This is a genomic window from Mameliella sp. AT18, assembly GCF_028807275.1.
GTDB lineage: Bacteria > Pseudomonadota > Alphaproteobacteria > Rhodobacterales > Rhodobacteraceae > Antarctobacter > Antarctobacter albus.
Map to the genome: position 1 here is coordinate 1 of NZ_JARAMO010000072.1, position 53,816 is coordinate 53,816.

The following is a 53,816-nucleotide window of genomic DNA, read 5'->3' on the forward strand; positions in this document are numbered from 1 at the left end:
GGTATTTTCGCCAAGAAGAAACAGGGGCGATTTTCTTTGCCCGCGGCGGGGGCTAGGGTGACGGACATGGAGAACATGGACTGGTACGCCGCGAAGGCGCTTCTGGAATGGCAGCTGGAGATGGGGGTGGACGAGGCGATGCTCGACGCGCCCGTCGACCGTTTTGCCGCCCATGAGGCCGAGCAGGAGGCGTTGAAGGCACAGCACGCGGCGCGGGCGGCGGCGCCCGGGGGCGGGCGCGGCGCGGCACCGGTCAAGGCGCCCGAGGTCGATCCGGTGGCGGAGGCGGGCAAGCTGGCCTCTGGTGCGGCGGACCTGGGGGCGCTGCGGGATGCGCTGGCGGGCTATGAACATTGCCCGCTCAAGCGCGGCGCGCGCAACCTGGTCTTTGCCGATGGCGTGGCGGGGGCGCGGGTGATGCTGGTGGGCGAGGCGCCGGGGCGGGACGAGGACCTGCAGGGCAAACCCTTTGTCGGGCGGGCCGGGCAATTGCTGGACCGGATGCTGGCGGCGGTGGGGCTGAGCCGCGCCGAATCGGTCTATATCACCAATGTCCTGCCCTGGCGGCCACCGCAGAACCGTGACCCGAAGCCTGACGAGATCGCCATGTTGCTGCCCTTCCTGCACCGGCACATTGCCCTGGCCGATCCCGATCTGCTGGTGATCATGGGCAATACATCCTGCCAGGCGCTGCTTGGCAGGCGGGGGATCACGCGGCTGCGCGGGACATGGGGCGAGGCGGCAGAGCGCCCGGCGCTGCCGATGCTGCATCCCGCCTACCTGCTGCGCAATCCGCAGGCGAAACGCGAGGCCTGGGCGGACATGCTGTCGCTGAAGGCAAAACTGAGGGCACTGGAATGATCGTCGACCCGATTCTGTTGCTGGCTTTCATTCCCGCCGGGCTGGCGCTGAACGTGACGCCGGGGCCGGACATGATGTTCTGCCTGGCGCAGGGGCTGCGCGGGGGCGCGCGCTGTGGCTGGGCGGCCTCCAGCGGCGTGGCGCTGGGCGGCATGCTGCATGTGCTGTTGGCGGGGCTGGGGCTGGGGGCGCTGGTCGCCGCCTTGCCGGGGGCCTTTGACGTGATCCGCTGGGCGGGGGCGGCCTACCTGGCCTGGATCGCCTGGAAGACGTTGCGCACGCCCATCGCGGGCAGCGATGCGCCGCCCCTGGCGCCCGCGCAGGCCTTTCGGCAGGGCTTTGTCGTCAATATCACCAATCCGAAATACATTCTCTTCGTGCTGGCCTTCGTGCCGCAGTTCATCGACCCGGCGAAGGCGGTCCTTCCGCAGTTCCTGGTCTATGGCCTGCTGATGTCGATTGGCGGTGTCACGGTGAACGGGCTTGTCGGCCAGTTCGCGGGGCGTCTGCGGCGGCGGCTGGAGGGCGGGACGCGCACGGAACGCGCATTGCGTTACACCTGTGCCACGCTCTTTGGCGGGCTGGCGGTGCGTCTGGCGGTCTGATGCGGGTGCTGGCCTTTTCCGACCTGCACCTGTCGCGCCGCCATGCGCGGGCCTTGGTGGAGGCGAGCGGCGAGGCCGACCTGGTGATCGGCGCCGGAGATTTTTGCCATGTGCGCGAAGGCCTGGACGAGGCCATGTCGCTGCTGGAGGGCGTGCCGGCGCCGATGGTGGTGGTGCCGGGCAACAGCGAGACGGCCAAGGAGCTGCGCGCCGCCGCCTTGTCGGGGACAACCGTGCTGCATGGCGAAGGGGTCGAGGTGGAGGGCCTGCGGCTTTTCGGCCTTGGCGGCGGCATTCCGGTGACGCCCTTTGGTGACTGGTCCTTCGACCTGACTGAGAACCAGGCGGCGGAGATGCTGGACCGCTGCACCGGCGCCGAGCTGTTGATCACCCATTCGCCGCCCAAGGGAATTGCGGATGTCACCTCGCGCAGTGTGTCGGTCGGTTCGACCGCGATCCGCGACGCCATCGCCCGGCTGCAACCCGCGCTTGCGGTTTGTGGCCATGTGCATGATTGCTGGGGCCGAGAAGGCCGGATCGGGGACAGCCGCGTGGTGAACCTCGGGCCTGGGCCAAACTGGTTCAACCTGTGAGGACATCATGAGCCGTATCGACGAATCCAAGGAGTTCATCCCGGTCCGAATCGCCATCCTGACCGTGTCGGACACGCGCGGGCTGGAGGATGACAGATCCGGCGACACGCTGGTGCAGCGGTTGACCGACGCGGGCCATGTCCTGGCCGATCGCGCGATCGTGAAGGACGAGCGCGCGCTGATCGCGGACAAGCTGCGCGGCTGGATCGCCGACCCGGAGGTCGACGTGGTGATCTCGACCGGGGGGACCGGGCTGACCGGGCGTGACGTGACCGTCGAGGCGCACAGGGATGTCTACGAAAAGGAGATCGACGCCTTCGGAACGGTCTTCACGATGGTTTCCTTCAGGAAAATAGGGACTTCCGCGGTGCAGAGCCGCGCCACGGGCGGCGTTGCCGGGGGCACCTACCTGTTCGCGCTGCCGGGCAGCACGGGGGCCTGCAAGGACGCCTGGGACGAGATCCTGGGGCTGCAGCTGGATTATCGGCACCGCCCCTGCAACTTTGTCGAGATTTTTCCGCGCCTGGACGAACATCAGCGACGGAAGTGATCGCGAGCTGCGTATGACTCCCCGGGGTTTGAATGCATCCCCGCGCTTCTATTTCAGAAGGGTGCACCGCGGAGTTTGAAAGATGCGCTTTTTGCGAAAGAGCCTGACGGGGCTGTTCCTGTTGTCGCTGACCCTGGGGTTGCTGGGGTTTGCCGGGATCATGGTGCGCGATGCCGTCGAGGCGCGTATGGCCGAAGAGGCCCGTGTGCCCCAGGCGCGCGAGCGGGTCTTTGCGGTCAACGTGGTGCCGGTGGCGTTCGAAACGGTCACGCCGGTGCTGACCTCTTTCGGCGAGGTGCAGAGCCGCCGGACGCTTGAGCTGCGCGCGGCGGCCTCTGGCGCGGTGGTGGAACTGGACCCGGAATTTGTCGAGGGTGGGCAGGTCGAGGCCGGGCAGCTGTTGGCGCGGATCGACCCGGCGGATGCCGAGGCCGCGCTGGACCGGGCCGAAAACGACCTGCTGGATGCGCGGGCCGAGGTGCGCGAGGCCGAACGTGCCCTGGTCATCGCAAAAGATGAGCTGGTTGCTGCCGAAGAGCAGGTGGTGCTGCGCGAAACCGCGCTGCGGCGCCAGCGTGACCTGTTGGATCGCAACGTCGGTACGGCGGCGGCGGTGGAAAGCGCGGAACTGGCGCTGGCCAGCGAGCGGCAGGCGGTGCTGACCCGGCGCCAGGCGGTGGCCACCGCCGAGGCTCGTATCGACCAAGCCGCGACCCAGCTGCGCCGGTCGGAAATCGCGCGGGACGAGGCCCAGAGACGGCTGGACGACACCCAGATCCGGGCCGCGTTCGCGGGCACGCTGTCAGAGGTCACGGTGGTGTCCGGTCGGCTGGTCTCTGCCAATGAACAGCTGGCGCAGCTGGTGGACCTGCAGGCGCTGGAGGTGTCGTTCCGTGTCTCGACCCAGCAATACGCGCGGCTGCTGGACGGGGACGGACGGCTGCGGCAGGCGCCGGTGAGCGTGGCGCTGGATGTCTTCGGCACCAATATCACCGCCGCGGGCCGGATCACCCGGGACAGTGCCGCCGTGGGCGAGGGCCAGACCGGTCGGCGGCTGTTCGCGGTGCTGGACGCGCCACGCGGCTTCAAGCCGGGGGATTTCGTCACCGTTCGGATCGAGGAACCGCCGCTGGAGCGGATGGCCCGTCTGCCTGCCACGGCGGTGAACGCAGGTGGCGAGGTCCTGGTCGTGGGGGCCGAAGACAGGCTTGAGACGGTGGTGGTCGAGGTGATGCGGCGCCAGGGCGATGACGTGCTGATCCGCGGGCGGGGCCTTCGGGGGCGTGAGGTTGTGACCGAACGCACGCCGCTCTTGGGCGAGGGCATCAAGGTCAAGCCGCTGCGCACCGGCGCTGCGCCGGAACCGGAGGCCATGCTTGAACTCAGCGAAGACCGGCGTGCCCGGCTGGTAGCCTTCATAGAGGCGAATACGCAGATGCCCGAGGCGGCGAGGACCCGCATCCTGGCACAGCTGGCGCAAAAGGAAGTGCCAGCCGAGATTGTCGAGCGCATCGAATCCCGGATGGGGGGCTGAGGCATGGCACGCGCGCTTCCCTCTGCCGCTGGCGGGATCTTCGGGTATTTCGTACGCCACCCCACGGTGGCCAACCTGCTGCTGGTGATCATGCTGGCGGCCGGTATCCTCGCGGTGCCCAACATGCGGGCGCAGTTCTTTCCCGATATCATCATCGACGAAATCGACGTCTCGGTCCGCTGGGACGGGGCGGGGGCCGAGGATGTGGACGCGGCCATCGTGCAGGTGCTTGAACCGGCGCTGCTGGCGGTTGATGGGGTAATCGCCAGCAGCGCTGTGTCCCGAGAGGGGCGGGCCGCGATCGAGCTGGAGTTCGAACCCGGCTGGGACATCGCGCGGGCCGCCGATGACGTGCAACAGGCGGTCGACGCGATCACGACGCTGCCCGAGGACGCGGATGAGCCCAGCGTGCGGCGCGGCGGCTGGCGCGACCGGGTGACGGACCTTGTGATCACCGGGCCGGTGGGCGTCGATCAGCTGGCGCGGTTTGCCGACGAACTGGTGGTGCGGCTCTTTGCGGAGGGCGTGACACAGACCACGATCCGGGGCCTCGCGGCGCCCCAGACGGTGATCGAGGTGCCGGCGCAGAACCTCATCGCCCATGACGTGACCATGCGCGAGATCGCCGACGCCATTGCCGCCGAGGTGCAGGCGGATCCGGCGGGCGACGTGGCGGGTGCCGGCGCGCGGGTGCGTACGGGGATCGAGAAACGCTCTGCCGATGCCATAGCGGATATCGTGCTGCGGTCGAACCCGGACGGCTCCAGCCTGACGGTGGGCGACGTGGCGCTGATCCGGGTCGAGGGAATCGACCGCGAACGCAGCTATTTCGTGGGCGAGAACCGGGCGATCTCGATCCGGGTGGACCGCTCTGCCGAGGGCGATGCCATCGGCATCCAGGCCACGGTCGAAGAAGTCGCCGCCGAGCTGACCGCCGTGTTGCCCGAGGGTGTCAAGATCGACCTGATCCGCACCCGGTCGGAATACATCACCGGGCGGCTGAACATCCTGATCGACAACGCGGTGACGGGACTGGTGCTGGTGGTGATGTTGCTGTTCCTGTTCCTGAACACACGCACGGCCTTCTGGGTGGCGGCGGGCATTCCCACGGCGCTCTTGTCGGCCATCGCGCTGATGTACGTGGCGGGGCTGACGATCAACATGATCTCTCTGTTCGCGCTGATCATCACGCTGGGCATCGTGGTGGACGACGCCATCGTCGTGGGTGAACATGCCGACCATCTGGCGCGCCGGGGGCAGGGGCCGTTCGATGCTGCCGAGAACGCGGCGCGGCGCATGGCGCTGCCGGTGTTTTCGGCGACGATCACCACCGTCATCGCCTTCTTCGGCCTGACCGCCATCGGCGGGCGGTTCGGCGACATGATCTCGGACATTCCCTTCACGGTGATCGTGGTGCTGATCGCCTCGCTGGTGGAATGTTTCCTGATCCTGCCCAACCACATGGCCCATGCGCTGAAGCCGCGCGTGCAGCGCGGCACGTGGTGGTGGCGCGTGGGGCTGGGCGTTGTCGGGGTGACGCTGGTCGCCGTCCTGGCGGTGGCTTTGCTGACACTCGCGATGCTGGCGCTGCCGGCTGTTGTTGCGGTGCTGTGGGGGCTGGCCGGCGCCGTGCCGGGGGCGATCACGACGGCGCAAGGCGCCGCCGTGGACCTGCGCGGGGCGATCTGGGGGCAATTGCCGGTGCTGGCCGGGGGACTGGCGCTGCTCGTGGCGGCGGCCATTGCGCTGCGCCTTGTGGTCATGCCCCGGGACGAACGCGCGCCGGTGCTGCGGATGCTGTCCGACGGCGGGATCGACATGGCGTCAATCCTGGTCAACCGCGGCTTCCGCTGGATTCGCGAGCGCCTGTTCCGCCCCTTCATGCGCGGGATCGTGGCCGGGCGCTATGTCGTTTTTGCGCTGCTGGTCGTGGCGCTGGCGACGCAGGTGACGTCCTTTATCAGGGGCGATGTCACCTGGAGGTTCTTCAATTCCCCGGAGCAGGGGTCCGTCACCGGCAACTTTGCCATGTCACCTACCGCCACGCGGGCGGACACGATCGAGCAGATGCGCCTGTTCCAGAAGGCCGCCGATGAGCTGGGCCGCGAATACGAGGACCGTTATGGCCGCAACCCGCTGGACTATGTCCTGGCCGAGATCGGCGGCAACGCGGGCCGGTCGCTGCCCGGTGCGGATACCAAGGACCCCGAGCAACTGGGCGCCATATCCATCGAACTGATCGAGGCCGACCTGCGGCCCTATTCCTCCTTCGCCTTCGTGGGCGAACTGCAGGAGCGTGTCGAACGCCATCCGCTGGCCGAGACGATTTCCTTTCGCGGCTGGCGTGGCGGGCCGGGGGGCGACTCGCTGGACGTGCAATTCTATGGCGCCAGCTCCGAGGTGCTGAAAGCCGCCGCAGAGGACCTCAAGGAGGCGGTCCTGCGGTTCCCCGAGGTTTCGGCGGTCGAGGACAACCTGTCCTACGACAAGGACGAATTGATCCTCGAACTGACGCCGCAGGGGCTGGCGCTGGGCTTTGACATCGACGGGCTGGGGCGCGTGCTGCGCAACCGGCTGGGCGGGATCGAGGCGGCGACCTATCCCGACGGGCCGCGCTCTGCCGAGATCCGCGTGGAACTGCCCGAGGGCGAACTGACCGCCGATTTCATGGAGCGGATGCAACTGCGCACGCCCGGCGGTGCCTATGTCCCGCTGGCCGATATCGTGCGGGTCGAACGGCGCACCGGCTTTTCCACCATCCGGCGCGAAAACGGGCTGCGCGTGGTCTCTGTCACCGGCGATATTTCCGAGGACGATGCAGCGCGGGCCGAGGAGGTCGTCAAGGCGCTGCGCGAAGAGATCCTGCCGCAGATCGCCGAGACGCGGCAGGTGGATTATCGCCTGGCCGGGCTGGCCGAGCAGGAAAGCGATTTTCTCACCGATGCGCGCAACGGGCTGATCATGGTCCTGCTGGGGATCTACCTTGTCCTGGCCTGGGTCTTTGCCAGCTGGACGCGGCCCTTCGTGGTCATGGCGATCGTGCCCTTCGGGCTAGTGGGGGCGATCTATGGCCACGCCTTGTGGGACGTGCCGCTGAGCATGTTCACGGTGGTCGGGCTGTTGGGGATGACGGGGATCATCATCAACGATTCCATCGTTCTGGTGACCCAGATCGACGAATACGCCAGGGATCGCGGGCTGATCCCCTCGATCATCGACGGGGCCTCGGACCGTTTGCGGGCGGTCTTTTTGACCACGGCAACAACGGTGCTGGGCCTTGCGCCGCTGCTGTATGAATCCTCGTCTCAGGCGCAGTTCCTGAAACCCACGGTGATCACGCTGGTCTACGGGCTGGGATTCGGCGTGGTGCTGGTGCTGCTGATCGTGCCCGCGCTGGTGGCGATCCAGCACGACATGGGACAGCAGTTCGCGGCGCTCAAGAAAGGGCTGCGGTTCCGGGGCGCGGGGCTGCGCGGTGTACTGGTCGCGGCGCTGATCGCAATGCTGGGATGGCTCGCGGCGACGCTGGGATATACCGGGGTCACGGGTATGCTGATGCCGGGGCTGCCCGCCTTGGGCGGTGTGTCGCCGGAGGTCTCGGCACTGGGGCTGTTCCTGCTGGGGGCTGTGGCGGTGCTGCTGGCGATCTACATGGGCGGCGGGATCGTGATGCTCTGGCGGCGCGGAGCGCGGGCAAAGACGGACGCCTGACCGCCGGCCTGCGCCGCTTTCTCGGCCTGCCGGGTCAGCCGCTGCAGCCGGTCAGTTCCACCGGGATGGTGCCGCCCAGGATGGTGATCCGCAGGCCCGAGCGGTCGAGCGCGAAGACGCCGCCGGACATATGTGTCACGCGGGTCTGCGCCACCAGCCGCCCACCCTGCCACGACGTGCTGGGATCGGCGACCCAGAGGTTCGGGTCCGACGTCTCGATCACCGTTTCCTCGCGTCCGGTGCCGCGCGGCATGGCAATCGACACGGTCAGGCCCATGCCCTTGGCTTGTGGCGTGATGCGGCAGGAGACGCCGGTCACGCCCGCGTCCTCTGCCCCGAAGGGCACGTCGGCCATCGCGGCCGCGATCCTTGCGTCGGGTTTCGTTTGACCGGCGGGCAGGCTGGCGGACACGCGCAGGCGGTGCGGCAGGCAGACGTCCTTGCAGATGCCGATGTCGATCACCCCGCCCAGGCGCGCATCCTTGCCGGGCTGGCTGGGGCGGATCCTGAGCGGCAGGATCACGTCGCCCTTGTAGCCGACGGACCGCATGTTTTCCTGCCAGAAGACGTGCGGCGCGGGCCAGTAGACGCCGATGGCCGACATGTTGCGCGCGCCGCTCCAGTCGAACTGGGGCGGGATGCCCGCATCGCCGGGTGAGCGCCAGTAGGTTTTCCATCCCGGGGCCAGCTTCAGGTGCAGCGCGGCCATGTGGTCGCCATTGGGCAGGCGCCACCCGGGCAGGATCTGCGCCTCGACCACGTCGTCATAGGATTGCGCGGTGGCAAGGCCGGGCAGCAGCATCAGCAGGAGCGTTACAAGGATCTTTTTCATGTCCTTGGATTTGGCCCTTCCGGACTGAAATGAAAAGTCACGTTCCGGCGACCCCGCCTATCAGTTGACGAAGATGTGACGGTCTTGCCAGTCCTCGCACGGGCGGTCATGGTAAACCCGTGCAATGCGAAAGGGAGCCATATGGCAGCCGAGACCGGAACCCCACAGACCAACCTGACCGGGCATCTGCTGATCGCCATGCCGGGCATGGGGGATCCTCGGTTCGAGCACAGCGTCGTCTTCATCTGCGACCATTCCGACGAGGGCGCGATGGGGCTGATCGTGAACAAGCCCAGCAATGACGTGGACATGCCGACCCTGCTGTCGCAGCTGGACATCGACCAGGTGTCGGACCTGTCCGAACGGTCGGTACATTTTGGCGGACCGGTCGAGATGGGGCGCGGATTCGTGCTGCACACGCCGGATTACCATTCGGTCGTTACGACGCTGGAGGTGCGCGACGACATCCACATGACCGCGACCCTAGACATCCTCGAGGACCTTGCCCGAGGTGAGGGGCCGGAGAAATGGATGATGATGCTGGGTTACGCCGGCTGGGCGGCGGGCCAGCTGGAAGGCGAGATCGCCGAGAACGGCTGGCTTGTCTGTGACGCCTCGCCCGAGCTGATCTTCGAGATGGCCGACATGGACAAGTGGGAAGCCGCCCTGAAGACGCTGGGCGTGGCCGCCCTGGCGTTGAGTTCCGCCGGCGGCCGGGCCTGAGGAATCGGGAGGGGGCCGGACGGGACTCGGGCTGCGCCCATCGCCCGCCCGCCACCCCTCGGCTGGCCCATGCCGGAACGTGAGGCCTTGTGGCAGGTGACGCCGGCTTCAAGGGCTCACCAGCAAACAGGCCCTTCGGAAGGGTCAGCGTTCGGCGGCGGCGCGGCTGAGCCGGTCGTTGATCGCGATGCCCAGGCCCAGGTGCGGGATCGGGGAGATGGCGATTGTCGCGGCGCCGGTGGCATCGAGCCGATGCAGGTATTCGAACAGGTTGGCGGCGGCCTCTGTCAGATCCTCGCCGGGCGAGAGATTGAGGTCGCAGGGCACGGTGCCGAAGCCCAGCCGGGCCTCGCCCGGTTCGAAGTCGACCGCGTTGAGGCGGACCCGTGCGCGCGGCGCGTAATGCGAACGGGTCTGGCCCGGGGCGGTGATGCCGTCGGTTTCGCGGCGCAGCGCGATGCGGGTGTCGAGGACCGCGCTCAGCGCCTCCTCGGTGATGCCGCCGGGGCGCAGCAGGGTGGGCGGCGTGCCCGTCAGGCCGAGGATCGTCGATTCCAGCCCCACGGCGCAGGGGCCGCCATCGACCACCGCCTCGATCCGGCCGCCAAGCCCGTCGAGCACATGGGCGGCGCGGGTCGGGCTGATCTGGCCGGAGCGATTCGCCGATGGTGCGGCAACCGGCCCGCCGAAGGCGCGCAGCAGGTTCTGCGCCACCGGGGCGGCGGGTATCCGAACCGCCAGGCTGTCGAGACCGGCTGTCACCAGCCGCGACACATGCGCGCCCTCGCGCAGCGGCAGCACCAGTGTCAGCGGGCCGGGCCAGAAGGCATCGGCCAGGGCCTGGGCGGCCTCGGACCAGATCACCAGGTCTTTCGCGGCGTCGAGGTCGGCCACATGCACGATCAGCGGATTGAACTCGGGGCGCTCTTTGGCCTTGTAGATACGGGCCACGGCGTGATCCTGCCGCGCATCGGCGCCCAGCCCGTAGACCGTTTCGGTGGGAAAGGCGACAAGACCGCCCTCTGCCAGGATGCGCGCGGCGCGGGTCAGGTCCTGGGTGCTGGCGCTGAGACGTAGGGCAGGCATCGCGGCGACCCCTTATGACGCGGCGTTCCGGTTGAAGCGCGGGCGGCGGGAAGTACCCTCACACCCGCGCTGCGCGCGTGCTACAAGAGCGGCGCGTCCTTGCCAAGCCGGAGGAGACACCCATGCCATATCGTGCGCCGATCGATGCTTACATGCGGCTTTTGCGCGACGTTGTCGGCTATGACGCCGTTGCCGCGACTGACCGTTTTGCCGAAGCGAACCATGAAACCGTGGCCGCCGTTCTGGGCGAGGCCGGAAAGCTGTGCGAGGAAGTACTAGCGCCGCTGCAGCGCAATGGCGATCTAGATCCCGCGCGGCTGGAGAACGGCGTTGTGCGGACCTCGAAAGGCTTTGCCGAGGGGTTCAAGGCGCTGGCCGAGGGCGGCTGGATCGCCACATCGGCGCCGGAGGCCTATGGCGGCATGGGGCTGCCGCTGACCGTGACCACCTGTGTCAACGATATGATGGGCGCCGCCTGCCTTGCGCTGCAGCTGAACCCGCTGATGAGCCAAGGCCAGATCGACGCGCTGGAACATCATGCCAGCGACGAGCTGAAGGACTTGTACCTGCCCAAGCTGATCTCGGGGGAATGGGCGGGGACCATGAACCTGACCGAGCCGCAGGCCGGGTCGGACGTGGGAGCATTGTCGTCGAAGGCCGTGCCCAACGGCGACGGGACCTACGCGGTGACCGGGCAGAAAATCTATATCTCCTGGGGAGACAACGACTTTTCTGAAAATGTCTGCCACCTGGTGCTGGCGCGTCTGCCGGATGGCGTGCCGGGGACCAAGGGGATCAGCCTGTTCCTGGTGCCCAAGCGGATCCCGGATGAAAACGGTAACCCGGGCGTGGCCAATGACCTGCATGTGGTCAGCCTGGAACACAAGATGGGGCTGCACGGTTCGCCGACCTGCGTGATGCAGTACGACGGTGCCCGCGGCTGGCTGGTGGGGGAGCCGCATGACGGGATGCGTGCCATGTTCACCATGATGAACAACGCGCGTCTGGGCGTCGGTGTGCAGGGGGTCAGCGTCGCCGAGGGCGCGCTGCAACACGCGCTGGGCTATGCGCAGGAGCGCAAGCAGGGGCGCAGCCCCGAGGGGACGATCATCGGCCATGCGGACGTGCGCCGGATGCTGGCCACCATGAAGGCCGAAACCTTTGCCGCGCGGGCCATTGCCCTGTCGCTTGCGGTGGCGATCGACATGGGCAACGCGACCGGCGATACCGAGTGGAAGACGCGGGCCGCCCTGCTGACGCCGATCACCAAGGCCTTTGGCACGGAAACCGGCATCAAGGTGGCCAACCTTGGCGTGCAGGTGCATGGCGGAATGGGCTATGTCGAGGAAACCGGCGCCGCGCAGTACCTGCGCGACGTGCGGGTGACGGCAATCTACGAGGGCACCAACGGCATCCAGGCGATGGACCTTGTCGGGCGCAAGATGATGGACGGGGGCGAGGCGATCTTTGCCCTGCTGGACGAGATCGAGAGCGGCGCCGAGGCGGCGCGCGGCCAGATGCCGGAGCTGGCAGAGCCGGTCTGGCAGGCCGCGGAATCGCTGCGCGAGACCACCGAGGCGCTGGTGGCGCGCGACATGGGCGACCGTTTCGGCGGCGCCGTGCCCTACCTGATGGGGTTTGCCCGCGTGCTGGGGGCGCATTACCACCTGCGTGCGGCCCTGGCCGCGCCGGACAGCGCCGATGCCCGGCTGGCAGGCTTTTATATCCAGCGACTGCTGCCTGAACATGCCGGGTTGTTGGCCGAGGCCCGGGCCGAGGTCGGCGCGCTGGCGAACCTGAAGACAGAGGACCTGGTGGTGTGATGGACGGAACGGTGCGCGCAATCCGCTATCCCTGGGAAACGCCGCCCGCCCCGGGTGAGGCCATCGAACTGGCCGAGGGCGTGCTGTGGATGCGCCTGCCGCTGCCGATGAAGCTGGACCACGTCAACGTCTACGCGCTGGATGACGGGGACGGCTGGACCGTGGTCGACACCGGCTTTGCCTCGCGCACCTCGCGTGAGCTGTGGCAGGGCCTGATGGCCGGGCCGCTGGGCGGCAGGCCGGTGCGGCGGGTGGTGGTGACCCATCATCACCCCGACCACATGGGGTTGGCGGGATGGTTCCAGACGGCGCATGGCGCCGAACTGGTGACGACGCGCACCGCCTGGCTGTTTGCCCGGATGCTGCAACTGGATGCACAGGACCGCCCCACGCAGGAAACGCTGGACTACTGGCGGAGCGCCGGGATGGAGCCGCGCATCCTGGAACAGCGGATGGCGGAACGGCCCTTCAACTTTGCCGACGTGGTGGCGCCGATGCCGCTTGGCTTCACGCGGATCAAGCAGGGCGATGTCCTGCGCATCGGCGGACGTGACTGGGACGTGCATGTCGGCAACGGCCATGCGCCGGAACATGCAACGCTCTGGTCGCGGGACGATCATCTTGTGCTGGCCGGGGACCAGATCCTGCCCTCGATCAGTTCCAACCTCGGGGTCTATGCGACCGAGCCCGAGGCGGACCCGGTGGCCGACTGGCTGGAATCCTGCGAGCGGCTGGCAACGCTGGCGCGCCCGGATCACTTGGTCATGGGCGGGCACAAGCTGCCCTTTACCGGGCTGGAGCTGCGCATGGCGCAACTGATCGAGAATCACCATGGCGCGCTGGAGCGGCTGCACGGGCATCTGGCCACGCCGCAGACGGCCGGAGACTGTTTCCCGCCGCTGTTCAAGCGCCGGATCGGGGACGCGGAATACGGCTTGGCGCTGGTCGAGGCGATGGCCCATTGCCTGCACCTCTGGCACGAGGGACGGGCGGACCGAACCCGCCGCGACGACGGCGCCTGGCTGTTTCAAGCCGTCTGAACGGGCACAAGGCTCACATCTGCGTGCGCCGGGGGCCAGGCGCGACATCCTGGCCCCCGGCGGTGCGTGACAGGGGCGCGGAATTGCGCTAACTCATCACGGAACGCAAACACGGGACAGGCCGCAGGAAAATCGACATGGCTGAGCACAAGCACGGAAGCATGGACATCACCGTTCAGGAAAAGACCTTTGAAGGGTTCATCAATTTCACCATCCGCACGGTCATCGTGATCCTGTGCATCGTCATCTTCATGGCGATCTTCAATTCCTGATCGGACGAACCGCCCCTCGGGGCGGGGTGGGGTAACATGATGAACAGACGTGCGGCGATGGCGGGGCTTGGTGCCTCGGTTCTCGTGGCTGGTTGCGCAGGCAGCGTTTCCGGTCCCGACTCGACACCGGAACAGGCGGCAGCCGCCGCCTACCGTCACCCGGGGGAGCCGGAGATCATCCTTTACACGATGATCAACAACCGGACCGGGTCCGGGGCGCATTCCTCCATGCTCATCAATGCCCCGTCGCAGCGGGTGATCTACGATCCCGCCGGCTCTGTCCGGTTCCAGAACGTGCCTGAAATCGGAGACGTTCTTTACGGGATCACCCCGCAGGCCAAACAGTTCTTCGAAAGCGCCCATGCCCGCAGCACCTACCGGATGCTGGCGCTGCGCCGTCCGGTGGACGGTGCGGTGGCGGAGCGCGCGCTCAAGCTGGTCCAGTCCAAGGGGGCGGCGGCGCCGGCCCTGTGTTCCAACGCGGTGTCCGACACCCTGGGCCAGCTGCCCGGGTTCGAATCGCTGGGCGGCATCTGGACGCCGATGAAGCTGGCCAACCGCTTCGAAAAACTGCCGAACGTCAGCCGTCGCGAGCTGCGCGAAAACGATTCGGATGACAAGGACGCGGCGATTGCCGCGCTCGAGGCCGGCAAGACGACCCAGGCCGGTCAGCCCTGATCCGGGCCGTCAGAACGGCAGCCAGGCGCCCGCGATCATGACCGCGGCGCCCGCGCCGACAGCGCCATAAAGGCTTTTCGTGATATACCCGACAATCAGCGCAGCGGCGGCGGCGGCCAGCCGCAGGGGATCTATCTCGCCACCTGTCGCGCTGGGCCAGATCACCAAAGGCGCCACCAGCGCGGGCATGACCGCCACGGCGGTATAGCGCAGGTGCCGCAAGAGCCAATCCGGCATGGCCCTGTCGCCGACCAGCCCCAGAAACACGAAGCGCAGGGCGAAAGAGCCCAGGCCCATCCCGATGATGACGATCCAGAGGTCTTTCATGCGCCCGGCCTCCGGTCTGCCTGCAACCCGGCGCGGCGTTCCACTTCGGCGCCTGCCATCATTCCTGCGAGTGCGCCGACGATCAGGCCGAGGTTGTAGGGCAGGAACGCGAAAGCCAGCGCCATGAGCGCTGCGACCAGGGCCGCCGCGCGATGGGCGCCGGTGCGCAGCGCGGGCGCGAAGAGCGCGATAAAGGCGATGGGCAGCACGAAATCGAGGCCCAGTTCGGGCGGAACGGCCTCACCGGCCCAGGCGCCCACGAGGGTGAAGAGGTACCAGGGCGGGCAGATCGGCGTCGCGACCCCCATGAAAAAGGCGAATTTCTCTGCCAGTGTCTGCTGCGGTCGTTCTTCGTAATCGATGATCGAGGCCGCATAGACTTGGTCCACCAGGAAATAGGCGACGAACATCCGTTTCCACAGCGGCAAGGGGCCCAGGTGCGGCGTGATCGAGGCGGAATACATGGCCATCCGCAGGTTCACGGCCATCGCCGAAACCAGCACGACGATGGTTGGCGCATTGTCCTGCATCAGCTGGACGGCGGTGAACTGTGCCGCGCCCGCGATGACGACGATGGAAAACATCAGCGTTTCAAAGATGTTCAGCCCTGCATCCGTCGCCACAACGCCGAACAGCATTCCGAAGGGGCCGACCACGAACAGGAAGGGCAGGGCATTTCGCACCCCGCGCCAATAGCTTGACATCACATCTGTGCCGTCCATGACTACACCCTCACCAACGTACTTCGCCCTAGCCCAGGGGAGAGGCCAGATGCAATCACCTGCCGACCACCCGGATAATGACCTCGCGTCCGACTACCTGATCGCGCCCGACCCGGGGGCACCGCGCCTGACCCGTGCCGTGACCGGAACGGACCATACCGGCGCCGAGGTGGAGGTGTCGGTGGTCGAGGAACGCCCCCTGACGATCTTTCTCAACCGGCAGGAAATCGTCACCGCCATGACCATCGGGGATTACCCCGAATACCTGGCCATCGGGTTCCTGCGCAACCAGGGCATGCTGGCCGACGGCGAAGAGATCACCGGCGTCGATTACGACGAGGAACTGGAAACCGTCGTCGTGCGCACCGCCTCGCAGACCACCTACGAGGAAAAGATGCAGAAAAAGACGCGGACCTCCGGCTGTGCCGTGGGAACCGTCTTTGGTGACATGATGGAAGGGCTGGAACAGGTGCGCCTGCCGGCGACAGAGGTGCGGACCTCGTGGCTCTACGCGCTGGCGCACAAGATCAACACGACGCCCTCGTTGTACCTCGAGGCCGGGGCGATTCACGGCACGGTCCTGTGCCAGGGCGACCGTCCGCTGGTCTACATGGAGGACGTGGGCCGCCACAACGCGGTGGACAAGATCGCGGGCTGGATGTTCCGCGAGGGCGTCAGCGCGGAGGACAAGATCCTGTACACGACCGGGCGGCTGACCTCGGAGATGGTGATCAAGACGGCGCTTATGGGTATCCCGGTGCTGGCGTCCCGGTCCGGCTTTACCGCCTGGGGGGTAGAGATCGCGCGGCAGGTGGGTCTGACCTGCATCGGGCGGATGCGCGGCAAACGGTTCACCTGCCTGTCCGGTGCCGAGCGGCTGGTGCGCGACATGGACCCGGACGCGGTGCCCGAGGAAAGCAGCAAGCATCGCCGCAAGAGCGCGGGGCAGGCATGAAACAGCCCGTTGGCGTGATCCTTGCAGGCGGCCTGGCCTCGCGCATGGGCGGCGGGGACAAGGCCCTGCTGTCGCTCGGTGGACAGACGCTGTTGTCCCGCGTGATCGACCGGCTTGCACCGCAGGTGGCAGCGCTGGCGCTGAATGCCAATGGCGATCCGGCGCGCTTTGCCGAGACTGGCCTGCCGGTGGTGGCGGATTCCATCGACGGTTTTCCGGGCCCGCTGGCCGGGGTTCTGGCCGGGCTGGACTGGGCCGCCGAACAGGGGGCGGACACGCTGGTCAGCGTTGCCGCCGATACGCCTTTCTTTCCCTGCGACCTGGTCCCGCGCCTCTTGCTGGCCAGCGAGGGGCAGGATCATCCGCTGGTCCTCGCCGCGACAAAGGGCGAGGCCGAAACCCGCAGCAAGTCGCGTTCGGGCCTGATCCGGCACCCGACCTTCGGTCTCTGGCCGGTGGCGCTGCGCGACGACCTGCGCGCGGCGCTGGAGGGCGGGCTGAAAAAGGTCGTGCTCTGGACAGAGAAACACGGCGGGCGCGAGGCGCTCTTTCCCTCCACGCCCTTCGATCCATTCTTCAACGTGAACACGCCGGAGGATCTGGCGCAGGCGGAGGCGCTGCTATGAGGCTCTACGGGGTGACAGGCTGGAAGAACGCGGGGAAAACCGGGTTGATGGAACGGCTGGTGACGGAAATCACCAAGCGCGGGCTGACCGTCAGCACGGTCAAACACGCGCATCACACGTTCGACGTGGATCACCCGGGCAAGGACAGTTATCGCCACCGACACGCGGGCGCATCTGAGGTGATCCTGTCCTCGCGCAACCGCGTCGCACACATGATAGAGCTGCGCGGCGCCGGGGAGCCCACGCTGGACGACCTGCTGGCGCGGCTGGCGCCGGTGGACCTGGTGCTGGTCGAGGGCTACAAGCGCGACCGCCATCCCAAGATCGAGGCCTACCGGGCCGAGACCGGCAACCCGCTGATCGCCCATGACGATTCCACGGTGCGCGCCGTGGCCTCGGATACGGCACTGACGCTGGACAGACCCGTCTTTGACCTGAACGATACCGTGGCTGTGGCGGACTTCATCCTTGCGGAGGTTGGCCTGGCAAGGGCGGCGGAATGACGGGGTTCGACCGCTTTCTGATGGTGGACTGGTCGGGCGGCAACGACGCCGGGCCACGGCCCCGCAAGGACGCGATCTGGATCGGTGAGACCGGCCCGGCGGGCGAGGCGCAGCCAGTGTACCAACGCAACCGGCAAGTGGCCGAAGAGACGCTTGCCGATGTCATAGAGACCTCCCTGACCCGGGGAGAGCGCCTGTGCATCGGGTTCGATTTTCCCTTTGGCTACCCGACGGGTTACGCCGAGGCGCTGACGGGACAGGCCGATGCTTTATCGGTCTGGCGCTGGCTGGCCGCGCGGGTCGAGGATGCGCCGACCGAAAACAACCGTTTCGACCTCGCCGGCGAGATCAACAGCCGACTGTTGCAGGGGCGGGGGCCGTTCTGGGGCAACGCGCTGAAACGCGACATTCCGGGCCTGCCGCGCACCAAGGCCGAATACGACAATCCCTTTCCCGACCGCCGGGCCTGTGAACAGCGGAGCACGGGCACCTTTACCTGCTGGCAACTGGCAGGCGCGGGAGCCGTGGGGTCGCAGGTGATCATGGGGCTGCCGGTGCTGGAGCGACTGCGACAGCGGTTTGCCGGGCAGGTATCCGTCTGGCCCTTCGAGCCGCTCGACCGGCCTGTCGCCTTTGTCGAGATATGGCCGGGTCTGATCAATGACGCCGTGCGTCGGGCAACCGGCCCCGATGACATCCGCGACGCGGTACAGGTCCGCCTGCTGGCCCGCGCGCTGTCGGATCTGCCGCCGCAGCGCCTGCAGGCCATGTTGTCGGTGGAAGCCCCCGAAGAGGGCTGGATCCTGGGGCTTGGCGCCGAGGGTGAATTGATGGTGAGCCTGGCCGCATGAGTTTGAAACCGCCCCCCCTGAACAACGATTGTTTCGCCCTGCCGCCCGGTGTCGACTGGACCCCTGTGGACGAGGCGCTGGCCATGTTGCGCGACCGGCTGCACCCGGTCGTCGCCCGCGAAGATGTGCCCGTAATGTCGGCGGCAGGTCGGGTGCTGGCCGCGCCGCTAGTGGCCCGGCGCGCCAACCCGCCGCTGCCAAACACCGCCGTGGACGGCTATGGCTTCGCCGCCGCTACCATCGGCGATGCGGCCGAGTTCACCCTGCCACTGGTCGAGGGACGCGCCGCGGCCGGCCTTGCCTATACCGGCGCAGTGCCGCCCGGCCATGCCATCCGCGTGCTGACCGGCGCGGCCCTGCCCGAAGGCGTGGACACGGTGGTGCTGGATGAGGATTGCGCGACCGATGGCGCGTCGGTGGCCTTTCGCGGCCCGGTCAAACCCGGTTCCAACACCCGCCGCGCGGGTGAGGACGTGGGCGAGGGCGACGAGATCCTGCCCCGGGGGCGGATGCTCACCCCGGCGGACCTTGCCCTGGCGGCGGCCACGGGGCTGGCCGATCTGCCCGTCTACACGCCTCTGCGCGTCGGTGTCCTGTCGACCGGGGACGAGGTGGTGCCCGCCGGTGAGGTCGCTGGCCCTGGCCAGATCTATGATGCAAACCGGCCCATGTTGCTGTCGCTCATCGCAGGTTTCGGCCATGCTCCTGTCGATCTTGGCCACGTGCCGGACGACCGCGAGGCGCTGCGCGCGCGTCTTGACGGGGCAGAGGTGGATGCGATCCTGACATCTGGTGGAGCCTCGGCAGGGGACGAGGATCATGTTTCGGCGCTCTTGCGTGAGACCGGGGCGCTGACCGCTTGGCGCATCGCGCTGAAACCGGGGCGCCCCCTGGCGCTGGGGCTGTGGCAGGGCAAGCCGGTCTTCGGTCTGCCGGGCAACCCGGTGGCGGCCTTTGTCTGTTCCCTGGTCTTTGCACGCCCGGCGTTGCGCCTGCTGGCCGGGGCCGGTTGGGACGACCCGGCGGGCTACATAGTGCCGGCGGCCTTTGCCAAGAAAAAGAAACCCGGACGGCGCGAATACCTGCGCGCCCGCCTGCGCGATGGCCGGGTGGAGGTGTTCAAGTCCGAAGGCTCGGGTCGGATATCGGGGTTGAGCTGGGCCGAGGGGCTGGTGGAACTGCCGGATGCGGCGGCAGAGATCGCGCCGGGTGACCCGGTGCGCTATATCCCCTTCGGCAGTTTCGGGTTGTGACCCGTGGCGGGGGGCTGCCCCCGTCTCCCTGCGGTCGACGCCCCCGGAGTATTCTGAGAGAGAAGAAGCTTGCGCCGCGGGCCTCTAGTCGAAGGTGCCCGCCACCCGGCCCAGCAGCATGAAGGCGCGCGCCGTGCGCGTCATGGCGAAGGCCGAGATTTCCTCGTCCGAGGCACCGGGCTCGAAACTGGAAAAGCTGGTGTCGAAGCGGCGCAGGAAGTGATGCGCCGCATCGCGGAAGATCGGATCCTGTTTCATTCGTCCGGCTGCCAATGCTAGCGAGGACCGGTCGCGCACGCCACCCAGCGCGGCGATGGGGCGGCCGCGTTCGCCCTGGGCAAAGGCGCGCCAGGTTTCCGGGCGGGCAAGATCGGGGCGCAGGTCGTCCATGTAGATGCCGTCCTGGCTCATCAGGGTCAGGACGTCCTGGGCCGCCTGGATCAGCTTGGCTGTGCCACGATCCTTGAGCGCCCGACGCAGGGCGGCAAAGCCCTCCTCATCCTCGGCGGTTTCCGGGAAGTGCAGCGCACGGATGTAGTCGGCATTGGGCAAGGGCGGTTGAAGCGCCTCTGCCGGGGTGCCGAGCGACAGGGCGGGCTGGTCGTCGCCCTCGGTGCCGTCAGGGGCGGGCAGGGCGCCGGGCTGGCCGCCCTGGCGGATGCCGCCCAACATCGCCAGCGTTGATTCCAGGTTCTTTTGCGCGCCGGCGATATCGTCCAGCCGCTTGACCAGCATCGGGTGCGGTGGCTGGCCCTTGCCGCTTTGCGCCTGGGCGACATAGGCCTGCCGGATCGCGTCGATGGCGGCCTGCAGGCGGGCGCTTTCGCTGCGCATGATGCGGGCGGCGCGGATCGCCAGCGCCGCCACCCAGATCAGGGCCACCGGCATGACGATCACCATGAGCGCCAGCAGGAACCGCAGTGGCCCGCCTTCGCTTTCGGGCAGGCCAAGGAAATACCAGCCCGAGATCACGACCCAGATGACCGAGATCACCGCCGCGGCGATCTCGATTCCGGTGACGCCCTCGGCCGCGCCGCGGGCATAGAGGCCGGGCAGCGTGGGGCGGGCGTCCTTTGGGTCGCTCATGGCGTGTCTGCCCTACTTGTAGGCGATGCTCAGGATTTCATAGGACTTGGCGCCGCCCGGGGTGCGAACCTCGACGCTGTCGCCCTCTTCCTTGCCGATCATGGCACGGGCGATGGGCGACTTGATGTTCAGCAGGCCCTTTTCGACGCTGGCCTCGTGTTCTCCCACGATCTGCCAGGTCTTTTCCTCGTCGGTGTCCTCGTCGACGACGGTCACGGTGGCGCCGAACTTGATCGGGCCGGAGAGCGACTTGGGGTCGATCACCTCGGCCAGGCCAAGGGCACCTTCCAGTTCCTTGATACGGCCCTCGATGAATCCCTGCTTCTCGCGCGCCGAGTGGTATTCGGCGTTTTCCTTGAGGTCGCCCAGTTCGCGTGCCTCGGCGATCGCCTGGATGATGGCGGGCCGCTCCTCGGACTTGAGCTTTTTCAATTCGGTTTCGAGCGCGGTGTAACCCGCGCGGGTCATCAGGATCTTGTCCATTTTCGGATCGTCTCTGCCTCTTCAGCGAGTGTTTCAGGAGTGTCGTCGCCCGTTGCGCCGATGTAAAGCCAAGCGGGCCGTCAGACCAGCGGGATTTTTCCGGTCTGCCTGCGGGTTTGACTTTCGAACCGGCGCGGGTACTGTGGACTGCACCTTATTAGCAACGAGATTTTGATATGCGTTCCCTTATTTCCCTTGCCGCGGCTGCCGCGGTTTCCGGTATTGCTGCCACATGCGCACCGGCCCAGTCCATCGAAACGATCAGCGTGTCCCCCGATGGTCAGACCGTCCTCGTGGGCGGCACCAACCGGACGGTCTATGCCCTGTCCGCCGAGACGCTGGAGGTGACGGACCGGCGCTATGTGTCCGAACTGGTGCGCCAGATCGTGCATGGCGTCGATGGCGAGCTGGTCTTCTTTCGCGACGATGCGGACACGCTGACCGCCTACAAGACCGCCGACATGTCCTTTGCCTGGAAGGTCTCGGACGTGGACGACATGGCTTATGATCCGCGCGCCGGTGCCATTGCCGTGCTCGACCAGCACTACAAGGACGATTCGGTCAGCCTGCTGTTCGCCGCCACCGGAGAGCAGATGGCGCGGGTGGCGATGGGCAAGATCAAGTCCAACCTGATCGCCCTGGCGCCGGGGGCGGACAAGGCGCTGATTCTGACCAACTACACCAAGACCGACGCCGAGGAGAAGGCGGACGAGCCGGACGACCTGAGCAAGCTGCAGAAGGCGGACTTCAAGCAGTTGCACGACGGCTATGTCAGCAACGTGGTGACGGTGGATTTCGGCACCGGCGCTTTCGAGATGTCCGAAACGCCCTATCGCGTTTCTTACCCCAAGGCGGTGCGGATGGCCGGGGACAAGATGATGGTCCTGCGCACCAACATGGATTCGATGATGCTGGCCCCGGACGGGACGGGCGCATTGATCGACCTGGGCGAGGATTATTTCAACTACGCGGGCATCGACGCCAAAGGAGAAACCTACATCCTGACCAAGGGCGTGGACCTGCGGTTCGTGCCCGTGGCCCAGGACGGCCCCGAGGGGCTGCTCAAGGGAGAGCGGCTGCGTGGCGGCCCCGCGGAATGGATCACCGCGATGGCAGAGGCGCCGGACGGCACGCTGTATTTCGGCACCAATGCCTATCGGTTGCTCAAGGTCGGCCCGGATCGCGGCAAGATCGAGATCGTGCCGGTTTTCTGAGACCGGGACAGCACCGGACAGATGGAAAAGCCGCCTTCGGGCGGCTTTTTTCTTGCAGGACGGGGCAGGGGAACGCGCGGCAGTGTCGCAATAGGACCTTGCAACGCCGTGTCGTGATTGACCTGTGCTGCACTGCCGCGCTACTCAGTCGCGAAAGAAAATTTCAATGCCCCCCGAAGGGAAGGAGCCGGAATGTCCGACTTTCAGCGCGAATCCATGGAATACGATGTCGTCATCGTTGGCGGCGGCCCCGCAGGCCTCTCTGCCGCGATCCGGCTGAAACAGCTTGACGCCGATCTGCAGGTCGTTCTGCTGGAAAAGGGATCGGAGGTCGGGGCGCATATCCTTTCGGGGGCGGTGCTGGACCCCTGCGGCCTGGACGCGCTGATCCCCGGCTGGAAGGACAAGGGCGCCCCGCTGAACGTGCCGGTGACCGAGGACAACTTCTACATGCTGGGCGAGGCGGGCAAGCTGCGCATCCCCAACTGGCCGATGCCGCCGCTGATGAACAACCACGGCAACTACATCGTTTCGATGGGCAATGTCTGCCGCTGGATGGCCGAACATGCCGAGGAGATGGGCGTCGAGATCTTCCCGGGCATGGCCTGTTCCGAACTGGTCTACGGCGAAAACGGCGAGGTGCGCGGCGTCGTGGCCGGTGAATTCGGCAAGAATCCCGACGGCACGCCGGGTCCCAGCTATGAGCCGGGCATGGAACTATTGGGCAAATACGTCTTCCTGGGTGAGGGCGTGCGCGGCTCGCTGTCCAAGGAAGTGATCGAGAAATACGACCTTTCTGCCGGCAAGGAGCCGCAGAAATTCGGCCTTGGCATGAAGGAGATCTGGGAGATCGAACCGGCCAAGCACCACGAGGGGCGCGTGACGCACACGATGGGCTGGCCGCTGGGCTCGAACGCCGGGGGCGGGTCGTTCATCTACCACCTTGAGAACAACCAGGTCTACGTCGGCTTCGTCGTGCACCTGAACTACGAGAACCCCTACCTGTACCCCTACATGGAATTCCAGCGCTTCAAGCACCACCCGATGGTGGCCGAGCTGCTGGAGGGCGGCAAGCGCGTCGCTTACGGTGCCCGTGCGATCAGCGAAGGCGGCTACCAGTCGATGCCCAAGATGGTGGCGCCGGGCGTGGCGCTGCTGGGCTGTTCGGTTGGCATGGTCAACGTGCCGCGCATCAAGGGCAACCACAACGCCATGCTCTCGGGCAAGGCGGCGGCAGAGGCGGCCTTTGCCGCGCTGCAGGATGGCCGGTCCAGCGACGAGCTGTCGGACTACGAGACCGAGGTCCGCGAGGGCGCCATCGGCAAGGACCTCAAGATGGTTCGCAACGTCAAGCCGATGTGGTCGAAATACGGTCTCACGGCCAGCCTCACGCTGGGGGGGCTGGACATGTGGACGAACAACACGCTGGGCTTTTCCTTCTTCGGCACGCTGGGCCACGGCAAGACCGACGCCGAGGCCACTGGCATATCGGCCAAGTTCGAACCGATCGACTATCCCAAGCCCGACGGCAAGCTCAGCTTTGACCGGCTGACCAACGTCTCGTTCAGCTTTACCAACCACGAGGAAAGCCAGCCCGCGCACCTGCAGCTGAAAGACCCGCATGTGCCGACCTCGATCAACCTGCCGAAATACGCCGAACCGGCACAACGCTACTGCCCGGCTGGGGTCTACGAGGTGGTCGAGGACGAAAGCGGCCCGCGTTTCGTCATCAACTTCCAGAACTGCGTCCACTGCAAGACCTGCGACATCAAGGACCCCAGCCAGAACATCAACTGGACGGTGCCGCAGGGCGGCGAAGGACCGAACTATCCCAACATGTGACGGGGCACGATGATGCGTTGCGGCGGCCGGGGTTGGATGACCCCGGCCGTTTTGCATTCAGGGGGATGTCAGGCGCTGCGCAGGGCCCTGTGCGCAAGGGTGGCGATCAGGTCTGTGCGGGTCACGATCCCGACGAGACGGTCGTATTCCAGCACGGGCACCGCATCGACCGCGCCATCCGCCATCATCGGCAGCAAGGCGGCGATGGGGGTGCCTGTCGTGGCGCGGGGGCCGGCCACCTCCATGATTTCTTCGGCCCGTACCGGCATGCCCCGCTCGCGGTCCACCAGCCGCCGAAAGGCGGCTGCGAACCCGCGATCCAGGCGCAGCGCGTCCCGCCTCGTCCGGTCGATCAGGTGCATTTGAAAGATCACGCCCAGGAATCTGCCCTCATCCGTGACCACCGGCAGCGAGGTGAAGCGGTGCTTGCGAAACAGATCCGCCACCTCGCCCAGGCCGGTGTCGGACCGGACGGTGATCAGTTTGTCCGACATGATGTCCGCGGCGGTCTCGGCACTGGCGGTATGCGAGGCCGCCTGCAGTTCCGCCGCACCGATCAACTGCGCCAGGTCTTCGACCCCCATGTTGAACGACTGGCGATAGCGGCCGAGCAGTTCGACCAGTTCGTCCTCGCTGAGATCCAGCCGCATGCGCGATCCGGGCGCCGCCTCGCCACCGGTTTCGAATTGCCGAAACGGGTAGTGGCGGCCGGTCAGCCGGGCATAGATCGCGGCCAGAGCCACCAGCACGATGGTGCCGGCGGCGACCGGGGTCAGCGCAAACCGGAACCCGAGTTCCTGGATCGCGGCGGGGCTCATTGCGGCCGTCATCGCCACGGCGCCTGCAGGTGGATGCACGGCGCGGCACAGGATCGTCGCCGTGATCGCCAAGCCCACGGCCAGCGCGACCCGCAGTGTCGGGTCGGCCACGGTCATGCAGACGGCGACCCCCACCAGCGCCGCGACGGTGTTGCCGACCACCGCCGACCAGGGCTGTGCCAAGGGGCTGTTGGGCACCGCGAAAAGCAGCACCGATGTCGCCCCGAACGGCGCGATCAGGTAAAGGCCCAAGTCCGGGTCCATCGCAGGTGACAGCAGGAACAGACCGGCCAATCCAAGCCCGACAATGGCCCCGACCCCGGCGCGCAGGGCCTCGACCGGCGAGACGCTTGCGACGGCGGGTCCGAGTGATCGCAGTTTGTGCATCATGAGCGCCCCAATTCCAGTTGCGCCCAAATTTTCACCAAAGTGAGAAGTTTTCAACCACAAGCAATTCCCGGCGCGCTGCCTGCTTGTTGAGCGCGGACTCACAATGAGGTGAAGCACAGGCCCGCTTCTGCGGCCTGTCGCGATTGCCTTGCCTGCTCAACCGCTCTAGGCTTTGGCGAAATGGCGACTGAGGAGACCGGCATCTTGACAGCTTGGACACAGACGGTGCGCGCGGCCTTGTTGGCGACGGCGCTTGTGCTGCCTTCGCTCGCAACGGCGCAGGGGTTTGCGGGCGATTATTTGGCCGCGCGCCAGGCCAGTTTCCTGGGCGACTTCAAGGCCGCCGCGCATTACTACGGCAAGGCGCTGGCCCGCGATCCGGGCCGTCCCGAGCTGCTGGAACGCGCGGTTCTGGCCAATATCTCGCTGGGCGAGGTCGACCGCGCCGGAAGCTATGCGGAACGTCTTGCGCAGGATGGGTATTCCAGCCAGATCGCCCAGATGGCGCTTGTGGCCCGTGATGCGCGGGGCGAGGCCTATGGCGCGATCATCAAGGCCATCGACGACAAGCGCGGCCTTGGCCCGCTGGCCGACGGCCTGGTCAAGGCCTGGTCCCAGCTGGGCGAAGGCGACATGACCAGCGCCCTTGTCACGTTCGACGAGGTCGCGGGCATCCAGGGGCTGGCGCCCTTCGCCGCCTATCACAAGGCTTTTGCATTGGCTTCCGTGGGGGACTACGAGGGCGCCGAGCTGATCCTTGGGGGCAACCAGAGCTCGGGCATGGGGTCGACCCGCCGCGGCGTCATGGCCCATGCCGAGATCCTCAGCCAGCTTGACCGCAATGCAGACGCCGTCCAGCTGCTGAACGACTCTTTCGGCAGCAGCCTGGACCCGGGGCTTGAGGATCTGCGCACCCGCCTTGAGGGCGGTGAAACCGTGCCCTTCACCCATGTGCGGTCGCCGCGCGATGGCATCGCCGAGGTGTTCTACACCGTGGCCGGTGCGCTTGCCTCCGAGAACAACGAGGACCTGACGCTGCTCTATGCGCAGATGGCTGAATACCTGCGCAACGATCATGTCGACGCGATCCTGCTGTCGGCAGAGGTATTGTCCAAGATCGGCCAATACGACCAGGCCATCGACACCTATGCCAAGGTGCCGCAGGACAACGACGCCTATCATGCCGCCGAACTGGGCCGCGCCGAGGCGCTGCGCGCAAGCGGTGACATGGATGCGGCTATCGGCGTGCTGGAAGACCTGGCACAGTCCCACGGGTCGATGGCAGTGGTGCATTCCACGCTGGGCGACTACCTGCGCCAGGATGAACGCTATGACGAGGCGGTCAGCGCCTATACCGAGGGGCTGTCCAAGGTCGCCGAGGTTGGCGAACGACACTGGTTCCTGTTCTACGCCCGTGCCATTTCCTACGAGCGCCAGGACAAGTGGGCCGAGGCCGAGGCCGATTTCCGCAAGGCGCTGGACCTGAACCCGGAACAGCCGCAGGTGCTGAACTACCTCGGCTATTCGCTGGTGGAAAAACAGGTCAAGCTGGACGAGGCGCTCGACATGATCGAACGCGCGGTCGAGGCGCGGCCCAACGCCGGCTACATCGTCGACAGCCTGGGCTGGGTGCTGTACCGGCTGGGCCGCTACGAAGAGGCCGTGCCGCACATGGAACGTGCCGCCGAGCTGATGCCGATCGACCCGGTGGTGAACGACCACCTTGGCGATGTCTACTGGGCGGTGGGGCGTCAGCGCGAGGCAGAGTTCATGTGGAAACGCGCGCTGTCCTTCGTCGACTGGGAAGATGCCGCCGCCGAGGCCGACCCCGAGCGCATCAAGCGCAAGATCGAGGTCGGGCTGGACCAGGTGCTTGAAGAAGAGGGCGCGCCGCCGCTGACACTTGCCGATGACAGTGCAGGCAATTGAGGCCTTTGCCCCCGCCAAGATCAACCTGACCCTGCACGTCACCGGCCAGCGCGCCGACGGCTATCACCTGCTCGACAGTTTGGTGATGTTCGCGGATGTCGGGGATCGCGTAACCGTCGCGCGCGCAAGTGAGATGTCACTGCGCGTGACCGGGCCGATGGCGGCGGGTGTGCCTGACGATGCGTGGAACCTCTGCTGGAAGGCGGCAGAGGCATTTGGCGAACCCGTTGCCATCATCCTGGACAAGCACCTGCCCGCCGCTGCGGGCATCGGTGGCGGGTCCTCCGATGCGGCGGCAGTCCTGCGGGGCATGGAGCAGCTTTTCGGTCGTCCATCCGGCGTGCATCTGCCGGATCTGGGGGCGGATGTGCCGGTTTGCATGCTGGCCCATGCGGCGCGCATGCAGGGCATTGGCGAAGAGGTGCGGCCGCTCGACATGGCGCCGTTTCACGCGGTGTTGGTGAACCCCGGGGTCGAGGTCTCCACGCCAGCGGTCTTTCGCGTTCTGGGGCGCAGGGACAATGCGCCGATGACGTCTATGGCAGAGACTGACGTGCCATTGATGGCGCTGGACTGGATCGCCCGTCAGCGCAACGACCTGCAGCCGCCTGCCATCATGGTGAAACCCGTCATCGCCGAGGTTCTGGACGCGATGGCGGCGCTGGAGGGCGCTCGCCTCGCCCGCATGTCCGGCTCTGGCGCGACCTGCTTCGCGCTGTTCGACACGCGCGCCGCGGCGGACGGTGCTGCCACCACCCTCTCTTCCGCCCGTCCAGATTGGTGGGTGCGGCCCGCGACATTGCGCTGAGTGTTCCGTTGGAGGGGCAGTGTCGGATGGGTGATGTCACCCATCCTCCTCAGTTCACGCGGCTCACCACGTAGTCGTTGAGGTCGATCAGCAGGTCGCGCAGCTCGCTTTGCGGCAGGCTTTCCATAGCGGCCTTGGCGCGTGCGGCCCAGGCCAGCGCCTCTTGCCGGGTCGCCTCCAGTGCGCCGTGTTTGTTCAGCAGGGCGATGGCATGTTCAAGGTCGCCGTCACGCTGGTCGCCCTTTTCGATCACCCGCTTCCAGAACGCCTTTTCCTCGTCATCTGCCGAGGCAAAGGCCTTGATCAGCGGCAGGGTCAGCTTGCGCTCGCGGAAGTCGTCGCCGACGTTCTTGCCCGTCGCGTCCGAGCCCCAGTAGTCCAGCAGGTCGTCCACAATCTGAAAGGCGATCCCCAGCGCGTCGCCATAGTCGAACAGCGCCTTGACCTCTTCCTCGGGTCGTCCGGCGATCACGCCGCCGACCTCGGTCGCTGCCGAGAACAGCGCTGCCGTCTTGCCGCGCACCACCTGCAGGTAGATCGCCTCTGTCGTCGACAGATCCTGCGCCGCCGTCAGCTGCAGCACCTCGCCCTCGGCGATGGTCGCCGCCGCGTCGCTCAGGATGCGCAGCACCCGCAGATTGCCGGTTTCCGTCATCAACTGGAACGAGCGTGCGAAGAGGTAATCACCCACCAGCACGCTGGACTTGTTGTCCCAGAGCAGGTTCGCCGTGGGTCGCCCGCGCCGTTTTTTGCTTTCGTCCACCACGTCGTCATGCAGCAGGGTTGCGGTATGGATGAACTCCACCGTCGCGGCCAGGTAGACGTGGTAGGGGCCGTCATAGCCGCACATCCGTGCCGTCGCCAGCGTCAGCAGCGGGCGCAGCCGCTTGCCCCCGGCCTCGACCAGGTGGGCCGTCACCTCGGGGATGCGTGGCGCATGTTTCGACGCCATGCGCGCACGGATCAGGGCGTTGACCTCGTCAAGATCCCCGGCCAGCAGCGCGGCGAGACGTTCATGCGGCTTTTGAGTGGCGTCGTCCAAGCTCATCAAACTCCCGTGCAAGGCTCGACAAATCGTGCGCCTTGTCCTTACATCCCCGACATGGAAGAGCTCTTGCGCACAAACGACATCACATTGATCCCGCTGGTCCGGACCCTTCTGAACGGGGAGGGTATAGACAGCTTTGAACTGGACGTAAACATGAGCGTTCTCGAAGGATCCATAGGCATTCTGCCGCGGCGATTGATGGTGCGCGCGGACCAGATCGAGCAGGCCCGGCGCCTGCTGCGCGACGCCGGGGTGAACTTTGAGGGCTGAGCCCTTTGCCCCCGACGCGCTGACCGAGGACGCGATGCTGGGCGGCAGGGTGCGCCTGCTGCAACCAAAGGATGGATACCGTGCCGGAACCGATCCGGTGGTGTTGGCAGCCGCGGTCGCGGCCCGGCCGGGGCAAAGCGTGCTGGAACTGGGCTGTGGGGCGGGGCCGGGCCTGTGCTGCCTTGGCGCGCGCGTGCCGGGGCTGCGGCTGAGTGGCCTGGAACTGCAGCCGGGCTATGCCGACCTGGCGCGCCAAAACCTGGCGCACAACGGGCTGCAGGGCGAGATCTGGACCGGCAACCTGTCCGATCCGCCGCCAGAGCTGAAGGCGCAGAGCTTTGACCACGTTTTTGCCAATCCGCCCTATTTCGAGGCCGGCAAGCGGATCAGCGCCGATGAAAGCGGGCGGGAAATCGCCCTTGCAGGGGAGACACCACTGGCCGACTGGGTCGCCTGTGCCGCCCGGCGGCTGAAACCGCGCGGCTATGCAACCTTCATCCAGCGCGCCGAACGCCTGCCGGACCTGATCGTGGCCATGCAGGGCAGGCTGGGGGCGCTGGAACTCTTGCCCTTGCTGCCGCGCGAAGGCCGTCCGCCGCGCCTGATCCTGCTGCGCGGACGCAAGGAGGGGCGCGCGCCTTTCCGTTTTCACGCCGGTGCGGTGATTCATGCCGGCGACCGCCACGAGGAGCCGGGGAACCGTTATACCGCCCGTTTCGAGGCGATCATGATACAGGCAGCGCCGCTGGAATTCCCGGCAGGCCGAATTTGACCTGTATCCATGTTACATTTTTGCGAAGCCATTTTGCAGCCGCAGCGTGACTTGCGGGAAATTCTGTGCTGCACTGAGAGTCTCATCATCTGAAAGGAGGATCCCATGAGCTTGAGTTCGCACTTGCAGGAACTGAAAAGGAAGCATCACGCCTTGTCGGAAGCCGTGGAGGAGGCGCAGCGCGCCCCCGGGACCGATGACCTGCGCATCGCGGACCTGAAGAAACAGAAGCTGAGGATCAAGGAAGAAATCGCGCGGCTCTCGCCGCAGAACGTGATGTAGCACGGTTCATTTCAGGCCTGTCCCGGTGCCTTGCTCAGGCCCGGGCCAGGTCATCGACAGAGACCAGCGTCTTGCCCTCAAGCCCGGTGGGCAATGCCCTGATCTCCGCAAACAGCCACTCGCGGAACGCGGCGATCTGTGGACGTGTCTCCGTACCCTTGGCGCAGAGAAACCGGAATCGCGCGGCTGTTGTCAGGGCGATGTCGAAAGGCGCGACCAACTGTCCCGAAGCCAGCAACCTCTGTGCCAGCGATGTGCGTGACAGGACAACGCCACCGCCCGCCAGGGTCGCGTCCAGCGCGTGATCGGCCTGCGAGAATCGTGCGGTCGGGGTGGGACAGTCCGTCATGCCGCAGGCGTTGAACCATTCGGGCCAACCAGCGGGCGGGTCCATGAAGTCATGCGAGGCATCCTGCAGCAGAGGGGCATCCAGCAGGCTGTCCGGCGTGGGATAGAGCGCCGCAAGGTCGGGGCGCATCAGTGGCGTCACGCCTTCGTCCAGGAGGTGTTCGCTGAACAGGCCCTCGTCCGTGCCATAGCCGTAGCGGATGGCCACGTCGATCTCATCCCGGTCGAAATCCATCATGCGCAAGCCGGCGACAAAGCGCAGTTCGATGTCCGGGTGGGCCTGGGCAAAATCGTAGAGCCGGGGGGCCAGGCATTTGGCGGTGAAAGCGGGGCCGGCGGTGACCGTCAGCTTGCCTGTGTCCTGCAGGCGTCGCGTTGCCCGCCAGGCGGTGATCAGCCGCTCAAATCCCTCGGAGGCTCCTGGTGCCAGGAGGCGCCCGGCCTCGGTCAGCTCAACCGCGCGGTTGAGGCGGCGAAACACCGGCGCGCCCAGATGCTCCTCGAGGTTCTTGATCTGGAAGGACAGGGCGGCGGGCGTGACGTTCAGTTCCTCGGCTGCCTTGGCAAAGGACATGTGACGGGCGGCGGCGTCGAAGGCGCGCAGAGCGGTGAGAGGAGGTAGGCGGTCAGACATGATCACATAAGTATATCTTGACTGAGCGCCTGAGAAGTCTCGTTTGCCGCTTTTCTTGCGACTGCCTAGGTTGGGATCATCAAGGAATGCTTGTTCAAAGAGGTCCGACATGCTCGAAGCCGCCAGTGATGCCCGCCATCGTGACGCCATCCGCGCTGCCCATGCCGCACGGGGCCGGCTTGTGTCCCGCCTCTGGAAAAGTGTTTTCGCCCGTCGCCGCTGACCGCAGGTCGTGAGTCTCCCCGCTCCCGCCGGTCTGGACGCGCGAAGAGAAACGCCCCCGAACCGCAAGGCTCCGGGGGCGTTTTGTCTTGGCCCGCGTTATTCGATCCGCGCGCTGGACCGCATGAGCCCCAGCGTGCCCAGAGCCGCGAGGGCCAGCAGGAGAATGCCCAGCCAGAATGCCGCCGCCGCACTGCCGACCTGTTCCGACAGGGCGCCGGACAGGGCCGGCATGACCGCCATCCAGAAATAGTACAGCGTAAAGAAGATCCCCATGCCCAGTGCGCGGCTTTCGGGCTGCAGGACGCGGCCGGGGAGGGCCATGATGGGTCCGGCCGGCAAACCGCAGGCTAGCCCCATGAGGATGAAGACAGGCAGCGAAGGTGCGGCGAGAGCAAGGGCAAAGGTCGCCGCGAATCCGGCCAGTCCGACAAGGAGAACGGCGTTGGGGCGTCCTATCCGGTCGCCGATGAGGCCGCCGGCCGGGACCGAGAGCACGGCCAGCCAGAGGACCAGCGAGCTGGTTCCGCTGGCCACTGTCAGGGTGACGCCGCGTTCCACCAGCAACGCGGGGCCAAAGGCAAAGACCATCGCCAGCGCGCCATTGTAGAGGCCCCAGACACAGCCCGCGATCACGATGCCGGTTAAGGCGCCGTTCCGGGGCCAGCGTCCGGTAGGCGCGCTTCCGGCAAGGGGTGCAGGCGGGTCGCGATAGACAACCGTCATCAGAACCAAGCCCCCGATGCAGAAGGCCATCGAGGTGGCAAGAGCCGTGTTCAGGCCACCGGCCTGGGCGATCAGGGGCAGCACCAGCAGGGCCAGCGCGATCCCCGCGGGCCAGGAGTTGACGAAAATGCCCATCGCGGTGGCGAGATTTCGACCTGCAAACCAGTCGGCCACCATCTTGGTCATGATGACGTTCAGCAGGACACCTCCGGTCCCTGCGAGGAGACGCCCGAGGATCTGGAGCGACCAGCTTTGGCCCTGCCACATGATCAGCCCGCCAAGGACCATGACGACCAGTCCGCCGGCGACCACGCGCCGGTCACCCAGGCGTTGGGCGATACCGCCGCCGGGGAGGGCGAAAACGAGGCCGGGCAGGAGATAGAGGGAAATCAGGATGCCGAGATCCGCAAGGTCGGTTCCGTGGCGTTCCATCAACATCGGGCCCAGCGATCCGACGACCTGGTACTGAAAGGCCATCGCCAGCCGAGCGGTGAACAATACCGCGAGCGCGGCCCAGGGAGAGGTCATCGGTGTCGCTTTCGAAATCAATGACCAATGCTAGCACCGAAAACCCTGCACCAATGAAAAAAGCGCCCGCTGCGGGCGCTTTTCCTGTGCGTACGGGCCGGTGGGTGACGCTTGTCCCGTCCTTTGGACGGAACCTCGCCCCACCCGCCGTCCCTTGGCGGTGCGCTCAGACGAAGAACTGGGCGCCGTTGGCCGAGATGGTCGAGCCGTTGATGAAACCCGCGTCGTCGGAGGCCAGGAAGGTCACGCAGCGCGCGATTTCCTCGGGCTCGCCCAGGCGGCCGGCGGGGATTTGCGCGATGATGCTTTCACGCACCTTTTCCGGCACGGCCATGACCATTTCGGTCGCGATATAGCCCGGGCAGATCGCGTTGGCGGTGATGCCCTTGCGCGCGCCTTCCTGGGCCAGCGACTTGATGATGCCGAGGTCGCCCGCCTTGGTGGCGGCATAGTTGACCTGGCCCATCTGGCCCTTCTGGCCGTTGATCGAGGAGATCACGATGATCCGGCCAAAGCCGCGATCGCGCATGCCCGGCCAGATCGGGTGCACGGTGTTGAAGACGCCGGTGAGGTTGGTGTCGATCACCTCGTTCCACATCTCGGGGGTCATCTTGTGGAAGGCCGCGTCGCGCGTGATGCCGGCATTGGCCACGACCACGTCGATGGGGCCAAGATCGGCCTCGACCTGTGCCAGCCCGGCTTTCGAGGCCTCGTAGTCGGCCACGTTCCACTTGTAGGTCTTGATGCCGGTGGCCTCGGTGAAGGCGGCGGCCTTCTCGTCGTTGCCGGCATAGGTCGCTGCGACCTCGTAGCCTTCGGCCTTCAGGGCCTTGGAAATGGCTTCGCCGATGCCGCGGCTGCCGCCGGTGACGAGTGCTACACGTGCCATTGGGGTTCCTCCAGTTCTCTGTCCGTGTCTGGTAACTTTGTTACCGTGAGATTTTTCGATGAGCAACAATGTTACTCGGCTTTTCGGGTCGTTTGGCGCGACCTCTTGTCCGGCCCGGGATGTGCCCGAACCCTCCCCACAAAAAAGGGGGCGCCATTGGCGCCCCCGATATGCCGTGTACCGCTGGGTTACGGACGCTCCACGCAGAGCGCGACGCCCATGCCGCCGCCGATGCAGAGCGTGGCGAGGCCTTTCTTGGCGTTGCGGCGCTTCATCTCGAACAGCAGCGTGTTCAGGACGCGCGCGCCGGAGGCGCCGATCGGGTGACCGATGGCGATGGCGCCGCCGTTCACGTTCACGATGGCCGGATCCCAGCCCATGTCCTTGTTCACCGCGCAGGCCTGCGCGGCAAAGGCTTCGTTGGCCTCGACCAGGTCCAGGTCCTCGACCTTCCAGCCGGCCTTTTCCAGCGCCTTGCGCGAGGCGTGAATCGGGCCCACGCCCATGATCGACGGGTCGAGCCCGGCGGTCGCGTAGGAGGCGATGCGGGCCAGCGGTTCGATGCCGCGCTTTTCGGCCTCGTCGGCGGACATCAGAAGGGCACCGGCGGCGCCGTCGTTCAGGCCGCTTGCGTTGGCCGCAGTGACCGAGCCGTCCTTGGTGAAGGCCGGGCGCAGCTTCTGCATGGCCTCGATGGTGGCGCCGTGGCGGATGTACTCGTCCTTGTCGACCACGATGTCGCCCTTGCGGGTCTTGACGGTGAAGGCCACGACCTCGTCGTCGAACTTGCCGGCCTTCTGGGCGGCCTCTGCCTTGTTCTGCGAGGCGACGGCGAATTCATCCTGCATGTCGCGGGTGATCTGCCACTGGTCGGCCACGTTCTCGGCGGTCTGGCCCATGTGGTAGCCGTTGAAGGCATCCCAGAGGCCGTCGCGGATCATCGTATCGATGTATTTCATGTCGCCCATCTTGTGACCGGCACGCAGGTGCGCGGCATGGGGCGACAGCGTCATGTTTTCCTGACCACCGGCGCAGACGATCGAGGCATCGCCCAGCATGATATGCTGTGCACCCAGCGCAACCGCACGCAGGCCCGAGCCGCAGACCTGGTTGATGCCCCAGGCCGCCGATTCCTTGGGCAGGCCGGCGTTGATATGTGCCTGGCGGGCAGGGTTCTGGCCCTGCGCCGCGGTCAGCACCTGGCCGAGGATGGTTTCGGAAACATCCTCCTTGGCGATGCCGGCGCGATCGACCAGCGCTTCCAGGACGGCTGCGCCCAGGTCATGTGCCGGGGTGTTGGCAAAGGAACCGCCAAAGCTGCCGACGGCCGTCCGGGCAGCGCTTGCGATAACGACGTTGGTCATATGTAGTCCTCCAGGCAAGCGGGTGCATCAGGTCAAGACGCGGCCCCACCGGTTGCGGGTCCTTCTCTTCCTCGCTTGTCGGCTAGGGAGATAGCCGAAGTGGCGAACCATAAGAACCGGACAGGGTGTCTCAGCCCGAAGATGCATGGCGGAGAGGCCGGTTGTCCATGCCTTATGTGCCGCAACGTTAGTGGGAAAAGGTGCCGTTGCGTCAGCCGACGCGGCGCGCGGCGTCTTCGCGGCGCCAGGGCGGGCGCACGCTGGGCGCGGCAAAGAGATATCCCTGGAGGCAGTCGATCCCCAGCGCGGCCAGGCAGTCGGCGTCTTCATGCGATTCGACCATCTCGGCGACGGTGAACATGTCGAACTGTTCGGCGATCTTCACCATCGCACCGACAAGCACCTGGTTGTCCGGATCCGTGGCGATGCCCTGGCAGAACTGGCCGTCGATCTTGAGGACGTCAAAGCGGAAGTCCTTGAAGTGGCGCAGGGCGGTGTAGCCGGCACCGAAATCGTCGATGGCAAAGGAGATGCCGCGGCGCTGCAGGTCATCCATGAAGCTGACCACCAGTTCCGGCACCAGCATGGCAGAGCTTTCCGTGATCTCCAGGATCAGCCGTTCAGCAATGGTCGGATCCTGGTCGAGGCCGCGATGGAGCGTGCGCATCCATTTCTTGTAGCCGATGGAGCGTGCGGACATGTTGATGGAAAGGCGCAGGCCGGGCACGCGGCCGAGTTCGGCCAGTCCCTTTTCCAGCGCGATACAGTCCAGCATCCGCCCGTATTCGGTATCCTCGACCGTGTCGATGAAGTCGGTTGCGGGAATGATCCGCCCGGTTTCGTCGAGAACGCGGATCAGCCCCTCGTAAAAGGCGACGCGCCCCTGTGTCTGGGCCTGCATCACGGGCTGGAAGGCCAGCATGACCTGACGATGCTGGATCGACCGCCGGACCATGTCCATCACGGATGCATCGCGGGTCTTTACCGCATGGTCCAGCGCGTTGCGCGCCGCGTGTTCATCTGCTGCCGGTTTCGCCACTTCCGCCTCCGTGCCGTGGTCTTGCCCCATTTGACTCCCGAGGTGTAAAGCAAATGTTAATGTTCCCCTTTGGTTCAAATTGTTCGGACCCGGCAGGCAGCGCGCTTGACTCGCCCCCCGGAGCCTGTATAAGCGCGCGCTCATTGGTGTTGGTGGCCCTCGCAAGGGGATCCCTGTCACTCCGGCCAAATCCGGGGAGAGGACAACGCCCTTCGAAAACCTGACGAAGGAGATCAGCCGTGACCAAACGCACGACTGCCAAGTACAAGATCGACCGCCGCATGGGCGAAAACATCTGGGGCCGCCCCAAGTCGCCGGTGAACCGCCGCGAATACGGCCCCGGCCAGCACGGTCAGCGCCGCAAGCAGAAAATGTCCGACTTCGGCCTGCAGCTTCGCGCCAAGCAGAAGCTCAAAGGCTATTACGGCGACCTGACCGAAAAGCAGTTCCGCCGCATCTACGCCGAAGCCGAGCGTGTGAAGGGCGACACCGGTGAAAACCTCATCGGCCTGCTCGAGCGTCGCCTGGACGCTGTCGTCTACCGCGCAAAGTTCGTGCCGACCGTCTTTGCTGCCCGCCAGTTCGTCAACCACGGCCACGTCCTGGTGAACGGCAAGCGCGTGAACATCCCCTCGTACCGCGTCCAGGAAGGCGACGTGATCGAGGTTCGCGAGAAATCCAAGCAGATGGCCGCGCTTCTGGAAGCGACCCAACTGCCCGAGCGTGACGTGCCCGACTACATCGAGGCCGACCACTCGAAGATGACGGCCACCTTCGTCCGCACCCCGCAGCTGGGCGACGTGCCCTACGCCGTGGTGATGGAACCGAACCTGGTCATCGAATACTACGCTCAGAACTGAGTGCGCGCGGACCGCGGGTCCGCCGCCATGCAAGATCGCGAAAGGCCGCCCTTATGGGCGGCCTTTTCTGCTTTGCGGAACCGGTCGGGCTTGGCTGCGCTCGGAAAATGGGCTGGGATGGACACAGGACGGGCCGGTGGCCGATTGCGGAGGATGCCGAGGATGATACGGACGGGATGGATGGTGGCGCTGCTCTTGCTGGCCTGGCCGCTGCAGGGCGCGGCGCAGATGGCGGGGCACGGTATGGGGCTGCATCACGGTGCGGGCGGCGCCGGACACGATGAGGTCAACATGCCGGGCCTGCGCGGGCTGGATGCAACGCCGGAGGAAAGCGCCGAACTGGCGGTGATGTTCCGCAATTTCGACAAGATCGAGCGCCGGGTGGACAACCTGCCCGACGGGATTCGCACCGTGACCTTTTCGGACGATCCTGAGGTGATGCAGGTGCTGGTCAGCCACGTCGCCGGGATGATTGCCCGGGTCGAAGAAGGGCGCGATCCGCAGGTCTTCATCCAGAGCCCGACGCTGGACATCTTCTTTGCGCGCCGGGACGAGATCGAAACCGAGATCGAGGTCACGCAAGAAGGGATTGTCGTGGTCCAGACCTCACATGCGCCGGAGATCGTCACGGCGCTGCAGGTGCATGCGGCCGAGGTTTCGGACATGGCCGACCGTGGCATGGCGGCGGTGCACGAGATGATGTTGCGCCGGGCGGGCAACTGAACGTCCCGAAATAATGACGCCGCGCCCGGGTTGGGGCGCGGCGGTCATCAGAAACCAGGCGGGTGATCGCCTGCGGTCTGTGCGATCAGATGTAAAAGCTGTCGCGGAAGACGTGACGCACGATGTCGGTGCGTTCGATACCCAGTTTTTCCAGCTGTGCGTCGGACATGCTGTTCAGGCGTTCGATTTCCTTGACGCGGCTGTTGGCCTCGGAGATGCGGACCAGGAAGTTGAAGATGCCTTCGAAAAAGCCGGTGAAGAAATTGCCGCCGTGGGCGGTGGTGGTTTGCACATGTGCCATATCAGGACCCTTCGTTGCAGTGATCGGGTTCCCCCCTTGGCCATCAACCTAGGTTTTGCTGCGCTGCAGCGCCAGAGATTTGCATGCATAGCCGCCTGTAAACAAATGCATGGCTGGTCAATGGTGGGTTAACATGCCCTGCCGCAATGCTGCCGCTGCGTAATCCGGGTGGCGTCACAAAAGTTTTGTGCATTCGTCACGGAACGGACAAGGCATCGCCTTAGCACGCCCCCTCAGACACGAGGGGGTGCTGCGTGCTACGCATCGAACAGTTGACCAAGCGCTTTGGCGCCAATGCTGCCGTGGACAACGTCAGCTTTACCATCGACAAATCCGCGATGATCGGCGTCATCGGGGCCTCGGGCGCCGGCAAGTCGACATTGCTGCGGATGATCAACCGCCTTGCCGATGCAAGCGAGGGCACAATCGCCTTTCAGGGCCGAGACGTGACCCGGCTGACCGGCAGTGCCCGGCGCAAGTGGCAATCCGAATGCGCCATGATCTTTCAGCAGTTCAACCTGGTGCCGCGCATGGACGTGGTGTCGAACGTGCTGCACGGGACGCTGAACCGGCGGTCGACATTTTCGACGCTGTTCAACCTCTACCCGACCGAAGACATCCACAAGGCGATCGAGATCCTCGACCGTCTGGGCATCGCCGATCACGCGCCGAAACGGGCCGAGGCCCTGTCCGGCGGCCAGCAACAGCGTGTCGCCATCGCCCGGGCCCTGATGCAGGACCCGCAAATCATCCTGGCGGACGAACCCATCGCCTCGCTCGACCCGATGAACGCCCAGATCGTCATGGATGCGCTGCGCCGCATCCACGAGGAAGACGGCCGCATGGTCATCGCCAACCTGCACACGCTGGATACCGCGCGGCGCTATTGCGACCGGGTGATCGGCATGCGCCGGGGCCGCGTCGTCTTTGACGGCACGCCGGATCAGCTGACCACGGGTGTCGCGCGCGACATCTACGGCGCCGGGGCCGAGTTTTCCGAGGCGGCGACCTCTACCGACATCAACGCTCTGGCGGAGGCGCGACACGCCGTCACCGCCTGAGCCCCCACAGGTTTTCATCCCCCCGGTCAGTGGTTGGCAGGGGCCATTCAACAAAAGAGGAAGACGATGAAAAAGCTCCTTGCAGCTCTTGCAGCAACCACCGCCCTGGCCGCACCGGCAATGGCACAGGACATCACTGAATTCCGCATCGGCATCCTGGGCGGCGACAACGTCCAGAGCCGTCTGAACAACTACCAGTGTTTCGCCGACTACATCGCCGAAGAGCTGAACGTCGAGGTCAAGCTGTTCACGCCCGCCGACTACAACGGCGTGATCCAGGGCTTCCTGGGCGGCACGCTGGACCTGGCATGGTTCGGCGCCTCCTCCTACGCCGCCCTGCACCTGCAGGATCCGTCGGCCGGTGAGCCGATCGCCGTCAAGACCAACCTGGACGGATCGTACAGCTACCACTCGATCGGTTTTGCCCGCAAGGACAGCGGCATCACCTCGGTCGAGGGTCTCGAAGGCAAGGTCTTCGGCTTTGGCGACCCGAACTCGACCTCGGGCTACCTGATCCCCTCCGTCGAAATCCCCGCCCAGTACGACGTCACGATGGAGTCGGGTGACTTCTTCGGCGAGGTCAAATTCACCGGCGGCCACGAGCAGACCATCGTCGCGGTCTACAACGGCGACATCGACGCCGGCGTGACCTGGGCCGACGGCCTGGGCAACTGGGAAGACGGCTACAACTCGGGCGCGCTGCGCCGCGCCGTGGACAACGGCCTGGTCGACATGAACGAGCTGGTCCAGATCTGGCAGTCCAAGCCGATCCCGGAAGGCCCCGTGACCATCCGCGAAGCTCTGCCCGCCGAGGTCAAGGAAAAGGTCACCGCCCTGGTCCTGGGTCTCTACGAGAAAGACCAGGAATGCGCCTACAACGTGGCTTTCGGTGAAACCGCCGGTTTCTTCCCGATCACCCACGAGGCCTATGAGACCATCATCGAGGTCCGCAAGAAGAAGATCGACGGCTGATCGCCCTTTCGATCTGACAAAGGCACAGGACCCCGCCCCCTTTCCCGGGCGGGGTTCCCACATGAAGGCAGGGCAGATGACAGACATGACGCAGGGCGGTGCGCCGCTTGCCGCGACGCAGGACAGTTACATGGCGATGGTGCGCCAGAAACGGCTGTACAGCGGGATTGCCATATTGGTCTTCGTTGTCCTGCTGGTTTCCGGCTTTCGTGTCGCGAATGACCGCAATGCCGGGGGGTTCTTCGACGGTATCCACCGGATCTTCGACTTTCCCGCCGACGTGGTGGGCGAGGCCTGGGAAAAGCGCGCCGACTTGGCGGGCCTGCTGTGGAAATACCTGCCCGACCTGATCGAGACGCTGAACATCGCTGCTGTGGCAACGCTGCTGGGCGCCGCGCTGGGGCTGGTGCTGTCGCTCTTGTCCACGCGTGGCATGGCGCGCTGGCCGGTGCTGATCCCGCTGTTCCGCCGCATCATGGACGTGACCCGCGCGCTGCCCGAAATCGTGGTGGCGCTGGTGCTGATCTACATGCTGGGCGGCGGCCCGATCCCGGCAATGATCGCCATCGCGCTGCACACTGCGGGCGCCCTGGGAAAGCTCTATTCCGAGGTGAACGAGAACGCAGACCTGAAACCCGTGGACGGGCTGACCTCTGTCGGCGCCACCTGGAGCCAGAAGATGCTGCTGGGGGTCATGCCGCAGGTGGCGCCCAACTATCTCAGCTACGGCCTGCTGCGGTTCGAGATCAACATCCGCGCCTCGGCGATCCTGGGCTTTGTCGGCGCGGGCGGCATCGGCTACGAGCTGCGCAATTCTATGGCCTGGGGGCCGGGCCGCTTTGACGAGGCGGCGGCGATCTTCATCCTGCTCTTTGTCACCATTGTCGTGGTGGACCAGCTATCGTCCAGCCTGCGCAACCGCCTGAGCGAAGGGGCGAAACAATGACCGACGCCAGCCTTTCGATGATCGACCGCCAGGAGGCGGCACAGGCCCTGTTCAAGCGCAAGCGCCTGATCTCGGTCGCCGTGCCCGCGGTGATCCTGCTGTACCTGACCTATATCTTCTTTGCCTTCGACGTCATGGGCCTGGCCGAGCGCGCGCGGCTGGACAACGCGATGACGCTGATCCGCGATACCTACAGCTACAAGACCCATGTCACCCGCGCGAACCGGTCGGGCGAGGTCACGATTGCCAAGGAGGGCGAACGGCCCGCGACCTGGCCCGAAGGGCAAAGCCCCGACTGGGTCGCCATCGACGGCGAGACCGTGACCATCGACCTGCCCAGGGGGCATAGCGTCCTGTTCCTGCCGGACCAGACGGCGGTCTATCGTCACCCGGAGTTCGGGGACATCACCGCGAAACTCGATCCCTCCGTTTCCATCAACATCCCCGAGGACGCGTTGCCCGAGTGGATCAGCTATTCGCGGACGCGGCTGGACATCCGGACGGAGGCCGGGCGCCTGACCATGACCCGCTCCAAGACAGAGGTCTTTCGCTATTTCTTTGGCTGGGAGCTGTTCTGGTTCACGCTGGACAGCCCCTATCACGGCAAGCCGGTCTGGACGCTGCTATTCGGTCCGCAGATCGACGCCGACCGATCCAACATCGCCGGGGCCTGGCAAGATTTCTGGGCCAACCCGCTGTGGCACCACGGCAAGGTGGCCTGGGCCATTGGCGAAACGATCCTGATGGCCTTTCTGGGCACGATGGGCGCGGCCCTGGTTGCCCTGCCGCTGGCCTTTCTCGCGGCCCGGAACTTTACCCCGGTCGTCGTGGTGCGGCAGTTGGTGCGCCGGGTGTTCGACTTTGTCCGGGGGGTCGATGCGCTGATCTTCACCATCCTGCTCAGCCGCGCTTTCGGGCCCGGCCCGCTGACCGGCGCGCTGGCAATCCTGCTGACCGACACGGGCTCGCTGGGCAAGCTGTTCTCCGAGGCGCTGGAAAACGTCGATCAGAAACAGATCGAAGGGGTCTCCTCGACCGGGGCCAAGCCGCTGCAGCGCTACCGCTTTGGCGTGATCCCGCAGATCACCCCGGTTCTGCTGAGCCAGGTTCTGTATTTCCTCGAATCCAACACCCGTTCCGCCACGATCATCGGCGCGATCACCGGCGGCGGCATCGGCCTGATGCTGACGCAGGCGATCATCACCCAGAAGGACTGGGAAGAGGTCAGCTATTACATCGTGCTGATCGTCCTCATGGTGATCTTCATGGACTGGCTGTCCGGTATCCTGCGCCGCCGCCTGATCAAGGGCGGGGGGCACTGACCCATGTCACGGCTCTCCGCCGAAGGGGCGGTTTTCCATTCGGACTGCGCTATCTCGGAGAGTGACTTTGGCGCCTACACCGAGGTGGGGCATGGCAGCCGCGTCGCCAACAGCCGCTTTGGCGCCTACAGCTATTGCGACCGTGTCTGCGACATCGCCAACGCCGAGATCGGAAAATTTGCCAATATCGCCAGTTTCGTGCGCATCGGCGCGACGGATCACCCGCTGGACCGGGCCAGCCTGCATCATTTCATGTATCGCTCTGCCTCCTACTGGGAGGATGCAGAGGATGATGCCGACTGGTTCACCATGCGCGCCAGCCGCAAGGCCGTGATCGGGCATGACACCTGGATCGGCCACAACGCGCAGGTCAAACCCGAGGTGCGGGTGGGCAATGGCGCGGTGGTCGCCTCTGGCGCCATCGTCACCCGCGACGTGCCGCCCTATGCCATCGTGGCGGGCGTTCCGGCCCAGCCGGTGCGCGAACGGTTGCCCCGGGAGCTTGCCGAGCGGGTCGAGGCGCTGGGGTGGTGGGATTGGGATCACGCGGCGCTGCGCGCTGCGCTGGTGGATTTCCGTCAGTTGGGCGTACCCGAGTTCCTGGAGAAATACGCCGGTTGAGGGGCGTCTGGGCAAGGCGCGGCTGAAGACAATATGGGCGGCCTTCTGGCCGCCCGATTGGTCCTCGAAATTCCTCGCAACCCACTCACTATGTGTCCCGGTACACTGAAACGAAACCGGCCCGGATCTTGGTCTCACTCACCTGCGCCTTCCTAGCCGGGTGCCGTGACGCTTGCGTGAAACTATCAGCAAATTGTCGAAAATGCAGGGGCATGTCGGGCAACTCAGAGTTTCCGCACCGACAGCCGGTTTCTGTCCTGCTGGTTAACGCGGGCTCACTCGGCGGCCAGCCGGATCTCTTCGTTGCCCGCGCTCAGGAACCGCTGTGCGGCCTCGCCGGCAAGGTGGGCGATCCGGCCTTCGCAAATCGTCGCCTCGACCACGCGTGTCTCGGCATTGACCACGGCCAGGTCGGCGCGTCGGCCATAGTCGATCACGCCCCGGTCGGGCAGGCGCAGGATCTCTGCCGGCCGGGTCGAGATCATCGCCCAGGCCTGCGGCAGGTCCATCATCTCTTCGTCGACGAGGTGAAAGGCGGCCTGCAGCAGCGCCGGATAGTAGTAGTCCGACACCAGCGCATCGCAGAGTCGTTCCCGCACCAGGTCCTGTGCCGCGATGTTGCCCGACTGCGAGCCGCCACGCACGACGTTGGGTGCCCCCATCAGGATCGGGTCGCCCACGGCACGGGCCAGGGCGGCTGCGGCGCGTCGGGTCGGAAACTCGCAGATCTTGGCCCCGATCTGCGAGAAATATTCACGCGTTTCGCCGTCCTCGTCGTCATGGCTGCCATAGCTGACACCCAGCGTGTCAAAGGCCTCGGCCAGGCGGCAGAGATAGCGCGGTACGTCGCGTTTCTGGCCGCGGGCGGCATGGACGACGGCCAGGTGTTCCTCGATCGACCGACCGGCCTGCCGCGCCCAGAGCGCAAGCCGCGCCGGGTCGATCTCGGCCAGCTGGATCGCCTCGTCGAGGTGGTTGTTGAAGACGACATAGTCGATGCGGTGGCGGCGCACGGCGGCCAGCAGACGGTCGGCGGTGTCGACGGTATGGGTCTCGCAGCGGATCTGGACCCGCAGATCGGTCAGCGCCTCGTCGGCATAGTCATCCAGCGCCTTCAGAAAGGCCTCGGCGTGGTCGGGCCCGCGCGCGCCGCCTTCCCAGCTCCAGCTGTGGGCCATCCAGGCGGTGGTGATCCCGTTGGCCGCCGCGTCGCGATCCGTGGCGCGCAGGGCGGTGCGGATCGGAAAGGGGGCCGAGGGGCGGGGCGCCAGGTGGCGTTCAAAGGCGTCGCCGTGCAGGTCGATGATCCCGGGCAGGATGTAGTAGCCGTTCAGGTCGACCTCGGGCAGGGGGCCCTTGGAAATGCGCCCGTCCTCGATGGCGACGGACCGAGACTGCAGCACGCCGTCGCGCAGGACAGTGGCGCCGGTCAGGCGCAGGGAAGAAGGGGCAATTGGCATGGAACCGCTCTGGACTCGAAATGTCCGGCATTTTTAGGCGTTCAATGTATCAACAGGGTGACAAATGGCGGTTTTTTCCATGAAACAAAGGGGGTCGGCGTCATTGTTCCAGCGTCAACGTCACCCTGTCGCCCGCGAACCAGGTGATGCCGTACTCGATCGGCTGACCCGAGGGATCGACGTTGACGCCGGTGGTCCGCAACAGGGGGGCGCCATCGGGCAGGCGCAGGCGCCGGGCCTGCGTGGGGGTGGCAAGGTGGGCCGTCACCCGGGTCGAGGCGCGGGTGTAGTCGGCCACGCCGCAGGCCGCCAGGGCCGCGGTGACAGAGCTGTGGGCCTGCAGGGCCTTCGGCATTCCGGGCAGCCGCGCGGCGGGAAAGACACCCTCGCCCAGGGCGATCGGTTCGCCATCGGCCGTTGCGATGGACTCGTAGGCCAGCACCGGGTCGCCTGGGGCGATCCGCAGGGCCTGCGCCTCTTCCCTGTCGGCTGATCGGGTGTCCGACATCAGCAGTTCGCGTCCCGGGACCCGCCCGGCGGCGCGCAGGTTGCGGTGAAAGCGCACACGCTGGCCGATCGGGTATTCGGTCGGGCGGGCGGCGACAAAGACCCCGGCGCCACGCCGCGCATGCACCAGCCCGTTTTCTGCCATGTGCTGCAGGGCGCGGCGCACCGTGTGGCGGTTGACCCCGAACCGGGCCGACAGTTCGGCTTCTGTCGGCAGCTTGTCCCCAGGGCCATAGCGCCCGGTGGCGATGTCGCCGGTCAGGCTGTCTGAAATCGCGGTCCAGAGCGCAGGGCGGGGCATGTCACGAAACTTTCACGCTGTTGACCTTGCCCGACTCGCGGACAGGGAGTAGGAATTTGTCTAGTTGTATAAATATTCCGACAACTCCGCAAGGTGTCTAGATGACCGAAATGACCGCCCGCAAAGACTGGATGAGCCTGCTGGCCAAGGTACCACCCAAGGCCTTGGCCGTGCTTTGGGAGGGGCAGGACGCGCCGGATTTCACCTGGCTGCGCGCGCCGGAAATCGGCGCCGCGATGGTGCGCGGGCGCATGGGCGGCACCGGGGCGCCTTTCAACATGGGCGAGATGACGGTGACGCGCTGTTCGCTGCAACTGGACGGCGGGGCCGTGGGCCATGCCTATGTGCAGGGCCGCGACAAGGCGCATGCGGAACGCGCCGCGCTGGTCGATGCGCTGATGCAGACCGATGCGGCGGAGCGGGTCCGGGCCGAGGTGCTGGAGCCCCTGTCGGCGGACATGACCGGACGGGCCAAGGCGCGCGCCGCAAAGGCGGCCGCCACCAAGGTGGAGTTCTTCACGCTGGTCAGAGGAGAAGACTGATGGACGCTGCGGTTCTCAAGGGCGGTTTCCGCGATGCGCCGGTCGACGCGGCCCGCGCCTTTCGTGCCGCGATGCAGGCGATGGCCCGCCCCGGCACGATCCACGACGTCGCGGGTGCCGAACCGCCCGCGCCTCTGTCACGGGCCGCCGGGGTCCTGATCCTGACGCTCTGCGACCCGGAAACCCGCGTACACCTGGCCGGCGCACATGACTGTGCCGAGGTCCGCGACTGGATCACCTTTCACGCCGGCGCGCCGCTGGTCGGTGCCGAAGACTGCGATTTCGCCCTGGGCGCATGGGACGCCCTGCAGCCACTGGATCGGTTCCGCATCGGAACGGCGCAATACCCGGATCGCTCTGCCACGCTGATCGTCGAACGGTCAGAGCTGAAGGCCGAGGGCGCGACCCTGACCGGCCCCGGTATCCGCGAAACGGCCCGCATGTTCTTGCCGGAGGTCGCGGCGTTCCGGGCCAATGCCGCGCGATTCCCGCTGGGGTGGGACGCCTATTTCTGCGCCGGAAACCGCCTCGCGGCCCTGCCGCGCAGCACGCAAGTGGAGGGCTAAGCGATGTATGTTGCCGTCAAGGGGGGCGAACGCGCCATCGAGAATGCGCACGGCTGGCTGGCCGAGGAACGCCGGGGCGATACAGCCGTCGCCGAACTGACCATCGACCAGATCCGCGAGCAGATGAAACTGGCGGTCAACCGGGTCATGGCCGAAGGCTCGCTCTACGATCCCGACCTGGCCGCGCTGGCGATCAAGCAGGCGCGGGGCGACCTGATCGAGGCGATCTTCCTGATCCGCGCCTATCGCACGACGCTGCCGCGCTTTGGCGCGACGCGGGCCATCGACACGGGTGACATGGCCTGCATCCGTCGTATCTCGGCCACGTTCAAGGACGCGCCGGGCGGGCAGGTCTTGGGGCCGACCTTCGACTACACGCACCGCCTGCTGGATTTCAAACTGGCCGCCGACGGTGAGGTGCCGCCCGCGCCGCAGGCCGCGCCGCGCCAGGAACCGACACCGCATATCACCGGTTTCCTCAACCGCGAGGGGCTGATCCAGGCCGAGGCGGCCAGTGATGACACCCCGCCGGACCTGACGCGCGAACCGATGGAGCTGCCCGGCAGCCGCGCCCTGCGTCTTCAGGCGTTGACGCGGGGGGATGAGGGGTTTGTCCTTGGCATGGCCTATTCCACGCAGCGTGGCTATGCGCGCAACCACGCCTTCGTCGGCGAGTTGCGCATCGGCACCGTCGCGGTCGAGATGGACATTCCGGAATTGGGCTTTGCCATCGAGATCGGAGAGATCGAGGTGACCGAATGCGAAACGGTCAACCAGTTCACCGGGTCAAAGACGGAACCGCCGCAGTTTACCCGTGGGTATGGTCTTGTCTTCGGTCAGACCGAGCGCAAGGCGATTTCAATGGCATTGGTCGATCGGGCGCTGAGGTGGCGTGAACTGGGCGAGGATGACATGGGCGCCCCCGCACAGGACGAGGAATTCGTGCTGTATCACTCGGACAATATCCAGGCGACGGGGTTCCTTGAGCATATCAAGCTGCCGCATTACGTCGATTTTCAGTCCGAGCTGGAACTGGTGCGGCGCCTGCGCCGCGAAGCCGAGGGCGCGCAGCAGGAGGCGGCGGAATGATCCGGTCAGTCGATCCGGGCGGCGGGGCTGTTCTTCAGCCACCAGGCTTCCTTGCTGTTGGAAACGGTCAGGCGCTTTTCGCTGAAAAGCGTGTTCAGCTTGGAGTCCTCGGGCAACCAGACCGACAGCGCGTAGCGGATGCCGATTGTCAGCACGCCGGCCAGCGTGATCAGGATGATGGTCAATTGATCCGACATTTGTCCTCTCCTTTGTCGGTGTGTCGCCCAATGGTTGCGCCTGAACTTGGGCATTCCCGTGACCGAAACGGACAATTCGGGCGCAATTTGCAGGAAATTTCGGGGCCAAGATCATGAGCGACTACAATTTCGCCTACCTTGACGAACAGACCAAGCGGATGATCCGCCGGGCCATCCTCAAGGGGCTGGCCATCCCCGGCTACCAGGTGCCGTTTGCGTCGCGCGAGATGCCCATGCCCTATGGCTGGGGCACCGGCGGCGTGCAGGTATCGGCCGCGACGCTGACGCCGGAGGACCGGCTCAAGGTCATCGATCAGGGCGCCGATGACACCACCAACGCCGTGTCCATCCGCAAGTTCTTTGAACGCACTGCCGGGGTCGAGACCACCGAGGAAACCGCGCAGGCCAGCGTCATCCAGACCCGCCACCGCATCCCCGAAGAGCCGCTGACCAAGGATCAGGTGCTGGTCTACCAGGTGCCGATCCCGGAACCTCTGCGGTTCCTGGAGCCGTCCGAGATCGAGACCCGCAAGATGCACGCGCTGGAGGACTACGGCCTGATGCATGTCAAGCTCTACGAGGACATCGCCCGGCACGGCCAGATCGCCACCGCCTATGCCTATCCGGTCAAGGTCGAGGGGCGCTACGTCATGGATCCCAGCCCGATCCCCAAGTTCGACAATCCCAAGATGTCCGGCATGGCGGCGATCCAGCTGTTCGGCGCGGGCCGTGAACAGAGGATCTACGCACTGCCTCCCTACACTCAGGTCGTTAGCCTCGATTTCCGGGACTACCCTTTCGAGGCCTCCAAGGCCGATGCGTCCTGCGATCTTTGCGGGGCAGAGGACAGTTACCTGGACGAGGTCATCGTGGACGACGCGGGCGGGCGGATGTTCGTCTGTTCCGACACCGATTATTGCCGGGCCCGCCGCGCGGCAGGCCATGTGGGCGCGCAGGGCGACACGGAGGATGCCGCATGACACCGCTGTTGAAGGTCGAGAGCCTGACCAAACGCTACGGCGCCCGGATCGGCTGTTCCGATGTGTCCTTCGATCTCTGGCCGGGCGAGGTCATGGGGATCGTGGGCGAAAGCGGCTCGGGCAAGTCGACCCTGCTGAACTGCATGGCTGGCCACCTGCCCCCCGACGCGGGCCGCGTGATGTTCGACACCCGCACCGAGGGGCTGCAGGACACCATCACCATGTCCGAACCGGAACGGCGGATGCTGGGCCGGACCGACTGGGCCTTTGTCCACCAGCACGCCCGCGATGGGCTGCGCATGAACGTCAGCGCGGGCGGCAACGTGGGCGAACGGCTTATGGCCGTGGGCGCGCGCCACTACGGCGAGATCCGCGACAGCGCCGAGGACTGGCTGGGCCGGGTGGAAATCGACGCCAGCCGGATCGACGACCGGCCCACGGCCTTTTCCGGCGGGATGCAGCAACGGTTGCAGATCGCGCGCAACCTGGTGACCGGACCGCGCCTTGTCTTCATGGACGAACCCACCGGCGGGTTGGACGTCAGCGTGCAGGCGCGCCTGCTGGACCTGCTGCGCGGACTTGTCCGCGAGATGGGGCTGTCGGCGATCATCGTCACCCATGACCTTGCCGTCGTGCGGCTGTTGGCGGACCGGCTGATGGTGATGAAGGACGGGCATGTGGTCGAGGCCGGGCTGACCGACCAGGTGCTGGACGATCCACAGCACCCTTATACCCAGCTCCTGGTCAGTTCGGTGCTGCAGGTCTGAGTGTTTCGCGCGCGAAACATATAAATTTAACAATAGGTTAATGCCATGATCGAAATTCGGGATGTGTCCAAGACCTTTACCCTGCACAACCAGGGCAGCGCGGTCATCCGGGTGATGGAGGGCGCCTCGCTTTCCGTCGCGGCGGGCGAATGCGTGGCCCTGACCGGCGCCTCGGGTGCCGGGAAATCCACGCTGATGCGCATGATCTACGGCAACTACCTGGCCGCGTCCGGAGAGATCCTGATCGGCGGTGTCGACGTGGTGCGGGCCCAACCGCGAGAGATCATCCGTCTGCGGCGCGAGGCGCTGGGCTATGTCAGCCAGTTCTTGCGCGTGGTGCCCCGGGTGCCGACGCTGGACGTGGTGGCGGAACCGTTGCTCGCGGTGGGCGTGGACCGCACAGCGGCCATGGACCGGGCGCGCGACCTGCTGACCCGCCTGCGCATCCCCGAACGTCTGTGGAGCCTCTCGCCCACCACCTTTTCCGGCGGCGAACAGCAGCGGGTGAACATCGCGCGCGGTTTTGCCCACGCCTATCCGGCGCTCTTGCTGGACGAACCAACCGCCTCGCTGGATGCGGCGAACCGCGACACGGTGCTAGACCTGATCCATGAGGCCAAGGCGCGCGGCGCGGCCATCGTGGGCATCTTTCACGACGCCGAGGCGCGCGACGCGGTCTGTGATCGCGTGGTGGATGTGACCGGCTTTTCCCCGCAGGCGGCGGCCTGATGCCGGGACGGTTCATCGCGGTGGTGGGGCCGTCGGGTGTTGGCAAGGACAGCGTCATGGAGGCGCTGGCGGCACGCGATCCCCGGTTTGTCCTGCTGCAACGCAGGATCACCCGCCCGCAGGAGGCGGGGGGCGAGGATCACTTTGCCATCACCGTGGCCGAGTTCGAGCAGGTGGAGCGCGCGGGCGGCTTTGCCCTGTCGTGGTGCGCGCACGGTCTGGCCTATGGCATCCCGGTCGCGGTGGATCAGCAACTTGCCCAGGGCAGTGACGTGCTGGTGAACCTGTCGCGGGCTGTCCTGATGCAGGCACAGGCGCGGTTCCAGCGGTTCGTCGTCCTGTCCCTGACGGCCCCCGCCGAGGTGCTGGCGCGCCGTCTGGCCGGACGGGGCCGCGAAAGCGCCGAGGAGATCGCTGCGCGCCTGGCCCGCAAGGGGGAGGCCCTGCCTGCCGGGCTGCCGGTGATCGAGATCGACAATTCCGGCCTGCTGGAGCGCACCGTGGACACCATCCTGGCGCGGCTTCAGCCGGAAAGGGCGTAGCGGTGCAGTTCGTGGAAATAGCCGGTGGAATCCTCGCCGCAGAGCGTCAGGGCCTCCACCGTGAAGGGGCTTGTCAGGTGCGGTTCGACGTGGGGCAGCAAGGCGCTGCGCACCTGTTCGGCCATCTCACGGTCCAGCTTACCACTCAGCGTGATGTGAAAGCGGAACTGGTCCATCACGTAGGGATAGCCCCAGCGGGTCAGCAGTGCCTCTTGTCGGTCGTTCAGGCCGGACTTGCGGCGCTTGTCCAGCTCTGCCTCGGTCAGGGGGGCGCGGAACGGGTCCAGCGCCTCGACCGTCCGGGCGGCCAGCGTGGACAGGGCGCCGGTTTCGCCGACGGGCGTCAGGGCCAGGAAGCGGCCCCGCCGGGTCAGCGCCAGCCCGTCCAGCGTCACCGGCGCCTGGGTCGCGCAAAAGCGGGCAAAGCCATCGTGCAGCGCGTCGAAATCCATGCCCCCGACCAGTCGGAAGGGCGGCTTGATCGTGCCGTGCAGCCCGTACTTGCGCGGGGTGGCGGTGATCTCATGGGCGGGCAGCGGCAGGCCGTGAACCACGGGCGCGTCGGGCCTTTCGCCCGTCGCGGCGTTCCAGCCCAGCCAGGCGGCGCCGAAATCGGACAAGGGACCCTGCGGCAGGGTTACATAGACAGCGTAACGGGAGAAATGCATGACGACCTCCACTCTTGCCGGGCCTATGCCCGATGCGCGTGACGGCGGCGTGACAGAGAGCCTGGCATTTGCCAATGCGACACTGGTGCTGCCGGATCGTGTGGCCCGCGGCTGGCTGCATGTCGAAAATGGCGTCATCGTTGGGATGGGCGAGGGGGCAAGTGTGCCCGCCGGTGCGGTCGATTGCGGTGGGGATTTCCTGGCGCCCGGGCTGATCGAGCTGCACACCGACAACCTGGAACGCCATATCGAACCGCGCCCCGGCGTCGACTGGCCCCATGCGGCGGCCATTGTCGCCCATGACGCCGAGCTGGCCTCGACCGGTATCACCACGGTCTTCGACGCGATGCGGGTGGGGTCGATCCCGACGGGCAAGGGGCGGTACAGGAAATACGCCAGGTCGCTGGCCAGCGAGATGCTGGACCTGCGCGCCGCCGACATGCTGAAGATCAGCCATTTCCTGCACCTGCGGGCCGAGGTCTGTTCCGAGACGCTGGCCGAAGAGCTGGCGGAATTCGGGCGCGAGGACCGTGTGGGCCTTGTCAGCATCATGGACCACACGCCCGGCCAACGGCAGTTCCGGGACATCTCGAAGCTGGAACAATACGTCAAATCGAAACGCGGCATGTCGGATGCCGAGTTCATCGAACATATTGCCCACCTGAAAGAGCTGCGCGCCCGTAACGGCGCCGCGCACGAGGCGGTATCCGTCAGGGAGGCGGCGCGCTTTGGCGCGGTGCTGGCCAGCCATGACGATACCACAGCCGAACAGGTCGCCGTCTCTGCGGGCTATGGCATTCGGCTGGCCGAGTTCCCGACCACTATCGAGGCGGCACAGGCCTGCCACGACCACGCCATCGCGGTGATGATGGGGGCGCCGAACCTGATCCGGGGCGGCTCTCACTCCGGCAACGTCGCGGCAGAGGAGCTGGCGCGCGAAGGACTGCTGGACATCGTGTCGTCCGACTATGTTCCGGCGGCGCTGCTGCTGGCCGCCGTCCGCCTGGGGGAGATCTGGGGCGACATGGCGCGCGGGATCGCGACGGTGACGAAGGCGCCCGCCGAAGCGGTGGGGCTGGATGACCGGGGCGTTCTGAAAGAAGGCCGCCGGGCGGATCTGATGCGTTTCCGCGTCGCCGAACATGTGCCCCTGTTGCGGGGCGTCTGGAGCAGGGGGAAACAGGTGGCCTGAGGCCCGGGAAAAACCGCTGCGCGATGCGCGGATCCTGGTATAGTCTGGACCTGTTCGGAATTTACCGGGCGGCAGACAAGGGATCCGCGCATATGTTGACCGCCTCCGAGGCGCCCCGCCGCGTCTTTACCGATCCCCTGACGGACTCGTCGCGTTGGTCCCACTTCGTTCCGCGGGCGGGCGACATCGTCGTCTCGACCCCGCCGAAATCCGGCACGACCTGGACGCAGGGTATTCTTGCCATGCTGATCGCGGGTGATCCGGAGGTGGATGCGCAGACCTCGATGAAATCGCCCTGGATCGACATCAACGTCCGCGACGTGGGCGAGGTCATGGCGCGGCTGGAGGCGCAGGAACACCGGCGGCAGGTCAAGACGCATTCGCCGTTCGACTGCATCCCGGTCTGGGCCGAACTGCGCTATGTCACGATCTACCGGCACCCGATCGACGTGCATTTCTCGATGCGCAAGCACCGGCGCAACTTGGGTTCGCACATTGGCCTGCCACCGCTGCCCGAGGACCCGTCCGAGAGTTTCCGGGAGTTCCTCTCAGGCGAGGACCACGCAAGCCTGCCGGCGATCCTCGACCATTTCCAATGCACGCGGGCGCGCGAGCCGCGCGAAAACCTGATCCGGCTGCACTACGCCGACATGTTGCGCGATCTGCCGGGGGCCGTGGCGCAGATCGCCGGGCATGTGGGCATCGACCATCCGCCCGAGGTGATGGCGGCCTGCGTCGAGGCGGCGACATTCGACAACATGAAGGCCAACGCGGATCGCTTTACCCCCTCGGCAGGGCAGGGGTTCTGGACCAGCGATGCGGGTTTTTTCGACAGTGCCACGTCCAATAAGTGGGAAGGACGTCTGACCGAGGGTGACCTTGCGGCCTATGACGCGGTGATGACGAGGGCCTTGTCACCAGAGGACCGGCGCTGGCTGGAATGGGGGAGCGCGGGCTGAACCGGCCAGTCAGTCGGAACGCCCGCTGCGTTCGATCCGGCGCGTGCGGCGTTCCTCTCCGGATTGGTAGATCAGTATCCAGGCCAGCAGGATGAACATCGGGTGGGTCAGCCCGCCCGAGAAGATGATCGCCGGAATCCAGATCAGCAGGACGATGATCGCAAGGAAGATGCGCCCGGTCAGAAGGACCGAGAGCGGCGGCAGGAAAAGGGCGAGGACGTAGTTCATTCAAGGGTCCCAGGGCGTTTGCTGCAATGTTTCTGCGATTAACATG

General features: G+C 66.1%; 58 protein-coding genes. 39 read left to right on the plus strand and 19 right to left on the minus strand.

Translation table 11 applies throughout. From position 1 onward, the window contains the following. The first annotated feature begins 66 nt into the window (after window positions 1–66). The 6 genes from PVW46_RS09180 (at window position 67) to PVW46_RS09205 (ending at window position 7,854) form a co-directional block, all read left to right on the plus strand. Entirely contained in the window at window positions 67–861 is a 795-nt protein-coding gene (locus PVW46_RS09180; RefSeq protein WP_069209368.1) for a uracil-DNA glycosylase, read from the plus strand. Further along, a complete protein-coding gene (locus PVW46_RS09185; protein ID WP_043141599.1) occupies window positions 858–1,466 on the plus strand; it encodes a LysE family translocator in 609 nt (202 codons plus the stop codon). The genes PVW46_RS09180 and PVW46_RS09185 overlap by 4 nt, the downstream gene beginning before the upstream one ends. Continuing rightward, window positions 1,466–2,059, plus strand: a complete 594-nt coding sequence (locus PVW46_RS09190; RefSeq protein WP_069208680.1) for a metallophosphoesterase family protein — start codon at window positions 1,466–1,468, stop codon at window positions 2,057–2,059. Before PVW46_RS09185 ends, PVW46_RS09190 begins: the two co-directional genes overlap by 1 nt. A 7-nt stretch (window positions 2,060–2,066) precedes the next feature. Then, a complete protein-coding gene (moaB, locus tag PVW46_RS09195; RefSeq protein ID WP_069208681.1) occupies window positions 2,067–2,609 on the plus strand; it encodes a molybdenum cofactor biosynthesis protein B in 543 nt (180 codons plus the stop codon). 82 nt (window positions 2,610–2,691) lie between these two features. Continuing rightward, window positions 2,692–4,143: an efflux RND transporter periplasmic adaptor subunit gene (locus PVW46_RS09200; protein ID WP_069208682.1), complete on the plus strand. Its 1,452-nt coding sequence runs from the start codon at window positions 2,692–2,694 to the stop codon at window positions 4,141–4,143. A gap of 3 nt (window positions 4,144–4,146) precedes the next feature. Then, the gene (locus tag PVW46_RS09205) at window positions 4,147–7,854 is read left to right on the plus strand and encodes an efflux RND transporter permease subunit (protein WP_069208683.1); all 3,708 of its coding nucleotides are present in this window, start codon (window positions 4,147–4,149) and stop codon (window positions 7,852–7,854) included. Window positions 7,855–7,888: 34 nt separating this feature from the next. Here the strand turns inward: PVW46_RS09205 and PVW46_RS09210 are convergent, their stop codons facing one another. Next, on the minus strand, window positions 7,889–8,686 hold the full coding sequence (locus PVW46_RS09210; RefSeq protein WP_069208684.1) for a protein-disulfide reductase DsbD domain-containing protein: 798 nt from the start codon (window positions 8,684–8,686) through the stop codon (window positions 7,889–7,891). A gap of 141 nt (window positions 8,687–8,827) precedes the next feature. On the opposite strand from PVW46_RS09210, the gene PVW46_RS09215 reads away from it, so the two are divergent. Beyond that, window positions 8,828–9,409 (plus strand): YqgE/AlgH family protein, encoded by a 582-nt coding sequence (locus PVW46_RS09215; RefSeq protein WP_043141615.1) that lies wholly within the window; start codon window positions 8,828–8,830, stop codon window positions 9,407–9,409. 144 nt (window positions 9,410–9,553) lie between these two features. On the opposite strand, the gene PVW46_RS09220 is transcribed toward PVW46_RS09215, so the two are convergent. Further along, the gene (locus PVW46_RS09220; RefSeq protein WP_069208685.1) at window positions 9,554–10,495 is read right to left on the minus strand and encodes an L-threonylcarbamoyladenylate synthase; all 942 of its coding nucleotides are present in this window, start codon (window positions 10,493–10,495) and stop codon (window positions 9,554–9,556) included. A gap of 122 nt (window positions 10,496–10,617) precedes the next feature. Here PVW46_RS09220 and PVW46_RS09225 point away from each other — a divergent pair, with 122 nt between their 5' ends. From PVW46_RS09225 to PVW46_RS09240, 4 genes are all read left to right on the plus strand, one after another. Then, window positions 10,618–12,318 carry an acyl-CoA dehydrogenase family protein gene (locus PVW46_RS09225; protein ID WP_069208686.1) on the plus strand — a complete coding sequence of 567 codons (1,701 nt, stop codon included), beginning with the start codon at window positions 10,618–10,620 and terminating at the stop codon, window positions 12,316–12,318. Next, window positions 12,318–13,358 (plus strand): MBL fold metallo-hydrolase, encoded by a 1,041-nt coding sequence (locus PVW46_RS09230; protein ID WP_069208687.1) that lies wholly within the window; start codon window positions 12,318–12,320, stop codon window positions 13,356–13,358. The genes PVW46_RS09225 and PVW46_RS09230 overlap by 1 nt, the downstream gene beginning before the upstream one ends. A 137-nt stretch (window positions 13,359–13,495) precedes the next feature. Then, entirely contained in the window at window positions 13,496–13,630 is a 135-nt protein-coding gene (locus tag PVW46_RS09235; protein WP_074622641.1) for an aa3-type cytochrome c oxidase subunit IV, read from the plus strand. A gap of 36 nt (window positions 13,631–13,666) precedes the next feature. Further along, window positions 13,667–14,308, plus strand: a complete 642-nt coding sequence (locus PVW46_RS09240; RefSeq protein ID WP_308421212.1) for a hypothetical protein — start codon at window positions 13,667–13,669, stop codon at window positions 14,306–14,308. A 9-nt stretch (window positions 14,309–14,317) separates the two neighbouring features. On the opposite strand, the gene PVW46_RS09245 is transcribed toward PVW46_RS09240, so the two are convergent. Together PVW46_RS09245 and PVW46_RS09250 are read right to left on the minus strand one after the other, a co-directional pair. After that, window positions 14,318–14,635, minus strand: coding sequence for an AzlD domain-containing protein (locus tag PVW46_RS09245; RefSeq protein ID WP_069208688.1), 318 nt, complete (start codon window positions 14,633–14,635; stop codon window positions 14,318–14,320). Beyond that, window positions 14,632–15,357, minus strand: a complete 726-nt coding sequence (locus tag PVW46_RS09250; RefSeq protein WP_069208689.1) for an AzlC family ABC transporter permease — start codon at window positions 15,355–15,357, stop codon at window positions 14,632–14,634. Before PVW46_RS09250 ends, PVW46_RS09245 begins: the two co-directional genes overlap by 4 nt. Before the next feature lie 49 nt (window positions 15,358–15,406). Between PVW46_RS09250 and fdhD the strand changes: the two genes are divergently transcribed. From fdhD to PVW46_RS09275, 5 genes are read left to right on the plus strand one after another with little or no spacing between them, the layout of a single operon-like run. Then, window positions 15,407–16,312 carry a formate dehydrogenase accessory sulfurtransferase FdhD gene (gene fdhD / locus PVW46_RS09255; protein ID WP_043141635.1) on the plus strand — a complete coding sequence of 302 codons (906 nt, stop codon included), beginning with the start codon at window positions 15,407–15,409 and terminating at the stop codon, window positions 16,310–16,312. Then, entirely contained in the window at window positions 16,309–16,938 is a 630-nt protein-coding gene (mobA, locus tag PVW46_RS09260) for a molybdenum cofactor guanylyltransferase MobA (protein ID WP_069208690.1), read from the plus strand. The genes fdhD and mobA overlap by 4 nt, the downstream gene beginning before the upstream one ends. Beyond that, on the plus strand, window positions 16,935–17,441 hold the full coding sequence (mobB, locus tag PVW46_RS09265; RefSeq protein WP_069208691.1) for a molybdopterin-guanine dinucleotide biosynthesis protein B: 507 nt from the start codon (window positions 16,935–16,937) through the stop codon (window positions 17,439–17,441). The genes mobA and mobB overlap by 4 nt, the downstream gene beginning before the upstream one ends. After that, window positions 17,438–18,292: a molybdopterin guanine dinucleotide synthesis gene (locus tag PVW46_RS09270; RefSeq protein ID WP_274575721.1), complete on the plus strand. Its 855-nt coding sequence runs from the start codon at window positions 17,438–17,440 to the stop codon at window positions 18,290–18,292. The genes mobB and PVW46_RS09270 overlap by 4 nt, the downstream gene beginning before the upstream one ends. Further along, window positions 18,289–19,545: a molybdopterin-binding protein gene (locus tag PVW46_RS09275; RefSeq protein ID WP_069208693.1), complete on the plus strand. Its 1,257-nt coding sequence runs from the start codon at window positions 18,289–18,291 to the stop codon at window positions 19,543–19,545. Before PVW46_RS09270 ends, PVW46_RS09275 begins: the two co-directional genes overlap by 4 nt. 84 nt (window positions 19,546–19,629) lie before the next feature. On the opposite strand, the gene PVW46_RS09280 is transcribed toward PVW46_RS09275, so the two are convergent. Then, the gene (locus PVW46_RS09280; RefSeq protein ID WP_069208694.1) at window positions 19,630–20,631 is read right to left on the minus strand and encodes a hypothetical protein; all 1,002 of its coding nucleotides are present in this window, start codon (window positions 20,629–20,631) and stop codon (window positions 19,630–19,632) included. Window positions 20,632–20,643: 12 nt separating this feature from the next. Further along, window positions 20,644–21,114, minus strand: a complete 471-nt coding sequence (gene greA, locus PVW46_RS09285; protein WP_043141653.1) for a transcription elongation factor GreA — start codon at window positions 21,112–21,114, stop codon at window positions 20,644–20,646. Between the two features lie 266 nt (window positions 21,115–21,380). On the opposite strand from greA, the gene PVW46_RS09290 reads away from it, so the two are divergent. After that, window positions 21,381–22,328: a PQQ-binding-like beta-propeller repeat protein gene (locus PVW46_RS09290; RefSeq protein ID WP_274575723.1), complete on the plus strand. Its 948-nt coding sequence runs from the start codon at window positions 21,381–21,383 to the stop codon at window positions 22,326–22,328. A gap of 192 nt (window positions 22,329–22,520) precedes the next feature. Then, the gene (locus PVW46_RS09295) at window positions 22,521–24,170 is read left to right on the plus strand and encodes an electron transfer flavoprotein-ubiquinone oxidoreductase (protein WP_069208696.1); all 1,650 of its coding nucleotides are present in this window, start codon (window positions 22,521–22,523) and stop codon (window positions 24,168–24,170) included. Window positions 24,171–24,238: 68 nt separating this feature from the next. Here the strand turns inward: PVW46_RS09295 and PVW46_RS09300 are convergent, their stop codons facing one another. After that, the gene (locus tag PVW46_RS09300) at window positions 24,239–25,375 is read right to left on the minus strand and encodes an HPP family protein (protein ID WP_083242227.1); all 1,137 of its coding nucleotides are present in this window, start codon (window positions 25,373–25,375) and stop codon (window positions 24,239–24,241) included. Window positions 25,376–25,582: 207 nt separating this feature from the next. On the opposite strand from PVW46_RS09300, the gene PVW46_RS09305 reads away from it, so the two are divergent. Together PVW46_RS09305 and PVW46_RS09310 are read left to right on the plus strand one after the other, a co-directional pair. Next, window positions 25,583–27,307, plus strand: a complete 1,725-nt coding sequence (locus PVW46_RS09305) for a tetratricopeptide repeat protein (RefSeq protein WP_416045628.1) — start codon at window positions 25,583–25,585, stop codon at window positions 27,305–27,307. Continuing rightward, window positions 27,288–28,115, plus strand: coding sequence for a 4-(cytidine 5'-diphospho)-2-C-methyl-D-erythritol kinase (locus tag PVW46_RS09310; protein ID WP_069208699.1), 828 nt, complete (start codon window positions 27,288–27,290; stop codon window positions 28,113–28,115). Before PVW46_RS09305 ends, PVW46_RS09310 begins: the two co-directional genes overlap by 20 nt. A 49-nt stretch (window positions 28,116–28,164) precedes the next feature. On the opposite strand, the gene PVW46_RS09315 is transcribed toward PVW46_RS09310, so the two are convergent. Beyond that, window positions 28,165–29,163, minus strand: coding sequence for a polyprenyl synthetase family protein (locus PVW46_RS09315; RefSeq protein WP_069208700.1), 999 nt, complete (start codon window positions 29,161–29,163; stop codon window positions 28,165–28,167). A 54-nt stretch (window positions 29,164–29,217) separates the two neighbouring features. Between PVW46_RS09315 and PVW46_RS09320 the strand changes: the two genes are divergently transcribed. The 3 genes from PVW46_RS09320 to PVW46_RS09330 all read left to right on the plus strand — a co-directional run bounded on the left by PVW46_RS09320 (window position 29,218) and on the right by PVW46_RS09330 (window position 30,487). Next, window positions 29,218–29,433, plus strand: a complete 216-nt coding sequence (locus PVW46_RS09320) for a putative signal transducing protein (protein ID WP_043141673.1) — start codon at window positions 29,218–29,220, stop codon at window positions 29,431–29,433. Continuing rightward, on the plus strand, window positions 29,423–30,205 hold the full coding sequence (locus PVW46_RS09325) for a tRNA1(Val) (adenine(37)-N6)-methyltransferase (RefSeq protein ID WP_274575727.1): 783 nt from the start codon (window positions 29,423–29,425) through the stop codon (window positions 30,203–30,205). Before PVW46_RS09320 ends, PVW46_RS09325 begins: the two co-directional genes overlap by 11 nt. 105 nt (window positions 30,206–30,310) lie before the next feature. After that, window positions 30,311–30,487: a YdcH family protein gene (locus PVW46_RS09330; protein WP_069086687.1), complete on the plus strand. Its 177-nt coding sequence runs from the start codon at window positions 30,311–30,313 to the stop codon at window positions 30,485–30,487. A 34-nt stretch (window positions 30,488–30,521) separates the two neighbouring features. On the opposite strand, the gene PVW46_RS09335 is transcribed toward PVW46_RS09330, so the two are convergent. The 5 genes from PVW46_RS09335 to PVW46_RS09355 form a co-directional block, all read right to left on the minus strand. Next, window positions 30,522–31,469, minus strand: a complete 948-nt coding sequence (locus PVW46_RS09335) for a transcriptional regulator GcvA (RefSeq protein ID WP_069208768.1) — start codon at window positions 31,467–31,469, stop codon at window positions 30,522–30,524. Window positions 31,470–31,790: 321 nt separating this feature from the next. Beyond that, window positions 31,791–32,945, minus strand: coding sequence for an MFS transporter (locus PVW46_RS09340; RefSeq protein WP_069208702.1), 1,155 nt, complete (start codon window positions 32,943–32,945; stop codon window positions 31,791–31,793). Between the two features lie 166 nt (window positions 32,946–33,111). Continuing rightward, entirely contained in the window at window positions 33,112–33,834 is a 723-nt protein-coding gene (phbB, locus tag PVW46_RS09345; protein WP_043141679.1) for an acetoacetyl-CoA reductase, read from the minus strand. Window positions 33,835–34,022: 188 nt separating this feature from the next. Next, window positions 34,023–35,198 carry an acetyl-CoA C-acetyltransferase gene (locus tag PVW46_RS09350; RefSeq protein ID WP_043141682.1) on the minus strand — a complete coding sequence of 392 codons (1,176 nt, stop codon included), beginning with the start codon at window positions 35,196–35,198 and terminating at the stop codon, window positions 34,023–34,025. Between the two features lie 211 nt (window positions 35,199–35,409). After that, on the minus strand, window positions 35,410–36,159 hold the full coding sequence (locus PVW46_RS09355) for an EAL domain-containing protein (RefSeq protein WP_232786294.1): 750 nt from the start codon (window positions 36,157–36,159) through the stop codon (window positions 35,410–35,412). Window positions 36,160–36,476: 317 nt separating this feature from the next. Between PVW46_RS09355 and rpsD the strand changes: the two genes are divergently transcribed. Together rpsD and PVW46_RS09365 are read left to right on the plus strand one after the other, a co-directional pair. Continuing rightward, complete coding sequence (gene rpsD, locus PVW46_RS09360) at window positions 36,477–37,097, plus strand: 30S ribosomal protein S4 (RefSeq protein WP_043141684.1); 621 nt, start codon at window positions 36,477–36,479, stop codon at window positions 37,095–37,097. Between the two features lie 162 nt (window positions 37,098–37,259). Next, the gene (locus PVW46_RS09365) at window positions 37,260–37,820 is read left to right on the plus strand and encodes a hypothetical protein (protein ID WP_274575732.1); all 561 of its coding nucleotides are present in this window, start codon (window positions 37,260–37,262) and stop codon (window positions 37,818–37,820) included. Between the two features lie 85 nt (window positions 37,821–37,905). On the opposite strand, the gene PVW46_RS09370 is transcribed toward PVW46_RS09365, so the two are convergent. After that, window positions 37,906–38,121 carry a DUF1127 domain-containing protein gene (locus PVW46_RS09370; protein ID WP_043141685.1) on the minus strand — a complete coding sequence of 72 codons (216 nt, stop codon included), beginning with the start codon at window positions 38,119–38,121 and terminating at the stop codon, window positions 37,906–37,908. A gap of 254 nt (window positions 38,122–38,375) precedes the next feature. Between PVW46_RS09370 and phnC the strand changes: the two genes are divergently transcribed. The 5 genes from phnC to PVW46_RS09395 all read left to right on the plus strand — a co-directional run bounded on the left by phnC (window position 38,376) and on the right by PVW46_RS09395 (window position 43,043). Beyond that, a complete protein-coding gene (phnC, locus tag PVW46_RS09375; protein ID WP_069208704.1) occupies window positions 38,376–39,182 on the plus strand; it encodes a phosphonate ABC transporter ATP-binding protein in 807 nt (268 codons plus the stop codon). Window positions 39,183–39,248: 66 nt separating this feature from the next. Continuing rightward, on the plus strand, window positions 39,249–40,154 hold the full coding sequence (phnD, locus tag PVW46_RS09380) for a phosphonate ABC transporter substrate-binding protein (RefSeq protein ID WP_069208705.1): 906 nt from the start codon (window positions 39,249–39,251) through the stop codon (window positions 40,152–40,154). Between the two features lie 76 nt (window positions 40,155–40,230). Beyond that, window positions 40,231–41,100 carry a phosphonate ABC transporter, permease protein PhnE gene (phnE, locus tag PVW46_RS09385; RefSeq protein WP_043141991.1) on the plus strand — a complete coding sequence of 290 codons (870 nt, stop codon included), beginning with the start codon at window positions 40,231–40,233 and terminating at the stop codon, window positions 41,098–41,100. Continuing rightward, on the plus strand, window positions 41,097–42,422 hold the full coding sequence (gene phnE, locus PVW46_RS09390) for a phosphonate ABC transporter, permease protein PhnE (RefSeq protein WP_069208706.1): 1,326 nt from the start codon (window positions 41,097–41,099) through the stop codon (window positions 42,420–42,422). Before phnE (PVW46_RS09385) ends, phnE (PVW46_RS09390) begins: the two co-directional genes overlap by 4 nt. A 3-nt stretch (window positions 42,423–42,425) precedes the next feature. Continuing rightward, on the plus strand, window positions 42,426–43,043 hold the full coding sequence (locus tag PVW46_RS09395) for an LbetaH domain-containing protein (RefSeq protein WP_069208707.1): 618 nt from the start codon (window positions 42,426–42,428) through the stop codon (window positions 43,041–43,043). 275 nt (window positions 43,044–43,318) lie between these two features. Here the strand turns inward: PVW46_RS09395 and PVW46_RS09400 are convergent, their stop codons facing one another. Continuing rightward, window positions 43,319–44,503 carry an alpha-D-ribose 1-methylphosphonate 5-triphosphate diphosphatase gene (locus PVW46_RS09400; protein WP_043141692.1) on the minus strand — a complete coding sequence of 395 codons (1,185 nt, stop codon included), beginning with the start codon at window positions 44,501–44,503 and terminating at the stop codon, window positions 43,319–43,321. Between the two features lie 100 nt (window positions 44,504–44,603). Further along, on the minus strand, window positions 44,604–45,311 hold the full coding sequence (gene phnF / locus PVW46_RS09405) for a phosphonate metabolism transcriptional regulator PhnF (RefSeq protein ID WP_274575738.1): 708 nt from the start codon (window positions 45,309–45,311) through the stop codon (window positions 44,604–44,606). A 101-nt stretch (window positions 45,312–45,412) separates the two neighbouring features. Here phnF and phnG point away from each other — a divergent pair, with 101 nt between their 5' ends. The 3 genes from phnG to PVW46_RS09420 are packed head-to-tail and all read left to right on the plus strand — an operon-like array spanning window position 45,413 to window position 47,508. Next, complete coding sequence (gene phnG, locus PVW46_RS09410; RefSeq protein ID WP_069208709.1) at window positions 45,413–45,853, plus strand: phosphonate C-P lyase system protein PhnG; 441 nt, start codon at window positions 45,413–45,415, stop codon at window positions 45,851–45,853. Beyond that, the gene (gene phnH / locus PVW46_RS09415; RefSeq protein WP_069208710.1) at window positions 45,853–46,419 is read left to right on the plus strand and encodes a phosphonate C-P lyase system protein PhnH; all 567 of its coding nucleotides are present in this window, start codon (window positions 45,853–45,855) and stop codon (window positions 46,417–46,419) included. The genes phnG and phnH overlap by 1 nt, the downstream gene beginning before the upstream one ends. Window positions 46,420–46,422: 3 nt before the next feature. Beyond that, window positions 46,423–47,508: a carbon-phosphorus lyase complex subunit gene (locus PVW46_RS09420; protein WP_069208711.1), complete on the plus strand. Its 1,086-nt coding sequence runs from the start codon at window positions 46,423–46,425 to the stop codon at window positions 47,506–47,508. A 5-nt stretch (window positions 47,509–47,513) separates the two neighbouring features. On the opposite strand, the gene PVW46_RS09425 is transcribed toward PVW46_RS09420, so the two are convergent. Beyond that, on the minus strand, window positions 47,514–47,705 hold the full coding sequence (locus tag PVW46_RS09425) for a hypothetical protein (protein WP_043141707.1): 192 nt from the start codon (window positions 47,703–47,705) through the stop codon (window positions 47,514–47,516). A 113-nt stretch (window positions 47,706–47,818) separates the two neighbouring features. Between PVW46_RS09425 and PVW46_RS09430 the strand changes: the two genes are divergently transcribed. The 4 genes from PVW46_RS09430 to phnN are packed head-to-tail and all read left to right on the plus strand — an operon-like array spanning window position 47,819 to window position 50,723. Beyond that, window positions 47,819–48,685, plus strand: a complete 867-nt coding sequence (locus PVW46_RS09430; protein ID WP_069208712.1) for an alpha-D-ribose 1-methylphosphonate 5-phosphate C-P-lyase PhnJ — start codon at window positions 47,819–47,821, stop codon at window positions 48,683–48,685. Then, window positions 48,682–49,452 carry a phosphonate C-P lyase system protein PhnK gene (phnK, locus tag PVW46_RS09435; RefSeq protein WP_069208713.1) on the plus strand — a complete coding sequence of 257 codons (771 nt, stop codon included), beginning with the start codon at window positions 48,682–48,684 and terminating at the stop codon, window positions 49,450–49,452. The genes PVW46_RS09430 and phnK overlap by 4 nt, the downstream gene beginning before the upstream one ends. 45 nt (window positions 49,453–49,497) lie before the next feature. Then, entirely contained in the window at window positions 49,498–50,181 is a 684-nt protein-coding gene (gene phnL, locus PVW46_RS09440; protein ID WP_274575742.1) for a phosphonate C-P lyase system protein PhnL, read from the plus strand. Further along, a complete protein-coding gene (phnN, locus tag PVW46_RS09445) occupies window positions 50,181–50,723 on the plus strand; it encodes a phosphonate metabolism protein/1,5-bisphosphokinase (PRPP-forming) PhnN (RefSeq protein ID WP_069208714.1) in 543 nt (180 codons plus the stop codon). The genes phnL and phnN overlap by 1 nt, the downstream gene beginning before the upstream one ends. On the opposite strand, the gene PVW46_RS09450 is transcribed toward phnN, so the two are convergent. Further along, a complete protein-coding gene (locus PVW46_RS09450; RefSeq protein WP_069208715.1) occupies window positions 50,705–51,391 on the minus strand; it encodes a DUF1045 domain-containing protein in 687 nt (228 codons plus the stop codon). The two genes, phnN and PVW46_RS09450, sit on opposite strands and share 19 nt — an antisense overlap. Before the next feature lie 25 nt (window positions 51,392–51,416). Here PVW46_RS09450 and PVW46_RS09455 point away from each other — a divergent pair, with 25 nt between their 5' ends. Beyond that, on the plus strand, window positions 51,417–52,583 hold the full coding sequence (locus PVW46_RS09455; RefSeq protein WP_443137037.1) for an alpha-D-ribose 1-methylphosphonate 5-triphosphate diphosphatase: 1,167 nt from the start codon (window positions 51,417–51,419) through the stop codon (window positions 52,581–52,583). A 92-nt stretch (window positions 52,584–52,675) separates the two neighbouring features. Beyond that, entirely contained in the window at window positions 52,676–53,542 is an 867-nt protein-coding gene (locus tag PVW46_RS09460; protein WP_069208716.1) for a sulfotransferase domain-containing protein, read from the plus strand. Window positions 53,543–53,551: 9 nt separating this feature from the next. On the opposite strand, the gene PVW46_RS09465 is transcribed toward PVW46_RS09460, so the two are convergent. Next, window positions 53,552–53,770, minus strand: coding sequence for a hypothetical protein (locus tag PVW46_RS09465; protein ID WP_043141724.1), 219 nt, complete (start codon window positions 53,768–53,770; stop codon window positions 53,552–53,554). Window positions 53,771–53,816: the final 46 nt, after the last annotated feature.

Coding starts and splice junctions, on each gene's coding strand:
- PVW46_RS09180 (WP_069209368.1), top strand. CDS start 67: ATGGAGAACATGGACTGGTACGCCGCGAAGGCGCTTCTGGAATGGCAG.
- PVW46_RS09185 (WP_043141599.1), top strand. CDS start 858: ATGATCGTCGACCCGATTCTGTTGCTGGCTTTCATTCCCGCCGGGCTG.
- PVW46_RS09190 (WP_069208680.1), top strand. CDS start 1,466: ATGCGGGTGCTGGCCTTTTCCGACCTGCACCTGTCGCGCCGCCATGCG.
- moaB (WP_069208681.1), top strand. CDS start 2,067: ATGAGCCGTATCGACGAATCCAAGGAGTTCATCCCGGTCCGAATCGCC.
- PVW46_RS09200 (WP_069208682.1), top strand. CDS start 2,692: ATGCGCTTTTTGCGAAAGAGCCTGACGGGGCTGTTCCTGTTGTCGCTG.
- PVW46_RS09205 (WP_069208683.1), top strand. CDS start 4,147: ATGGCACGCGCGCTTCCCTCTGCCGCTGGCGGGATCTTCGGGTATTTC.
- PVW46_RS09210 (WP_069208684.1), bottom strand. CDS start 8,686: ATGAAAAAGATCCTTGTAACGCTCCTGCTGATGCTGCTGCCCGGCCTT.
- PVW46_RS09215 (WP_043141615.1), top strand. CDS start 8,828: ATGGCAGCCGAGACCGGAACCCCACAGACCAACCTGACCGGGCATCTG.
- PVW46_RS09220 (WP_069208685.1), bottom strand. CDS start 10,495: ATGCCTGCCCTACGTCTCAGCGCCAGCACCCAGGACCTGACCCGCGCC.
- PVW46_RS09225 (WP_069208686.1), top strand. CDS start 10,618: ATGCCATATCGTGCGCCGATCGATGCTTACATGCGGCTTTTGCGCGAC.
- PVW46_RS09230 (WP_069208687.1), top strand. CDS start 12,318: ATGGACGGAACGGTGCGCGCAATCCGCTATCCCTGGGAAACGCCGCCC.
- PVW46_RS09235 (WP_074622641.1), top strand. CDS start 13,496: ATGGCTGAGCACAAGCACGGAAGCATGGACATCACCGTTCAGGAAAAG.
- PVW46_RS09240 (WP_308421212.1), top strand. CDS start 13,667: ATGATGAACAGACGTGCGGCGATGGCGGGGCTTGGTGCCTCGGTTCTC.
- PVW46_RS09245 (WP_069208688.1), bottom strand. CDS start 14,635: ATGAAAGACCTCTGGATCGTCATCATCGGGATGGGCCTGGGCTCTTTC.
- PVW46_RS09250 (WP_069208689.1), bottom strand. CDS start 15,357: ATGGACGGCACAGATGTGATGTCAAGCTATTGGCGCGGGGTGCGAAAT.
- fdhD (WP_043141635.1), top strand. CDS start 15,407: ATGCAATCACCTGCCGACCACCCGGATAATGACCTCGCGTCCGACTAC.
- mobA (WP_069208690.1), top strand. CDS start 16,309: ATGAAACAGCCCGTTGGCGTGATCCTTGCAGGCGGCCTGGCCTCGCGC.
- mobB (WP_069208691.1), top strand. CDS start 16,935: ATGAGGCTCTACGGGGTGACAGGCTGGAAGAACGCGGGGAAAACCGGG.
- PVW46_RS09270 (WP_274575721.1), top strand. CDS start 17,438: ATGACGGGGTTCGACCGCTTTCTGATGGTGGACTGGTCGGGCGGCAAC.
- PVW46_RS09275 (WP_069208693.1), top strand. CDS start 18,289: ATGAGTTTGAAACCGCCCCCCCTGAACAACGATTGTTTCGCCCTGCCG.
- PVW46_RS09280 (WP_069208694.1), bottom strand. CDS start 20,631: ATGAGCGACCCAAAGGACGCCCGCCCCACGCTGCCCGGCCTCTATGCC.
- greA (WP_043141653.1), bottom strand. CDS start 21,114: ATGGACAAGATCCTGATGACCCGCGCGGGTTACACCGCGCTCGAAACC.
- PVW46_RS09295 (WP_069208696.1), top strand. CDS start 22,521: ATGTCCGACTTTCAGCGCGAATCCATGGAATACGATGTCGTCATCGTT.
- PVW46_RS09300 (WP_083242227.1), bottom strand. CDS start 25,375: ATGCACAAACTGCGATCACTCGGACCCGCCGTCGCAAGCGTCTCGCCG.
- PVW46_RS09310 (WP_069208699.1), top strand. CDS start 27,288: ATGACAGTGCAGGCAATTGAGGCCTTTGCCCCCGCCAAGATCAACCTG.
- PVW46_RS09315 (WP_069208700.1), bottom strand. CDS start 29,163: ATGAGCTTGGACGACGCCACTCAAAAGCCGCATGAACGTCTCGCCGCG.
- PVW46_RS09320 (WP_043141673.1), top strand. CDS start 29,218: ATGGAAGAGCTCTTGCGCACAAACGACATCACATTGATCCCGCTGGTC.
- PVW46_RS09330 (WP_069086687.1), top strand. CDS start 30,311: ATGAGCTTGAGTTCGCACTTGCAGGAACTGAAAAGGAAGCATCACGCC.
- PVW46_RS09335 (WP_069208768.1), bottom strand. CDS start 31,469: ATGTCTGACCGCCTACCTCCTCTCACCGCTCTGCGCGCCTTCGACGCC.
- PVW46_RS09340 (WP_069208702.1), bottom strand. CDS start 32,945: ATGACCTCTCCCTGGGCCGCGCTCGCGGTATTGTTCACCGCTCGGCTG.
- phbB (WP_043141679.1), bottom strand. CDS start 33,834: ATGGCACGTGTAGCACTCGTCACCGGCGGCAGCCGCGGCATCGGCGAA.
- PVW46_RS09350 (WP_043141682.1), bottom strand. CDS start 35,198: ATGACCAACGTCGTTATCGCAAGCGCTGCCCGGACGGCCGTCGGCAGC.
- PVW46_RS09355 (WP_232786294.1), bottom strand. CDS start 36,159: ATGGACATGGTCCGGCGGTCGATCCAGCATCGTCAGGTCATGCTGGCC.
- PVW46_RS09365 (WP_274575732.1), top strand. CDS start 37,260: ATGATACGGACGGGATGGATGGTGGCGCTGCTCTTGCTGGCCTGGCCG.
- PVW46_RS09370 (WP_043141685.1), bottom strand. CDS start 38,121: ATGGCACATGTGCAAACCACCACCGCCCACGGCGGCAATTTCTTCACC.
- phnD (WP_069208705.1), top strand. CDS start 39,249: ATGAAAAAGCTCCTTGCAGCTCTTGCAGCAACCACCGCCCTGGCCGCA.
- phnE (WP_043141991.1), top strand. CDS start 40,231: ATGACAGACATGACGCAGGGCGGTGCGCCGCTTGCCGCGACGCAGGAC.
- phnE (WP_069208706.1), top strand. CDS start 41,097: ATGACCGACGCCAGCCTTTCGATGATCGACCGCCAGGAGGCGGCACAG.
- PVW46_RS09395 (WP_069208707.1), top strand. CDS start 42,426: ATGTCACGGCTCTCCGCCGAAGGGGCGGTTTTCCATTCGGACTGCGCT.
- PVW46_RS09400 (WP_043141692.1), bottom strand. CDS start 44,503: ATGCCAATTGCCCCTTCTTCCCTGCGCCTGACCGGCGCCACTGTCCTG.
- phnF (WP_274575738.1), bottom strand. CDS start 45,311: ATGCCCCGCCCTGCGCTCTGGACCGCGATTTCAGACAGCCTGACCGGC.
- phnG (WP_069208709.1), top strand. CDS start 45,413: ATGACCGAAATGACCGCCCGCAAAGACTGGATGAGCCTGCTGGCCAAG.
- phnH (WP_069208710.1), top strand. CDS start 45,853: ATGGACGCTGCGGTTCTCAAGGGCGGTTTCCGCGATGCGCCGGTCGAC.
- PVW46_RS09420 (WP_069208711.1), top strand. CDS start 46,423: ATGTATGTTGCCGTCAAGGGGGGCGAACGCGCCATCGAGAATGCGCAC.
- PVW46_RS09425 (WP_043141707.1), bottom strand. CDS start 47,705: ATGTCGGATCAATTGACCATCATCCTGATCACGCTGGCCGGCGTGCTG.
- PVW46_RS09430 (WP_069208712.1), top strand. CDS start 47,819: ATGAGCGACTACAATTTCGCCTACCTTGACGAACAGACCAAGCGGATG.
- phnK (WP_069208713.1), top strand. CDS start 48,682: ATGACACCGCTGTTGAAGGTCGAGAGCCTGACCAAACGCTACGGCGCC.
- phnL (WP_274575742.1), top strand. CDS start 49,498: ATGATCGAAATTCGGGATGTGTCCAAGACCTTTACCCTGCACAACCAG.
- phnN (WP_069208714.1), top strand. CDS start 50,181: ATGCCGGGACGGTTCATCGCGGTGGTGGGGCCGTCGGGTGTTGGCAAG.
- PVW46_RS09450 (WP_069208715.1), bottom strand. CDS start 51,391: ATGCATTTCTCCCGTTACGCTGTCTATGTAACCCTGCCGCAGGGTCCC.
- PVW46_RS09455 (WP_443137037.1), top strand. CDS start 51,417: ATGCCCGATGCGCGTGACGGCGGCGTGACAGAGAGCCTGGCATTTGCC.
- PVW46_RS09460 (WP_069208716.1), top strand. CDS start 52,676: ATGTTGACCGCCTCCGAGGCGCCCCGCCGCGTCTTTACCGATCCCCTG.
- PVW46_RS09465 (WP_043141724.1), bottom strand. CDS start 53,770: ATGAACTACGTCCTCGCCCTTTTCCTGCCGCCGCTCTCGGTCCTTCTG.